The 55314-nt window shown below is 70.1% G+C and carries 54 protein-coding genes and 1 tRNA gene (2 of these 55 running past the window's edge); 29 read left to right on the top strand and 26 right to left on the bottom strand.

The features are described from left to right. The 3 genes in view from CPZ01_RS11110 to CPZ01_RS11100 are tightly spaced (at most 45 nt apart) and all read left to right on the top strand, a layout consistent with a single transcriptional unit that may run on beyond the window. On the top strand, positions 1–848 hold the 3' portion of the coding sequence (locus CPZ01_RS11110) for a ribonuclease J (protein WP_096395049.1). It extends 505 nt beyond the left edge of the window; 848 of the gene's 1353 nt are visible here — the last part of the coding sequence; its start codon lies off the left edge, out of view; it ends in the stop codon at positions 846–848. Beyond that, positions 845–1891 (top strand): geranylfarnesyl diphosphate synthase, encoded by a 1047-nt coding sequence (gene idsA3, locus CPZ01_RS11105; protein ID WP_096395048.1) that lies wholly within the window; start codon positions 845–847, stop codon positions 1889–1891. Before CPZ01_RS11110 ends, idsA3 begins: the two co-directional genes overlap by 4 nt. 45 nt (positions 1892–1936) lie before the next feature. Next, complete coding sequence (locus CPZ01_RS11100) at positions 1937–2851, top strand: DMT family transporter (protein ID WP_096395046.1); 915 nt, start codon at positions 1937–1939, stop codon at positions 2849–2851. A gap of 94 nt (positions 2852–2945) precedes the next feature. Here CPZ01_RS11100 and CPZ01_RS11095 read toward each other — a convergent pair whose 3' ends face one another. From CPZ01_RS11095 to CPZ01_RS11080, 4 genes are all read right to left on the bottom strand, one after another. Then, complete coding sequence (locus CPZ01_RS11095; RefSeq protein ID WP_096395045.1) at positions 2946–3983, bottom strand: hypothetical protein; 1038 nt, start codon at positions 3981–3983, stop codon at positions 2946–2948. Then, entirely contained in the window at positions 3980–5164 is a 1185-nt protein-coding gene (locus CPZ01_RS11090) for a S49 family peptidase (protein WP_096395044.1), read from the bottom strand. The genes CPZ01_RS11095 and CPZ01_RS11090 overlap by 4 nt, the downstream gene beginning before the upstream one ends. Before the next feature lie 172 nt (positions 5165–5336). Further along, positions 5337–6479, bottom strand: coding sequence for a hypothetical protein (locus tag CPZ01_RS11085; RefSeq protein ID WP_096395042.1), 1143 nt, complete (start codon positions 6477–6479; stop codon positions 5337–5339). 83 nt (positions 6480–6562) lie between these two features. Further along, positions 6563–7030, bottom strand: a complete 468-nt coding sequence (locus CPZ01_RS11080; protein ID WP_096395040.1) for a peroxiredoxin — start codon at positions 7028–7030, stop codon at positions 6563–6565. Positions 7031–7104: 74 nt separating this feature from the next. On the opposite strand from CPZ01_RS11080, the gene CPZ01_RS11075 reads away from it, so the two are divergent. Continuing rightward, positions 7105–9156: a histidine kinase N-terminal 7TM domain-containing protein gene (locus tag CPZ01_RS11075; RefSeq protein WP_096395038.1), complete on the top strand. Its 2052-nt coding sequence runs from the start codon at positions 7105–7107 to the stop codon at positions 9154–9156. 5 nt (positions 9157–9161) lie between these two features. Here CPZ01_RS11075 and CPZ01_RS11070 read toward each other — a convergent pair whose 3' ends face one another. Beyond that, positions 9162–9479 carry a CGCGG family putative rSAM-modified RiPP protein gene (locus tag CPZ01_RS11070; protein ID WP_096395036.1) on the bottom strand — a complete coding sequence of 106 codons (318 nt, stop codon included), beginning with the start codon at positions 9477–9479 and terminating at the stop codon, positions 9162–9164. Positions 9480–9609: 130 nt separating this feature from the next. Here CPZ01_RS11070 and CPZ01_RS11065 point away from each other — a divergent pair, with 130 nt between their 5' ends. Genes CPZ01_RS11065 through CPZ01_RS11055 form a run of 3 tightly spaced genes read left to right on the top strand, consistent with a single transcriptional unit; the run spans position 9610 to position 11366 of the window. Next, on the top strand, positions 9610–9846 hold the full coding sequence (locus CPZ01_RS11065; protein WP_096395034.1) for a DUF2249 domain-containing protein: 237 nt from the start codon (positions 9610–9612) through the stop codon (positions 9844–9846). Positions 9847–9906: 60 nt separating this feature from the next. Continuing rightward, positions 9907–10815 (top strand): type II methionyl aminopeptidase, encoded by a 909-nt coding sequence (gene map, locus CPZ01_RS11060; RefSeq protein ID WP_096395033.1) that lies wholly within the window; start codon positions 9907–9909, stop codon positions 10813–10815. Then, on the top strand, positions 10815–11366 hold the full coding sequence (locus tag CPZ01_RS11055; protein WP_096395031.1) for an HIT family protein: 552 nt from the start codon (positions 10815–10817) through the stop codon (positions 11364–11366). Before map ends, CPZ01_RS11055 begins: the two co-directional genes overlap by 1 nt. Before the next feature lie 465 nt (positions 11367–11831). On the opposite strand, the gene CPZ01_RS15040 is transcribed toward CPZ01_RS11055, so the two are convergent. From CPZ01_RS15040 to CPZ01_RS11030, 6 genes are all read right to left on the bottom strand, one after another. Next, a complete protein-coding gene (locus tag CPZ01_RS15040) occupies positions 11832–12197 on the bottom strand; it encodes a hypothetical protein (protein WP_157745966.1) in 366 nt (121 codons plus the stop codon). 128 nt (positions 12198–12325) lie between these two features. After that, entirely contained in the window at positions 12326–12583 is a 258-nt protein-coding gene (locus tag CPZ01_RS11050) for a type II toxin-antitoxin system HicA family toxin (RefSeq protein WP_096395029.1), read from the bottom strand. A 2-nt stretch (positions 12584–12585) separates the two neighbouring features. After that, the gene (locus CPZ01_RS11045; RefSeq protein ID WP_096395027.1) at positions 12586–12861 is read right to left on the bottom strand and encodes a type II toxin-antitoxin system HicB family antitoxin; all 276 of its coding nucleotides are present in this window, start codon (positions 12859–12861) and stop codon (positions 12586–12588) included. 122 nt (positions 12862–12983) lie between these two features. Beyond that, positions 12984–13748, bottom strand: coding sequence for an ABC transporter ATP-binding protein (locus CPZ01_RS11040; protein ID WP_096395025.1), 765 nt, complete (start codon positions 13746–13748; stop codon positions 12984–12986). Next, a complete protein-coding gene (locus CPZ01_RS11035; protein WP_172863961.1) occupies positions 13748–14530 on the bottom strand; it encodes an ABC transporter permease in 783 nt (260 codons plus the stop codon). Before CPZ01_RS11035 ends, CPZ01_RS11040 begins: the two co-directional genes overlap by 1 nt. A 2-nt stretch (positions 14531–14532) precedes the next feature. Then, positions 14533–15498, bottom strand: coding sequence for an ABC transporter substrate-binding protein (locus CPZ01_RS11030; RefSeq protein WP_096395023.1), 966 nt, complete (start codon positions 15496–15498; stop codon positions 14533–14535). Between the two features lie 104 nt (positions 15499–15602). Here CPZ01_RS11030 and CPZ01_RS11025 point away from each other — a divergent pair, with 104 nt between their 5' ends. Both CPZ01_RS11025 and CPZ01_RS11020 read left to right on the top strand, forming a co-directional pair. Next, entirely contained in the window at positions 15603–16421 is an 819-nt protein-coding gene (locus CPZ01_RS11025; protein ID WP_096395021.1) for a TOBE domain-containing protein, read from the top strand. A 102-nt stretch (positions 16422–16523) separates the two neighbouring features. Beyond that, entirely contained in the window at positions 16524–18185 is a 1662-nt protein-coding gene (locus CPZ01_RS11020; RefSeq protein ID WP_096395007.1) for a tryptophan--tRNA ligase, read from the top strand. A gap of 420 nt (positions 18186–18605) precedes the next feature. Here CPZ01_RS11020 and CPZ01_RS11015 read toward each other — a convergent pair whose 3' ends face one another. Then, positions 18606–18968 (bottom strand): DUF5518 domain-containing protein, encoded by a 363-nt coding sequence (locus CPZ01_RS11015; RefSeq protein ID WP_096395006.1) that lies wholly within the window; start codon positions 18966–18968, stop codon positions 18606–18608. A 293-nt stretch (positions 18969–19261) separates the two neighbouring features. Here CPZ01_RS11015 and CPZ01_RS15575 point away from each other — a divergent pair, with 293 nt between their 5' ends. Both CPZ01_RS15575 and CPZ01_RS11005 read left to right on the top strand, forming a co-directional pair. Then, positions 19262–20164: a helix-turn-helix domain-containing protein gene (locus tag CPZ01_RS15575; protein WP_197702919.1), complete on the top strand. Its 903-nt coding sequence runs from the start codon at positions 19262–19264 to the stop codon at positions 20162–20164. Then, positions 20157–22160 (top strand): ATP-binding protein, encoded by a 2004-nt coding sequence (locus tag CPZ01_RS11005; RefSeq protein WP_231899169.1) that lies wholly within the window; start codon positions 20157–20159, stop codon positions 22158–22160. Before CPZ01_RS15575 ends, CPZ01_RS11005 begins: the two co-directional genes overlap by 8 nt. 6 nt (positions 22161–22166) lie before the next feature. On the opposite strand, the gene CPZ01_RS11000 is transcribed toward CPZ01_RS11005, so the two are convergent. The 4 genes from CPZ01_RS11000 to psmA all read right to left on the bottom strand — a co-directional run bounded on the left by CPZ01_RS11000 (position 22167) and on the right by psmA (position 24932). Further along, the gene (locus CPZ01_RS11000) at positions 22167–23078 is read right to left on the bottom strand and encodes an acetamidase/formamidase family protein (protein WP_096395005.1); all 912 of its coding nucleotides are present in this window, start codon (positions 23076–23078) and stop codon (positions 22167–22169) included. 93 nt (positions 23079–23171) lie between these two features. Continuing rightward, a complete protein-coding gene (locus tag CPZ01_RS10995) occupies positions 23172–23429 on the bottom strand; it encodes a DUF7542 family protein (protein ID WP_096395004.1) in 258 nt (85 codons plus the stop codon). A gap of 106 nt (positions 23430–23535) precedes the next feature. Continuing rightward, the gene (locus CPZ01_RS10990) at positions 23536–23940 is read right to left on the bottom strand and encodes a helix-turn-helix domain-containing protein (protein ID WP_096395003.1); all 405 of its coding nucleotides are present in this window, start codon (positions 23938–23940) and stop codon (positions 23536–23538) included. A gap of 158 nt (positions 23941–24098) precedes the next feature. Continuing rightward, positions 24099–24932 (bottom strand): archaeal proteasome endopeptidase complex subunit alpha, encoded by an 834-nt coding sequence (gene psmA / locus CPZ01_RS10985; RefSeq protein WP_172863960.1) that lies wholly within the window; start codon positions 24930–24932, stop codon positions 24099–24101. A 233-nt stretch (positions 24933–25165) separates the two neighbouring features. Here psmA and CPZ01_RS10980 point away from each other — a divergent pair, with 233 nt between their 5' ends. The 5 genes from CPZ01_RS10980 (at position 25166) to CPZ01_RS10960 (ending at position 30065) form a co-directional block, all read left to right on the top strand. Beyond that, positions 25166–26569, top strand: a complete 1404-nt coding sequence (locus CPZ01_RS10980) for a hypothetical protein (RefSeq protein ID WP_172863959.1) — start codon at positions 25166–25168, stop codon at positions 26567–26569. Continuing rightward, positions 26566–27402: an ABC transporter ATP-binding protein gene (locus CPZ01_RS10975; RefSeq protein WP_394338330.1), complete on the top strand. Its 837-nt coding sequence runs from the start codon at positions 26566–26568 to the stop codon at positions 27400–27402. Before CPZ01_RS10980 ends, CPZ01_RS10975 begins: the two co-directional genes overlap by 4 nt. Further along, positions 27392–28564 carry an ABC transporter permease gene (locus tag CPZ01_RS10970; protein WP_096395001.1) on the top strand — a complete coding sequence of 391 codons (1173 nt, stop codon included), beginning with the start codon at positions 27392–27394 and terminating at the stop codon, positions 28562–28564. Before CPZ01_RS10975 ends, CPZ01_RS10970 begins: the two co-directional genes overlap by 11 nt. A 518-nt stretch (positions 28565–29082) precedes the next feature. Then, positions 29083–29490, top strand: a complete 408-nt coding sequence (locus CPZ01_RS10965; protein WP_096395000.1) for a hypothetical protein — start codon at positions 29083–29085, stop codon at positions 29488–29490. Between the two features lie 98 nt (positions 29491–29588). Then, positions 29589–30065: a hypothetical protein gene (locus tag CPZ01_RS10960; RefSeq protein WP_096394999.1), complete on the top strand. Its 477-nt coding sequence runs from the start codon at positions 29589–29591 to the stop codon at positions 30063–30065. Positions 30066–30466: 401 nt separating this feature from the next. Here CPZ01_RS10960 and pdxS read toward each other — a convergent pair whose 3' ends face one another. After that, on the bottom strand, positions 30467–31375 hold the full coding sequence (pdxS, locus tag CPZ01_RS10955) for a pyridoxal 5'-phosphate synthase lyase subunit PdxS (RefSeq protein WP_096394998.1): 909 nt from the start codon (positions 31373–31375) through the stop codon (positions 30467–30469). 139 nt (positions 31376–31514) lie between these two features. On the opposite strand from pdxS, the gene mobA reads away from it, so the two are divergent. Further along, entirely contained in the window at positions 31515–32195 is a 681-nt protein-coding gene (gene mobA / locus CPZ01_RS10950) for a molybdenum cofactor guanylyltransferase (RefSeq protein WP_096394997.1), read from the top strand. Between the two features lie 70 nt (positions 32196–32265). Here the strand turns inward: mobA and CPZ01_RS10945 are convergent, their stop codons facing one another. Further along, positions 32266–32835, bottom strand: a complete 570-nt coding sequence (locus CPZ01_RS10945) for a DnaJ domain-containing protein (RefSeq protein WP_096394996.1) — start codon at positions 32833–32835, stop codon at positions 32266–32268. Positions 32836–32948: 113 nt separating this feature from the next. Here CPZ01_RS10945 and mutS point away from each other — a divergent pair, with 113 nt between their 5' ends. The 3 genes from mutS to CPZ01_RS10930 all read left to right on the top strand — a co-directional run bounded on the left by mutS (position 32949) and on the right by CPZ01_RS10930 (position 38285). After that, positions 32949–35864, top strand: coding sequence for a DNA mismatch repair protein MutS (gene mutS, locus CPZ01_RS10940; protein WP_096394989.1), 2916 nt, complete (start codon positions 32949–32951; stop codon positions 35862–35864). Then, the gene (gene mutL, locus CPZ01_RS10935) at positions 35854–37659 is read left to right on the top strand and encodes a DNA mismatch repair endonuclease MutL (RefSeq protein ID WP_096394987.1); all 1806 of its coding nucleotides are present in this window, start codon (positions 35854–35856) and stop codon (positions 37657–37659) included. The genes mutS and mutL overlap by 11 nt, the downstream gene beginning before the upstream one ends. Positions 37660–37763: 104 nt before the next feature. Then, positions 37764–38285 (top strand): hypothetical protein, encoded by a 522-nt coding sequence (locus CPZ01_RS10930; protein ID WP_096394986.1) that lies wholly within the window; start codon positions 37764–37766, stop codon positions 38283–38285. 40 nt (positions 38286–38325) lie between these two features. On the opposite strand, the gene CPZ01_RS10925 is transcribed toward CPZ01_RS10930, so the two are convergent. After that, entirely contained in the window at positions 38326–39561 is a 1236-nt protein-coding gene (locus tag CPZ01_RS10925) for a mechanosensitive ion channel family protein (protein WP_096394985.1), read from the bottom strand. A gap of 106 nt (positions 39562–39667) precedes the next feature. Beyond that, positions 39668–41017, bottom strand: coding sequence for a DUF7115 domain-containing protein (locus CPZ01_RS10920; protein WP_096394984.1), 1350 nt, complete (start codon positions 41015–41017; stop codon positions 39668–39670). A gap of 203 nt (positions 41018–41220) precedes the next feature. Between CPZ01_RS10920 and CPZ01_RS15035 the strand changes: the two genes are divergently transcribed. Further along, positions 41221–41374 (top strand) — tRNA-Met (locus CPZ01_RS15035). 131 nt (positions 41375–41505) lie between these two features. Further along, positions 41506–42783: a restriction endonuclease gene (locus tag CPZ01_RS10910; protein ID WP_157745964.1), complete on the top strand. Its 1278-nt coding sequence runs from the start codon at positions 41506–41508 to the stop codon at positions 42781–42783. Positions 42784–42875: 92 nt separating this feature from the next. On the opposite strand, the gene CPZ01_RS10905 is transcribed toward CPZ01_RS10910, so the two are convergent. Both CPZ01_RS10905 and CPZ01_RS10900 read right to left on the bottom strand, forming a co-directional pair. Further along, entirely contained in the window at positions 42876–44516 is a 1641-nt protein-coding gene (locus CPZ01_RS10905) for a hypothetical protein (protein WP_096394981.1), read from the bottom strand. A gap of 126 nt (positions 44517–44642) precedes the next feature. Beyond that, on the bottom strand, positions 44643–45137 hold the full coding sequence (locus tag CPZ01_RS10900) for a metal-dependent hydrolase (RefSeq protein ID WP_096396245.1): 495 nt from the start codon (positions 45135–45137) through the stop codon (positions 44643–44645). Between the two features lie 130 nt (positions 45138–45267). On the opposite strand from CPZ01_RS10900, the gene CPZ01_RS10895 reads away from it, so the two are divergent. Then, positions 45268–45768, top strand: coding sequence for a CBS domain-containing protein (locus CPZ01_RS10895; RefSeq protein WP_096394980.1), 501 nt, complete (start codon positions 45268–45270; stop codon positions 45766–45768). Between the two features lie 488 nt (positions 45769–46256). Beyond that, complete coding sequence (locus CPZ01_RS10885; RefSeq protein WP_096394978.1) at positions 46257–47582, top strand: 5'-deoxyadenosine deaminase; 1326 nt, start codon at positions 46257–46259, stop codon at positions 47580–47582. A gap of 50 nt (positions 47583–47632) precedes the next feature. On the opposite strand, the gene CPZ01_RS10880 is transcribed toward CPZ01_RS10885, so the two are convergent. From CPZ01_RS10880 to hemC, 4 genes are all read right to left on the bottom strand, one after another. Further along, positions 47633–48034, bottom strand: a complete 402-nt coding sequence (locus tag CPZ01_RS10880; protein ID WP_096394977.1) for a hypothetical protein — start codon at positions 48032–48034, stop codon at positions 47633–47635. Positions 48035–48271: 237 nt separating this feature from the next. Next, a complete protein-coding gene (locus tag CPZ01_RS10875) occupies positions 48272–49033 on the bottom strand; it encodes a uroporphyrinogen-III synthase (RefSeq protein WP_096394976.1) in 762 nt (253 codons plus the stop codon). Further along, positions 49030–49926 carry a uroporphyrinogen-III C-methyltransferase gene (cobA, locus tag CPZ01_RS10870; protein WP_096394975.1) on the bottom strand — a complete coding sequence of 299 codons (897 nt, stop codon included), beginning with the start codon at positions 49924–49926 and terminating at the stop codon, positions 49030–49032. Before cobA ends, CPZ01_RS10875 begins: the two co-directional genes overlap by 4 nt. Further along, positions 49919–51067, bottom strand: a complete 1149-nt coding sequence (gene hemC / locus CPZ01_RS10865) for a hydroxymethylbilane synthase (protein ID WP_096394974.1) — start codon at positions 51065–51067, stop codon at positions 49919–49921. Before hemC ends, cobA begins: the two co-directional genes overlap by 8 nt. 165 nt (positions 51068–51232) lie before the next feature. Here hemC and CPZ01_RS10860 point away from each other — a divergent pair, with 165 nt between their 5' ends. The 5 genes from CPZ01_RS10860 to CPZ01_RS10840 form a co-directional block, all read left to right on the top strand. Beyond that, positions 51233–52315: a beta-ribofuranosylaminobenzene 5'-phosphate synthase family protein gene (locus CPZ01_RS10860; protein ID WP_096394973.1), complete on the top strand. Its 1083-nt coding sequence runs from the start codon at positions 51233–51235 to the stop codon at positions 52313–52315. A gap of 3 nt (positions 52316–52318) precedes the next feature. After that, positions 52319–53155: an RAD55 family ATPase gene (locus CPZ01_RS10855; RefSeq protein ID WP_096394972.1), complete on the top strand. Its 837-nt coding sequence runs from the start codon at positions 52319–52321 to the stop codon at positions 53153–53155. A 146-nt stretch (positions 53156–53301) separates the two neighbouring features. Further along, positions 53302–54312 (top strand): hypothetical protein, encoded by a 1011-nt coding sequence (locus CPZ01_RS10850; RefSeq protein ID WP_096394971.1) that lies wholly within the window; start codon positions 53302–53304, stop codon positions 54310–54312. Continuing rightward, positions 54309–54989, top strand: a complete 681-nt coding sequence (locus CPZ01_RS10845; RefSeq protein WP_096394970.1) for a hypothetical protein — start codon at positions 54309–54311, stop codon at positions 54987–54989. Before CPZ01_RS10850 ends, CPZ01_RS10845 begins: the two co-directional genes overlap by 4 nt. A gap of 88 nt (positions 54990–55077) precedes the next feature. Beyond that, positions 55078–55314, top strand: the 5' portion of a protein-coding gene (locus CPZ01_RS10840) for a putative sulfate/molybdate transporter (RefSeq protein WP_096394969.1). 873 nt of this gene lie beyond the right edge of the window; 237 of the gene's 1110 nt are visible here — the first part of the coding sequence; the start codon lies at positions 55078–55080; its stop codon lies off the right edge, out of view.

The following is a 55314-nucleotide window of genomic DNA, read 5'->3' as shown; positions in this document are numbered from 1 at the left end:
CAGTCGTCTACGGGCTCGACAAGCGGCTGGACCACGACCCCGTCATCGGCGACCCGATCGACATGGATCGGTTCCGCGAGATCGGCCGCCAGGACGAGGGCGTCCTCGCGTACATCGAGGACTGTACGAACGCCGGCCGGAAGGGCCGAACCCCCTCCGAGTCGTACGCGAAGAAGCACGTCGAGGACACGCTCAAATCGATGGAGGACTACACGGGCGGCATCGTCGCCACCACGTTCTCCTCCCACATCGCCCGCGTGAAGACGCTCGTCGAGTACGCCCGCGAGATCGGCCGCCAGCCGGTCCTGCTCGGGCGCTCGATGGAGAAGTACTCCGGCACGGCCGAGCGGCTCGACTTCGTCGACTTCCAGGGCGACGTCGGCATGTACGGCCACCGCAAGTCCGTCGACCGCGCGTTCAAGCGGATCATGAAGGAGGGGAAGGGGAACTTCCTCCCCATCGTCACGGGCCATCAGGGCGAGCCGCGCGCGATGTTGACCCGCATGGGACGCGGCGAGACGCCGTACGAGATCGACGACGGCGACAAGGTCGTCTTCAGCGCGAGCGTCATCCCGGAGCCGACCAACGAGGGGCAGCGCTACCAGAGCGAACAGCTGCTCCGGATGCAGGGCGCGCGCCTCTACGACGACATCCACGTCTCCGGGCACCTCCGCGAGGAGGGCCACTACGAGATGCTTCAGGCGCTCCAGCCGCAGCACGTCATCCCCGGTCACCAGACGCTTGAGGGCCGCTCGCCGTACGTGAACCTCGCGACGTCGCAGGGGTACAAGCTCGGACGTGACATCCACGTCACGCAGAACGGGAGCGTCATCCAGCTCGCCGAATGACGAGCGAGACGAAGGAGGCGCGGGTGTTGGAAGCCATCCGCGAGCGGCGTGACCTCGTCAACGCCGCTATCGACGAGGAGCTGCCGGTCCAGGAGCCCGAGCGGCTGTACGAGGCGACCCGGTACATCCTCGAGGCCGGCGGGAAGCGGCTCCGCCCCACGGTGACGACGCTGGCCGCGGAGGCGGTCACCGGCACCGAGCCGATGGGCGCCGACTTCCGCGCGTTCCCCTCGCTCGACGGCGACGAGGTCGACGTGATGCGGGCCGCGGTCGCCATCGAAGTGATCCAGTCGTTCACGCTGATCCACGACGACATCATGGACGAGGACGACCTGCGCCGCGGCGTCCCCGCGGTCCACGAGGCGTACGACGTCTCGACGGCGATCCTCGCGGGCGACACGCTCTACTCGAAGGCGTTCGAGTTCATGACCGAGACGGGCGCGGACCCGCAACACGGGCTCGAAGCGATGCGAATGCTCGCGTCGACCTGTACCGAGATCTGCGAGGGGCAGGCGCTCGACGTCGCCTTCGAGAGCCGCGACGACATCCTCCCCGACGAGTACCTAGAGATGGTCGAGCTGAAGACCGCGGTGCTGTACGGCGCGTCGGCCGCGACGCCCGCGCTGCTGCTCGGCGCCGACGAGGACGTCGTCGACGCCTTATACCGGTACGGGATCGACTCCGGGCGCGCGTTCCAGATCCAAGACGACGTGCTCGATCTCACCGTCCCCTCGGAGGAGCTCGGCAAGCAGCGCGGCTCCGACCTCGTCGAGGGGAAGGAGACGCTGATCACCCTCCACGCCCGCCAGCAGGGGGTCGACGTCGACGGCCTCGTCGACGCCGACACGCCCGCCGAGGTGACCGAGGCGGCCATCGACGACGCGGTCGCGGCCTTAGAAGAGGTCGGCTCCATCGAATACGCCCGCGACACCGCCGCGGACCTCACCGAGCGCTCGAAGGAACACCTCGAACTCCTCCCCGAGAGCGGCTCCCGGAGCCTGCTCGAGGACCTCGCGGACTACCTCATCGTCCGCGGCTACTGAGAGCGAACGAACACCGCTTTACCCCCGGCGCGCGTTCGGTCGACCGTGTCACGGTACCGAGACGTCCTCTTGTTTTTCACCCTCGCCCTGCTGTGGGGCGGCTCCTTCGTCGCCATCGAGGTCGGCCTCGACTACTACCCGCCGGTGTTGTACGCCGCCTACCGGTTCGACGTGGCCGCGCTGGCGCTGATCTCGTACGTGCTGCTCACGCAGAACGAGCCCCTGCCGCGGACCCGCGGCGACCTCGCCGCGATCGGGTTCAGCGGCGGGCTCTCGGTGGCCGCGAACAACTCCCTGCTGTTCGTCGGCCAGCAGTACACGACGAGCGGCATCGCCTCGATCACCTACAGCCTCGTCCCTATCGCGACCGCTGCGGTCGCGGCCGTCTGGATCGGCGGGGCTGACCTCGACTCGCGCGGCGCGGTCGGGGTCGTCCTCGCGTTCCTCGGCGTGGGGCTCGTCGCGCAGCCGGACCCCGCGAGCCTCGGCGGGGGGGTCGCGGTCGGCGTCGGGCTGATCGCGATCGGCGTGGTCGCCGTCGCGGTCGGCAGCGTCGGCCTCCGGACCGTCGAGACCTCGTTCTCCAGCGTCGCGCTCACCGGGTGGGCGATGGGGTTCGGCGCGCTCGCCATCCACGCGCTCAGCCTCGGCGTCGGCGAGAGTCAGCGGCTCCCCGCCGCGGCGCCGCGCGCGCTCGTCGCGCTGGCGTTCCTCGGGCTGCTCTCGTCGGCCGTCGCGTACACCATCTACTTCACGCTGCTCGACCGGCTCGGCCCCTTCGAGATCAACCTGGTCTCCTACGTCGTGCCGATCGTCGCCACCGTCGCGGGCGCCCTGCTGCTCGCCGAGCCAGTGACGCCGTTCACCGTCGCGGGCTTCGCGGTCATCGTCCTCGGGTTCGGCCTGCTGAAGCGCCGCGAGATCGCCGACGCGGCCGCCGGGATCCGGTTCCCGGGGTGAAAGAGAAGCGTCGCGGCCGCAGCGCGTCGACTTAGCCGTGTCGAGCCGCACGGGCCGCACCGGATCGCATCGCGCTCCGCGGGGCCGCGGAGCGCTACGCGGTCGCGTTCCCGGACGGCTCGGGCGGTTCCGGCGGCGGCGTCGCGCCACCCGGCGGGACCGCGCCGCCGGGGCCGGTCGGGCCGAACGACACGTTGGGCTCCTCGCCGGTCACGAGGAAGTCCGCGACGTTGCCGATCAGGACGCCGTTGTCGGCGCGGCCGGCGTTCTCCGGTTCGAGGAAGCTGGAGTCGCCCACCACCGCGAGCGAGTCGCTGCGGACCGCGACGCCGTAGGAGCCGGCCTCCCGGGTCGTCGAGAGCCGCGACGTCTCCGCGGTGGCCAGCGTCGCCGGTCCGTCGGCGACGCCGACGGGCGCGGCGCCGCGGAGGACGACGCGTTCGACGCCCTCGGTCAGCGCCCCCGGTCCGGTCGGCTCGACGAGCACGCTGAGGTAGTTCGCGTCGTTGTTCTCCATGTCGTACACGTAGCCGGCCTCACCGTAGACGCCGAACGGCGAGCCGAACTCGGTGAGCGCGCCGGCGCCGCCGGGGTCGCTCGTCACGAGCGTCCGGCCGCCGGCGTCGACGAACGACTCGACCGCGTCGGCGTCGGTCGCCGACAGCGCGCCGGGGTTCGTGGTGACGAACGCGTCCGCGTCCGAGAGCATCGACGGCAGCGGCTCGGGGCTCGCGATGCCCGCGTAGAACCGGACCTCGTGCCCGTTCTCGACGAGCGCCGCGGTGAGCGGCGCGACGCCGCGTCGGACGCCGCCGAGCGACCCGATGTCAGCCGTCGCGGGCGCGTCGCCGTCTTCGATCGGCAGGATGGAAGTCCCGCCGCCGAGTCCGGCACTGCCGCCGCCGAGGTGGATAACGACCGTGTTCGACGGCTCGCTGCTCTCCATCTCCACCTCGCCGCCCTCGCTCACCGTCTCCGGCTCGACCGCGTCCAGCTGCCAGTGGTCGTCCGCGACCGGCTCCGTCTCGGGCGGCGCGTCGTCGAGGACGACGCCCCCGACGGCCGCGACGCCGACGATCGCGAGGAAGACCAGGGCGAACGCGCCGACCGTCGTTCGCAGGTCGACGCTCATTCGCCCGCACCTCCGTTCGCCGCGACCGCGGCGTCGATCGCCGCGGCGGAGTCGTCGCCGATCGCGGCCGACTCGTCGCCGTTCGTCGCGTCCGCGTCCCCGGCCGTCGCCGCGTCGGCCTCGCTGCCGTCCGCGGGCAGCCGCGCGGTGTAGCTCGTCATGACGACGTCGTCGCCGACGGTCTCGTCCCACGCCGCCGGAGCGACCGCGAGGATGAGCCCGTCGCCGAGTTGGTCGTCCGACGCGTCGGCGACGACGACCGTGCCGTCGTCGCGCTCTAACAGCGAGAGGCCGCCGGGGATGCGGCTCTCGGTGCGGCGGGTGTCGACCGCGTAGTCGTCGAGTCCCGCCTCCGCGGCGGCGTCCGCGACCGCGCCGCCGACGAAGCCGAATCGGTCGGCGAAGCCGTTCTCGACCGCCTCGGTGCCGAGGTAGGCGTCGGCGTGCGCGATCGCCTCGCGGTCGAGCTCGATCTCGTCGCCGCGCTGCTCGAGCACGTTCGCGATGAAGAGGTTCGCGAGCGTCTGTCGGCGCTCGCGCTGGGTGTCCGGGTCGGTACCGGCCTTGTCCGGGCCGGTCGTCCCGGCGTTCGGCCCGCTCGGGGTCGGCGCGGTGCCGGCGACGCCGACGCTGCCGACCGCCTGCGCGGAGGGCGCGACGTAGATCCGGTCGGCGGGCGCGATCGCGAGGTAGGCGCCGGACGCGCCCAGCGTGTCGACGGCGGCGTACACGGGCATCACGGACGCGGTGCGGTCGACGGCCGCGTACATCCGCTCGCTCTGCGCGGGCAGGCCGCCCCCGCTGTCGACCTCCAGCACGACCGCCTCGATCGAGTCGTTCGTGCGGGCGTCCCGGAGGTTGTCCTCGACGTGTTGGGCCGTCCCGGAGTCGATCGCCCCGTCGATCTCGATCACGGCGACCGTCCCGTCGGGCCCCGTCACGGCGCCGTACACCCCGGGCGCGACGAGCAGCCCCGCGGCGACCGCGAGGACCGCCGCGACCCCGACCGCGTGTCGGGTCTCGATCCGGTCGAGTGGCGACCCGGACGCGTCGGCCGCGGTCGGTCGGTCGGTCGTCGTCCGCGGTGGATCGGCCGCCGTGGACGATCGATCCGGGCTCGCCGGCTCCGCGTCGTCCGTCGGTTCGTCGGGAGTCCTCGAAGGCGAGTCCTCGGAACTCATCGACTCGTCCTCGTTCGATACCGCTGTCGTGGCGTGTGGTCTCTCGTCGTCATCGTGGATTCGCTCGTACGTCTGTTACTGGTCGATACGGCTGTAGCGCTCTCAAGGTCGGCGGGCTCGTGCCCGGCGGCGTCGCTCTCGTGTTCGACGCTCTCGCGCCCGGCGGCGTCGCTCACGCGTCGGCCACCTCGATCGGGTCGCCGACGGTCCCGCCGAACAGCGAGGCGTGGGCGGCGAAGAGGTCGCTCTCGGCCGCGGCGTCGACGATCACGGTCCGCCCGTGTCGGGTGACGGTCGCGTCCGAAAGCGAGGCCTCGCCCTCGCGGGCGGCCCGCGCTATCGCCTCGGCGGTCTCCCTGTCGAGGCGTCGCGGGTCCGCGACCGCGCCGTACCGCAGCGCGACGGTCGGCTCACCGGTGTCTGCGCCACCGGTGGCGGATCCCCCGTCGGTAACGCGGAGCGACGCCCCGACGGCGCCCGAGGCGTCGACCGCGGTGCGGAGCTCGTCGGGCGCGTCGGCGAGCACGCTCCGGAGGTGATCGCGGGCGTCCGGCCCGAGGTCGACGCACACCGTCGCGTCGCCCCCGAGCAGCGAGGGGAGGGGGCCGTAGCTCGCGGTCGCGCCCGCCCGCCGCGGCGCTCCCCCGCCGGCGCTCTCGCCGATTCCGGCGTCGCGGTGCGCCGCGGCGACGGCGCCGGACGGGCCGTACGCGGCCACGAGTTCACCGGGGGCCACGCCGACCGCCGACCCGAGGCTCGGCGCCCGGAACCGGGCGAATCCCGAGCCGTCGTCCGCCTCGCGAGCCACCTCGGGGTCGGCGTCGAGTTCGGCGGTCAGCCCGGCCGCGTCGACGTCGCCGACGGCGACCGCACACCCCTGCGGCCCGTCCGCGGTGAGCGCGGCGCCGCCGGTCGCCTGCCGCACGGCGGCGAGCGACGCGCTCTCGTACCGGTCGAGCAGTCGCCGGAGTCGACGCCCGACCCCGCTCGGCAGGCCGGTCGCCGTCAGAACTGCGGGGTCGACCCGGCCGGTCACGACGGTGTCGACGGCGTTCGACGCGGCCGCGGCCGGGTCGTACGTCCCGGCGGCGACCGCCGATCGAGGTCCGTCGGCTCCGGCGGCGTCGCGGCCGCTCGTCGCGTCGCCGTCCGTCGACTCGGCGCCGCTCGCTCCGGCGCGGGTCGCGGCGGGTTCGACCGCGAGGGTTCCGTCGGGCGGCGGTTCCGAGGTCAGTGCGTCGATCGGTCCGCCGACTCCCAGCCCGGTCGCCGCGAGCGCCGCTAGGCGCTTCGCGAACGTTCGCTTGGAGGGCATCGTTTCACGTGACTCCTGACAAGTAATAATACTACCGGGTGGCAGCCGTCGGCGGATCGGCTTCGGCGACGGCCGAGCCCCGTTCAGTCGTCGAGCGCGCGGACGTCGTCGAGAATCTCGACGGCGTGGTCCTCGGGGGAGACGCCCTCGTAGGCCAAGACGACGGTCCCCTCGTCGTCGAGGACGTACGTGTTCCGGAACACGCCGTCGAAGGCCTTCCCGAACATCGACTTCTCGCCGTAGGAGTCGTACGCGGTCGCGACCTCGCCGTCGGGGTCCGAGAGGAGGGTGAAGGGGAGGTCGTACTCGGCGGCGAACGGTCGGAGGTCCTCGACGGGGTCGTCGCTGATCCCGACGACGGCGACGTCGGCCGCCTCGAACGCGTCCCACTCGTCGCGGAAGCCACACGCCTCGGCGGTACAGCCGGGCGTGTCGGCGCGGGGGTAGAAGTACACGACCGTGTGGCCGGCCGCGGCCGGGTCGACGGTGACCGTCTCGCCGCGGTGGTCGGTGAGCGTGATCTCGGGTGCGGAGTCGCCCGGTTGGAGCATACGGACGCACTCTTCTCAAACCGGTTAGGGGATTCGGTCCCTTTTTACGGGGCTCTCGCATCCTACCGGTATCGATGGCGTGGCAACCGACGCCGTACACGGCTCCGCTGCTCGTGGCGGCCGTCGCGTCGTTCGCCTTCGCCGCGTACGCGGTCGGGAACCGCTCTCGCGGCGGCCACGCCCTCCTACGGAGCTTCGTCGGGGTCGCGGGCACCGCCGGCGTCTGGTCGCTGGCGTACGCGGCCCAGCTGTCGGCGACGTCGCTCGATCTCACGCTGTTTTTCAACCGCTTCGTCTGGCTCGGCTCCGCCGGCTTAGCGGTGGCCTGGCCCGCCTTCGTCCTCTCGTACGTCGACCGGACCGCGTGGGTCGCCCGGCGCCGCTTCGCGCTCTTCTGGGTCGTCCCCGTCGCGGTCGCTACCGCCGTCTGGACGGTCGGCGTCGACCCGCTGTTCTACGTCGATCCGGTCCTCGTCGACGCCGGCGGCTTCCGGGTTCTGGAGTACGCGCCGACGCCCGCGCTGCTCGGGTTCGTCGGCTACACCTACGGGGTCAACCTGTTCACCTTCGCCGTCCTCGGCTACGCCGCGGTCTCCCGCGACGGCGTGTTCCGCCGGCAGGCCGCCGTCCTCTTCGTCGCCGGCGTCGCGCCGCTGTCGCTCGGCGCGGCCGGCATCGCCGGGCTCGTCGGGCCGGACAACGGGTTCGTCGACTTCACGCCGATCGCCTTCAGCGGGACCTCGGCGCTTTTGGCGTGGGTCGTGTTCCGGTACCGGCTGCTCGACGTCTCGCCGATCGCCCGCGACGCGGTGTTCGCGAACCTCTCCGACGGCGTCGTCGTCTGCGACGCCGACGGCCGGGTGGTCGACAACAACGACCCGGCCGAGGCGCTGTTCCCGGACGCGGAACTCGGCGTCCACGCCGACGAGGCGTTCGAGGACGTCCCGGCGGTCGCCGACGCGGTGGCGGAGGCGGCGTCCGACGACGAGTTCCGCGTGACGGTCGACTGCGACGGCGCCTCCCGGTTCCTGACGGTCGACGTCCACGACATCACCGGGCCGGGGACGACCCGCGGCGGAACGGTCCTGCTGTTCCGCGACGTCACCGAACGGGAAACGCTCCAGCGGCGCTACCGCGCGCTCATCGAGAAGTCGCCGAACGTGATCGCGGTCTGCGGCGAGGACGGCCTGCTCCGGTACGTGAGCCCGTCGATAGAGCGGCTGCTCGGTCACCAGGCGAACGAGGTCGAGGGGCGTCCGGTCATCGACCTTGTCCATCCCGAGGACCGGCGCGAGGCGCAGCAGGCCTTCGAGCGCGCCTTCGAGGGCGCCGAACCGCAGTCGCTCACGCACCGGATCGCGTGCGCCGACGGCAGTTGGCGGCGGTTCGAGACGGTGATCGAACGGCTGTTCGCCGACACGCGCGAGGTCGTCATCACCGCCACCGACGTCACGGACGCCCGGCGGTACGAGCAGCGGCTCCAGGTGTTGAACCGGGTGCTTCGACACGACCTGAAGAACGACACCAACGTCATCGGCGGGTACGCCGACCTGCTCCGCGACCACGTCGACGAGGAGGGCGATCCGTACCTCGACATCATCGACCGGAAGGTGCGGACCCTGACCCACCTCAGCGACCAGGCCCGCGAGATCGACGTCGCGCTCCACAGCGACGCCGGCCGGACCGAGATCGACCTGGCCGCGCTCGTCGATCGCCTCTGCGACTCGCTGGAGTCGTCGTTTCCGGAGGCGACGGTGACGGTGTCGGTCCCGGACTCCGCGGTCGTCTCCGCGGACGAACTCCTGGAGTCGGCGATCCGGAACGTGTTGGAGAACGCCGTCGTCCACAACGACGGCGACGACCCCCACGTGGAGGCGACGGTCGTCGCCGACGGCGACCGGTTCCGGATCGACGTGGCCGACGACGGACCGGGGATCCCGCCGGTCGAGCGGACGGTGTTCTCGGAGGCGCGGGAGACGGCGCTCGAACACGCGAGCGGCCTCGGCCTCTGGCTCGTCCACTGGATCGTCACGGAGTCCGGCGGCGACCTCGAGATCGACACCCGCGAACCGACCGGGACGGTGGTGCGGATGTGGCTCCCGCGATCGAACGGCGAAAACGGATAACCGGGCTACGCGTGGACGCGCACGACGTGCCCGCCGCAGCCGCACTGCTCGACGTACTCCCAGTCGACGTCGCCGCCGAGTTCCGCGTCGAGCGCCTCGAAGAGGTACTCCTCGGGGTGGCCGTGGTCGCCGTGGGTGACGAGGTTGACGTGGTTGCCGGCGGCCGTGTGTTCGACCGCATCGATCGCCTGTCGGACGAGCAGGTCGCGGTCGTCGGCGTGTTCCGGGCCTTCGAGGTTCGCGGACCACGAGTTCTCGTGGACGCGATCGGTCACCGGGTCCGCCCCGTGGTCGTGGTCGTGGTCTGATGGCGTGCTCGACATGTCCGATCCGACGCGCTCCGGCCCCGTACGTCTTCGAGCGAACATGTTCGCGGGGAGTCCGGACGCTCGGCCGCGGCGCCCGAACCCGTTCGGGGGGAGCTACATCACCCCGGGGCGCAACGACCGATCCATGAGCCCCGACCCGTTCGACGACGCGGACGAGCGGCTGGACGCCCGCGAGATAGACGGCGAACCGTTCGGCGACATCGTGGCCGCGCTCGACGGCCTCGACGACGGCGAGTCGCTGTGCCTGGTGAACAGCTTCGAGCCGGTGCCGCTGTACGACGTGTTAGCGGAGCGCGGGTTCGCCCACGAGACGGCGGCCCCGGCCGACGACGAGTGGCACGTCGAGATCACGCGCGCCTGAACGAGGGGCGATCGACCGCCCTCCGCAACCTCTTTGCGCGCGGTCGCCGAACCCGGACCCATGAGTCACGGACCCCTTGACGAGGACGCGGTCGAGAGCTACCGCGAGGCCGGCGCGGTGCTGGTCGAGGCGGTGAACGAGGCCCGCGAGATGGTCGAGCCGGGCCGGACCCACCTCGAGGTCGCCGAGTGGACGGAGGACTTCGTGCGCGAGCAGGGGGCCGGCCTCGCCTTCCCGGTCAACGTCAGCGTCGACCCGGAGGCGTCGCACGCGACGCCCGGCCGCGACGACGAGACGGAGTTCGGCGACGAGATGGTGTGTCTCGACGTCGGCGTCCACGTCGACGGCTACATCGCCGACGCCGCGGTGACGGTCGACCACAGCGGGAACCCGGAGCTCGTCGAGGCCGCCGAGATGGCGCTGGAGGCCGCGCTCGACGAGGCCGGCCCGGGCGTCGAGGTCGGCGTCGTCGGGCAGGCGATCGAGGACGTGATCCGCGGGTACGGCTACACGCCCGTGTTAAACCTCTCCGGACACGGCGTCGAGCGCTACGACGCCCACACCGGCCCGACGGTGCCGAACCGCGGGGTCGACCGCTCGGTCGAGCTCGAACCGGGACAGGCGGTCGCCATCGAGCCGTTCGCCACCGACGGCCGCGGGAAGGTCGGCGAGGGGACCGACGAGGAGATCTTCGAGCAGCAGGGGTCCGCGAGCGTGCGCGACCGGCGGGCGCGGCAGGCGCTCGAAGAGATCGAGGGGTTCGACGACCTCCCGTTCGCGGCGCGGTGGCTGGAGACCGACCGCGCCGAGATGGCGCTCCGCCGCCTGAAGCAGGCGAACGCGATCAAGGGGTACCCCGTCCTGAAGGAGGACGACGACGCCCTCGTGAGCCAGGCGGAACACACCCTCCTGGTCACCGAGGACGGCGTCGAGGTGACGACGGCGGGCATCCACGGCTTCGACGACTGATGGACCGGATCTTCGCGCCGTGGCGGATCGAGTGGGTCGAGCGCGACGCCGACCCGATCGACGGCTGCCCGTTCTGCGTCCTGCCCGGGCGCGAGGACGCCCGCGAGGCGCGAATCGTCGCGCGCAGCGACCGCAACTACGTCCTCCTCAACAACGCGCCGTACAACCCGGGCCACGCGATGGTGATCCCGGACGCGCACGTCGAGGACCCGACCGACCTCGACGACGCGACGCTGCTCGACCACGCGCGGCTGAAGGCGGCGACGCTCGACGCGCTGCGCCGCGACCTGGAGCCGGACGGCGTCAACACCGGCCAGAACCTCGGCGGCGACGCCGCCGGCGGCTCGGTCGACCACCTCCACACCCACGTCGTCCCGCGGTGGAGCGGCGACACCAACTTCATGCCCGTCACCGGCGACACGAAGGTGATCGTGGAGGCGATCGACCGCACCTACGGCCACCTCCACGCGGGGTTCGCCGCCGACGAGCACGTCGTCGATTCGGGGGACGTCGACGAGGGCGACGCCGTCGAACTCGACTTCGACGTCTGAAGCGGCGGTGTCGATTACTTATAAATAAACGACGCGGTGGCGCGTGCCTGCGAGCGGCCGGAGCGAAGCGGAGGCCGCGAGGAGCACGCGCGAGGGAGTCGGCGGTCCGGAGCGAAGCGGAGGACCGCCGACGAGGCTGGGGAGGTGTGAGGTGCGGGGCGGCGCTGTGCGGGGTGGGACTCAAAGGGGCAATCGCGAGGACGAAGCAGGACGACGCAAGGACCGCAAGGAGAGAGCGATAGCGACCGACTGAGGACCGCAGCGAGGCGAGCGAGTCGTCGCGACTGGGGCTTTGGAGGTGTTCGCAGTCGATCTCAGCATCAATTATGTGACTCTATGGAAATGATTACTAAGTAATATATCCTGACCGAGCGTGGTCAGTACAGGGAGCTCACAAATTGCTCGATACATACTACTCGCAGATCGTTAAAACAGAGTATAAACTGACATTCTTTGTTTGAGTAGTCAGTCGCAGGCAGGATACGTGTCTACGGTAGGTTCCCTATCTTCTATGGTGATTGCCAACCCACTTCCGTTTGAGATATCGATTTGTTGAGGATCATACTCTGTACCAGACACGCTGAGTATCACGGAATATGTGCTTTCAGCCTCTAAACTTACATCAATTTGCGTTTGGTCGTCGTCACTGATAGATGGACCCACGCTGTATTCTTCAGACAACACAGTTTTCCCGTCTTCTTCAATGAGGATATCAAGATCATACCGCTGGTCGTCTTCGTTAAATATGATAAGAGGAGCAATTCCATTACAGGCGGACTCCTGAGGAGTATCAGTAAAAGACACGCACCCTGAGAATCCAACTGAGAGCATGGCTGTCGTCGATGATAACAACTGACGACGATTCATTCTATATACCGTAGATTTCCGTCGTTATACTCATTTGTTACTTTATGTCCTTTTGTGGCCAGCACTGATAACTCACAGACCGAGGTCGGTCATCACCGATTATCGTCGATCCACTCGCAGAATGCTTCGAAATTCTCCGCACCGGCATCATCAGCAATATCATGGAGCGTTCCAATGCTGATCGAGTCGTGGGCCGGAACAGTCACGGTACGCGTATCTGCGTTCTCATGGCTTTCTGGTGGGTCCCATCGAAGAATCAGGTGATCCCCTGTGGTACGAACGTGCTGAAACCCACCAACGTTCACCAGAACTTTGTACACATCTTCACCGGAAAAATCCCGCGTCACCATCGCTACTGCAAGACATCGGGAAGCTCATCGCTCTGTGACCGAGCGACTTCGGGATCGACGCCGAGATCGCGGATTTCGTCGTCGGTCGGTGCGCGACCCCCGTCGCCTTCGATCGCATCGACGACAGCGTCGAGATTGTCAAGCGCGGCATCCCGGCTCTCTCCCTGCGCAGTCACACCGACCCGGAGGTCGCGAGCCGTCCACTGTCCATCCGGATTCTTCAGTAACCGAATTTCTCTGTCAGGATCGTCTGTGTCGCCCGGATCGGCCCTTGCCATGCGTCTCATTACCCCACCCAAGCGCAAAACAGTTCGGGAGCGGCGCTGGCTCATCCTCACGCGTATTTAAAAACTGTCAGATCGCCGAACTCGGGGCGGTCGCCTATCTCTTCTGATCGACATTAGTACACCAGCTCGCCGGAGATGAACTTCCGGGTGCGCTCGTCGGACGGGTCGTCGAAGATCGACTCGGTCGGACCGATCTCCGTGATCCCGTCGTCGAGCAGCACTGCGACGCGGTCCGCGACCCGTTCGGCCTGGTGCATGTCGTGGGTCGCGACGACGACGCCGATTCCGCGGCCCCGCGCCGCGCCGATCGCCTTCTCGATGACGGCCGTATTCCGGGGGTCGAGGTCCGAGGTCGGCTCGTCGAGCAGGAGGACGTCCGGCTCGTACGCCAGCGCGCGGGCGAACGACACGCGCTGGGCCTCGCCGCCGGAGAGCGAGTCGGCGTGTTGCCCCACCTTCCCGGCCATCCCGACCACGTCGAGCGACTCGTGGACCGCGTCGGCGACGCCGTTCGACCGGACCAGGCCGGCGAGCCCGTCGCGGAGCCGCTCGCCCCACGAGCGGCGGACGCGGAGCCCGTACTCCACGTTGCGGGCCACGCTGGCGTCGAAGAGGCTCGCCTCCTGGAACACCATCCCGATCCGGCGGCGGAGCGCGCGGCGCTCGGCGGTGTCGACCGCCCACGCGTCGGTTCCGTCGAGCGAGACCGTCCCCTCGTCCGGTTCGAGCGAGAGCGCGAGCAGGCGGAGCAGCGTCGTCTTGCCGACCCCGGAGGGGCCGATGACGGCGACGACCTCGCCCGGCTCGACGTCGACGGAGAGCCCGCTGAGGACCGTCTCGTCGCCGTACGACCGCGACCCGTCGGTGACGCGGAGCATCAGCGCTGGACCCCCCGGTCGCCGAAGCGGACGACGACCGCGTTGACGAGCAGCACGAGCGCGACGAGCACGGCGCCGAGGACCATCGCGGTCTCGTACTGGCCCTGGCGTGCCTCCAGTTGGATCGCCGTCGTCAGGGTCCGCGTCTTCGAGATCCCGTCCGCGCTCGTGATGTTGCCGCCGACGATGAGCACGGAGCCGACCTCGCTGATGGCGCGGCCGAACCCGGCCAGCACCGCCGTGGCGATGCCGTACCGCGCCTCCTTCAGCACGACGAGCGCGGCGTCGATCCGGGTCCCGCCGAGGACGCGCGCGGCGTCGCGGACCCCGTCGTCGACGCCGCTTATCGCGGCGAGGCTGATCGCCGTGATCGGCGGCGTCGCGAGGACGAACTGCGACATGACCATCGCCTGCTTGGTGAAGATGAGGTCCAGCGCCCCCAGCGGCCCCTGGTTCGACACCGCGAACAGGACGACGAGCCCGACGACCACGCTCGGGAACCCCATCCCCGTGTTGATCACGGACTTGACGAACCCCTTCCCGGGGAACTCGGTGAACCCCAACACGACGGCGGTCGGGATGCTGACGAGCGTGCTCAGCGTCACCGCGAGGACGCTCACGTACAGCGAGACGAAGATGATGCTCCGAACGTACCCGTCTCTGAACGGGAGGTCGATCAGGGCGAGCGCCTGCCCGTCGCCTCCGCCGAACAGGGCAGGAGTCAGCCGGGCGGCGGGTTCGAACAGCGCCGGCGTCAGCTGTGCGGTCGATTCGAACGGCACGACTACTCGTCCGAGTCGTCGCTACTCCAACCCTCCGGAACGTACTGCTGGAAGTCCGGGTCCTCGGAGACCGCCCTGGGGAAGAACAGCTGCTCGCCGTTCACCTGGTATTCCGAGATGGCCTCCTGGACCTCCGGGCTGGTGATCCAGCCGATGTACGCCATCGCGAGGTCGTAGTTGGCGTTGTCGTGGACGCCGGGGTTGACCGCCATGATCCCGTACGGGTTCGCGAGGATCTCCGGCCCGCCCTCGATCGGGCCCTGAACGAGGATCGTCAGGTCGATCTCCGAGCGCTGCGAAATGAACGTTCCGCGGTCCGACAGCGTGTACGCGCCCTGCTGGTTGGCGATGTTCAGCGCCTCGCCCATCCCGGTGCCGGTCTCCTGGTACCAGTCGCCGCCGGGCTCGGTGCCGGCCGCCTCCCAGAGGTTCAGCTCCTTCGTGTGCGTGCCGGAGTTGTCGCCGCGCGAGACGAACGTCGCCTGTGCCTCGGCGATGGCGGTGAGCGCGCCGGTCGCGGAGCTCATCCCCTCGATCCCGGCGGGGTCGCTCTCGGGGCCGACGATCACGAAGTCGTTGAACATCAGGTCCCGGCGGTTGATCCCGTACCCGTTCCGCATGAATTCGTCTTCGAGCCCGCGGGCGTGGACCATCACGATGTCCGAGTCGCCGTTGCGGGCGGTCTCCAACGCCGCGCCGGTCCCCTGCGCGACGGCGTCGACGGTGACGCCGTACATCTCCTCGAAGTCCGTGTGGATCTCGTTTAAGAGTCCGGTGTCGTACGTGCTCGTCGTCGTCGTGAGCGTCAGCGTCTCGCCGGCGACGCCGATCGACTCCTCGGCGCTTTCGCCGCCGCCGGTCCCGTTTCCGCCGTTCCCGTCGTCGCCGCTCATCGACGAACAGCCCGCCGTGCTCGCGATCGCTCCGGCACCCAGTGCGGCCACGAACCGCCTCCGTTGTATCGGCATAGATACAACGGTGGGTCGATACCACATATAACTTCCGTGCCGCGGCAAGCGACGGGGCGCGGCCGGTCGAAAACGCCATGACGGCCCGGCCGCATCCTCCGGACATGAGAGAGCCGACCGAAACCGGTCCGGACGCGGCCGCGGGCCGCGGGCGCGCGGCGCTCATCGAGGACGGCGTCGAGTTCGACGGCCGCGACGCGGCGCTGCTGCGCGCGGTCGAGGCGGCGGGATCGGTCGCGGGCGCGGCGTCCGAGCTCGGTCGGTCGCGCGCCCGCGCCCTCTCGCGGATCGAGACCTTGGAGGGCGCCTACGGGACGCTCGTCGAGCGGCGCCGCGGCGGGGAGGGCGGGGGCGGGAGCCGGCTCGCCGCGGCCGGCCGCGCGCTGCTCGACCGCTACGACCGGCTTCAGGCCGTCCTCGCGGCGGCCGCGGCGGTTCCGGAGACGGTGCTCGACGGCACCGTGACGGCCGTCGACGGCGAGCTCGCGGTCGTCGACACCGCGGTCGGGGAGCTGTCGGGGCTTCACGGCGGGGCCGGCGACGGTGCGGACGGCGACGGGAACGATGACGGTGGAGGCGACGGGAGCGACGGAAGCGGCGGGGCCGGCGTCGGCGACGCGGTCCAAGTCCGGATCGGCGCCGACGCGGTCACGGTCAACGACGCGGACAGCGCGGTCGATCCCGACGCGACGAGCGCGCGGAACCGCCTCGACGGGCGGGTCTCGGCCGTCGACCGCGGCGAGACGGTGTCGACGGTCCGGATCGCGGTCGAGGCGGCGGACGCGGTCGACGACGGGGACGCCGTCGAGGTGGCCGCGCTGATCACCGCCGAGAGCGTCGACCGACTCGACCTCGCCCCCGACGACCGGGTCTCGATCCGGTGGAAAGCGACCGCGACGCGGCTGGTGGCGCACGCGGAGTGACGTTCGGGCGCGCTCGGGTACGCTCGGCTTCGGACCGTCGATCCGTGCCACCCGCTCCCGCGCAAGCGAACGGTTTTTGCGTCGACCGACGGGAGAGGTGGTATGGACGAGGACACCCCCGAGGGGGCGACGCCGGGCGGCGACGGGCGCGAGTCCGCCGCCGGCGAGGCGCCGGCGCCCCCCCGGACCGACGGCGGGACCGAGCGCGCGGACGAGCCGACCGAGGAGGTCGCGCTCGACCCGTGGGGGTCGGCGTCGGTCGGGGACTACGCGGACCTGTTCGCGGAGTTCGGCATCGAGGCGTTCGACGAGGTCGACGACGACGTGCCGGACCCGCACTACCTGATGCGGCGGGGCGTCATCTTCGGGCACCGCGAGTACGACGCGGTCGCGGAGGCGATGGCGAACGACGAGCCGTTCGCGGCGCTGTCCGGGTTCATGCCCACCGGCGACCCGCATATCGGCCACAAGCTGGTGTTCGACGAGATCATCTGGCACCAGCAGATGGGCGGCGACGCGTTCGGCCTCATCGCCGACCTCGAAGCCCACTCCGCCCGGGGGATGTCGTGGGACGAGATCGACGAGCACGCGCGCAACTACCTCCTTTCCCTCTTGGCGCTCGGCTTCGACGCCGAGGAGGGGGAGCTGTACCGCCAGTCGGACAACCGGGCGGTCCAGGACCTCGGGTTCGAACTCGGGTCGAAGGCGAACTTCTCCGAGTTCGAGGCGATCTACGGCTTCGACGGCGAGACGAACATCTCGCACATGCAGAGCGTGATCACCCAGACCGCGGACATCCTCTACCCCCAGCTCGTCGACGAGCCGAAGCCCACCGTCATCCCGGTCGGCCCCGACCAGGACCCGCACGTCCGGCTCACTCGGGACCTCGCGACCCGGGTGCGCTACTTCAAGGTGACCGAGGCGTTCGCCTCCTTCGAGCTGGACGACGACGAGCGACGGCTCGTGCGGGCCGCCTACGACGCGCTCGCGGCGGACGCCGCGGACTCGGAAAGCGACGTGCGCTGCGAGGACGCCGCCGCGTGGCTCGCGGAGTACGAGCCGCCGGAGAGCGACCGCGAGAGCGTCGACCTCGCGGCCGCGAAGTCGAGCGCGCTCGACAAGCTCGAAGCCGGCGGGAAGGAGCCGCTCCGGCCCCGCGTGCGTTTCTTCGACCGCAACGCGACCGACGAGGCGTTCGAGGCGCTGATCGACGCGGTCGACGGCGAGAAGCGCGTGTTCGAGGGCCACGTCGACGCGTTCGACCTCACCCGGAGCGAGGCCGAATCGGTCGCCCGGGCGGTCGAGATCGACCACGACGGGTTCGGCTTCCGCCAGCCCTCCTCGATCTACCACCGCTTCATGACCGGGCTCACGGGCGGGAAGATGTCCTCGTCGGTCCCGGCGAGCCACATCTCCCTGCTCGACGACCCCGAGGACGGCTACGACAAGGTGAAGGCCGCCACAACGGGCGGCCGCGACACCGCCGAAAAGCAGCGCGAGCTCGGCGGCGAGGCCGACGAGTGCCCCGTCTACGAGCTGTACGCCTACCTGCTCGCGGGCGACGACGACGAGCTCACCAAGACCGTCTACTCCGAGTGCGTCAACGGCGAGCGCCTCTGTGGCGGCTGTAAGGAGCAGGCCGCGGAGCTCATGCGCGAGTTCCTCGAAGACCACCAGGAGAAGCGCGAGGAGGCCGAGGAACTGCTCGACGACCTCGACATCGACCTCGACTCCGACCGGCGCGGCACCGGCGGCGAGCACTGAGGCGTTTCGTGGCCGGGTCGCAGGCCGATTTACACGTCATTTATAAATGAACACTGCGGTGGCGCGTGCCCGTGAGCGGCCGCCATCGGCGGTCGCGAACGGCACCGCGCGAGGGAGTCAGTCGCCCGAAGCGGAGCGAGGGCGACTGACGAGGCTGGGGAGGCGTGAGGCGCTGTGCGGTGCGGGGCGGGACTCAAAGGGGCAGCCGCGAGGGCGCAGTAGGCGACGTAAGCACCGCAGGGAGCGAACGAAGTGAGCGACCGAGGAGCACAACGAGCGTACTGCGTCCTCGCGGCTGGGGCTTTGGAGGCGTCCGCCGCGGATCTACTGTCGGTTGTTTATAAGTAAGTAAGCGACTGGGGCTTTGAAGGCGTTCTCCGCCGATCCGCAACCAATTATTTATAAGTACCAGCGATCGACCTACAGCTCGTTTTTCACGTACACGCCCAGCAGTCCGCCGAGCGCGCTCAATACCACCGAGTAGGCGACGCCGCCCAACACGATGAGAGCCGTGACGAGGACGATCCCGCCGGCCGCGAGGCCGACTTCGAGCGGGAACCCGAAGACGCCCAAGAACGGAAGGATCACCAGGGCGAGCAACAGCAGTCCGACGATCGGGATCGCGGCGATCGCGCCGGAGAGCGCGCCGACGCGTAGCCCGTCGTCGCCATTTAAATACCCGGCGACAGCGCCGCCGAGGAGGGGTGAGACGCCGGTAAACGAGAGGACGGCCGACGCGATCGCGCCGACCACCGCGTTGAGGAGGGTGTTCTCGGTGTCCATGCGCGGTCAGACTCCCGGCGGCGGCATACGTTTTGCGAAGACCGGCGGCGGGGTCGGCTCGCGCCCGGCACGACCGACCGCCGAGCGAGGCGATAGTTTATGGGGCGGGCGCCACCTCTCACGGGTATGAGCGAGGAGGAGACGATCCACGTCGCGGACGTCAGCGAGGGGATCGGCGGCGACGCGACGGCAGAGTCCGGGACGTTCCAGCCCCCTGAAGAGCTATGTAATATCACATGACCAGTACCCAGCATGGACTGGCTTCTCACCCACGGGCGAACAGTGCGCCTGAAATGAGCGAAGCAACCCCGTGGAGGGACGCGGACAACCTCCGGTCGCTGTATATTGAGGAGGATCTCACGACGAGGGAGGTGGGCGAAAAGCTTGGATGTAGCCGCAAGACCGTCGAGAACTGGTTAAAAAAGCACGATATCGAGAAGTCCAAACCTTGGGAAGACGAGGAGCGGCTTCGCTCTCTCCGGCAACAGGGACTGAGCGAAGCCGACATCGCGGACGAGTTAGAGTGCAGTCAGGCAACCGTTCACAACTGGCTAAACGAGTTCGGGATCGACACGAGTCGGACAGGAACGGAACAGCCGTGGCACGACGAGGAGACGCTGCGCGAACTGTACGTCGAGTCGGGGATGACCATGGACGAGGTCGCCTCGCAACTCGGTTGCGGTCGGCAGGCGATAGAGGAATGGATACATCGGCACGATATCGAAACGCGGTCGTACAATCCGGAAACGCCGGCAGCACTTCAGAACGAATCGAAGCTCAGGTCGATGTACCTCTCGGACGGAATGAGTACGTACGCGATAGCGGAACAGCTCGACTGTGCCCCGTCCACAGTTCATAACTGGCTACATGACCACGGAATTGAGACGAGGACGGTCGGTTCACAGCCCGGAGAACTACACCATCGCTGGAAGGGAGGTGTAAACGAGTACTACGGCGACAACTGGGCGAAACAGCGGCGGAAGGCCCTTCGACGAGACGACTACGAATGTCAGAGGTGTGGCATCACGCAGTCCGAACACCGGAACCAAGCTGACATCGGATTAGATGTCCATCATAAAACACCGATCCGTACGTTTCGGTCTCCCGAAGATGCGAACACGTTGGATAACCTCGTAACCCTCTGTCGTTCGTGTCACAACGCCATTGAGCCGCCAAACGAGAACCAAGATGACTGACGCTCAACAACAGATCCCGGTCGGCGTCGATCAGGAACAGGACACAGAACTTTCACTCCCGGTAGTGGAGTTGCTCACCGGACGGGGGTTTATAACAGGTAAATCCGGTTCGGGCAAGAGCAACACCGCTTCGGTCGTCGCCGAGAAACTCCTCGATTCGGCGCTTGGTATTCTCATCGTTGACGTAGACGGTGAATATTACGGTTTAAAAGAAGAATACGAAATTCTCCACGCCGGCGCCGACGAGGAGTGCGACATCGTCGTCTCCCCCGAACACGCCGAGAAGCTCGCGAACCTCGCCTTGGAGCAGAACGTCCCGATCATCTTGGACGTCTCCGGCTACCTCGAAGAGGAGACGGCGAACGAGCTCCTCCTCGAAGTCGTCAAGCAGCTGTTCGCGAAGGAGAAGCGGATGAAGAAGCCCTTCCTGCTCGTCATCGAGGAGTGCCACGAGTACATCCCCGAGGGCGGCGGGATGGACGAGACGGGCAAGATGCTGATCAAGGTGGGCAAGCGCGGCCGGAAACACGGGCTCGGCATCGTCGGGATCAGCCAGCGCCCCGCGGACGTCAAGAAGGACTTCATCACCCAGTGCGACTGGCTCTGCTGGCACCGGCTCACGTGGGACAACGACACGAAGGTCGTCGGGCGCATCCTCGGCTCGAAGTACGCGAGCGCGGTCGAGGACCTGGGCGACGGCGAGGCCTTTTTGATGACCGACTGGGACGAGTCGATCCGCCGGATCCAGTTCCACCGCAAGGAGACGTTCGACGCGGGCGCGACCCCCGGGCTCGACGACTTCGAGCGCCCGGAGCTGAAGTCGGTCTCCAGCGACCTCGTCGGCGAGCTCGAGTCCATCTCCGACGAGAAGGAGCGCCGCGAGTCCGAGATCGCCGACCTCAAACAGGAGTTAGAGAAGAAGGACCGGCGGATCGCCGACCTCGAACGCGAGCTGGAGGAGGCCCGCGACCTGAGCGACATGGCCGACCAGTTCGCGCAGGCGCTGCTGGGCAAGGCCGAGGCGCCGTACCGGGGCGGCGGCCCCTCCCGGGCGGGTCCCGAGCGACTCGACGACGGGCACCCCGACGGCGACGACGGCGACCAGTCCGTACTCAAGTCGTACGACGAGGCGGTCGCCGCGACCGAGAAGCGCGCGGCGGACGCGGACGAATCGGAGGCCGAGACCGCGACCGAAGCGGCCGCTTCCGCCGCCGACGGCGGCGCCGAGATCGACCCCGCCGACGCCGCGGACGCAGACGCCGACGCCGCGGACACCGCATCCGCCGATCCCGCGGACGCGGACGCCTCGAACACCGATCCCGCGACCGAGGCGGAGGCGGGCCCCCCCGACGAGGTCGACCCGGTCACCCGGGACGACGTCGCCGAGAGCGCGCTCCGGTTCGACGACGCGATCGAGCTCGGAACTCGGGAGGCGGTCATCGAGGAGCTCCGCTCGCGCATCGAGGCGCTCCCGGAGCTCTCGCGCGGGATGCTCCGCCACTACCGCCGCGAGGGGGCCAGCGACCCCGTCGCGGCCCACATCGACGCCGGCGGCGACGGCGACTCCGGGCACGCGTACAGCCGCCACCGACCGATCCGGCGCGCGGGGCTCATCCGCCACGCCGGCCGCGGCAGCTACGCCTACGCGGTCCCCGACCTCGTCCGCGAGGCGTACGCCGATCGCCTCGACGAGGAACAGGTCGACGAGATCGTCCGCGCCGTCGAGACCGTCTTCGTCCCGCCCGCCGAGCTGAACTACCCGGCGGACGCCGACCCGGCCGACGTGGAGGGCGGGACGGTCGCCGACGGTCGCGACGCGACCACGGCGGACGCCGAGACCGCCGACGCCGACGAGACCGAGACTGCCGACGAAACCGAGACTGCCGACGAAACCGAGACTGCCGACGAGACCCCCGACGCCAACGAGACGGAGACCCCGACCGATCCCGGCCTGAGCGACGCCGCTCGGCGGTTCGCCGAGCGCTCGGAGCGCTGATCTCGGTCAGAACGGGAGCGAGAGGTGCTCGCTCGGCACCGCGTTCCGCGCCGTCACCTGCGGGTCGACCACCTGGCTGATCTCTAAGCCGCCGACGAGGCTCGAAAAGAGGTACGCGTCGGTGCGCGAGAAGCCGTGGTCGTGCGCCAAGAGATCCAGCATGTCGCCGTTTGCCAGTTCGACCGCCTCCTCCAGCGTCTCGGCGCTCGCGACCGTCTTCACCGCGTCGCCGGTGTCGAGGAGGGGTCGGTTCGGCGAGACGGCGGGATCCTCGATCACCGAGAGCGTCGCGTCGACCTCGACCGCGATCTCGGCGCCGGTCCCGCACATCTCGCCGTCGGCCATCGCGGCCTTCGCGTCGCCCAGCGCCAGCATCGCGCCCTCCCGGAAGACCGGGAAGTAGACGGTCGTCCCGCCGGTCACGTCGGTCGTGTCGAGGTTGCCGCCGTGGTCGTCGGGCGTGAGCGTCGACACCGTCTCGCCGTCCGTGGCGACCCCGATCGTCCCGATCACGAGCTCGATGGGCACGTCGATCCCCTCGAAGTCGATTTCCTCACCGCCGCCGTCGACCTCCGTGATCCGCGTCGCGGGGTGGTCGATCTCGGGATCGTCCTGGAGGAGCCCGAACCCGGGCGCGGTGAGCACGCGGCCGCGGTCCTCGGCGACGCGCACGGCCTCGATCTCGACCGCGAGGACGTCGCCGGGGCTCGCGCCCGCCACGGCGATCGGTCCCGTCGCGGCGTTGACCTCCTCCGGAATCGCGTCGAGCAGGTCGTCGTCCGCCTGAATCTCGCCGTTCAGGCTGTCCACCGTCTCGATCGTCAGCGTCTCGCCGTCGGCGGCCTCGTAGACCGGGTCCATCTCCGGGCCGAACTCGTAGACGTGGCCGTCGCGATGTGAGACGACTTCTCGTGACATCGACTGCCGCTCCGAACGGCGGAGACAAAAACCCCTGCCGCGGACGACGCGGACGGCCCGGACGGCCCTCGGTCCGCGACGTCGACCGCGCGCTCAGTCGTCCGACTCCGAGCCGCGCGCGCCGTCGTGGTTGAGCAGCGGCGAATCGGGGTTCGCACACCCCGCCCGGCCGCACACGCCGGCGTCGGCGCCGGCGCGCTCGACGCCGCCGGCCAGCGACCCGATCTCCCACTCCACTGCGTGGCCGGTCCCGCGCTCGTGCTCGCTCAGGGCCGTCCGCGCTCGACGGAGGGAGTCGAACGCCGTCTCGTACGAACAGTCGTCACACCGGACGCGGACGCTCGTCACCATACCGCGAGTACGGCCTCGAACGGCCTAACGCCACCGATCTGCGCCCCTGGTCCCGTCGTGCGACGCGGTCGGCGGCCGCGGACTCGCGTCGCTCGCGTCACTCGCGTCAGTTCTCGGCGGTCGCCGCGGCGCGCTCCGGGCGGTCGTACTTCTCTTCGAACTCGCCGATGAGCTGGCCCATCTTCGCGTACCAGTCGTTGAGCATCCGCTGCATGTCGTCGGCGATCTGCGACGGGTCCGTCGGCCTGTACACGTGGTAGTACCCGCCCTGCTCGTAGTTTATCTGCTCCTTCTGGATGAAGCCGGCCTTGAGGAGCCGCTGAACCGCGCGGTAGGCGGTGGAGCGCTCCCGGTCGACGCGCTCCGCGACCTCGTCGATCGTGAGCGCCTCGTCGGACGACACGAGCGCCTGGTAGCAGTCCTTGTCCAACTGCTTCAGGCCGTGGAAACACTCGAGTAACCCCTCGCACTCCATGTCCCGTTGGAGCTGTTCGGACATCGAATCGGGCATTTTACAACGAACATACGACTCCCGCCGCTAAAAGTGTTGTGTGTGAGATGTACAATTCCGCGCATTTGGTCGGCCCCAGCTCCGAGCGCGGTACAATCGAGCGCGACTCGATCGACCGCGGCTCGGTCGACGGAGACGTCGGCGGCGATTCGGGGTCGCTACTCGTCCGCGTCCGCGCCGGACTCGTCGGCGTCCGCGTCGTCCGTCTCGGAGTCGCCGTCCGCGTCGTCCGCCTCGGAGTCGGCGTCCGCGTCGTCCGCCTCGGAGTCGGCGTCGAGACCGGCCGCCTCGAACGCGGCCGCGACCTCCTCGACCGGGACCGTCCGGAAGCCGTCTGCCTCGGTCACCGTCGCGACCGCGAGGTCCGAGGGCTCGAACTCGTCGTCGTGGGCGGCCAGCGCCGCGACGGCGAGCTCGATGCCGTCCTCCAGCGAGAGGTCGTCGCGCCACTCGTCCTCGAGGTGGCCCTGGATGTCCTGCCGGCCGCCGCCGATGACGGTCGCCTTCCACTCGTTGGGCGTGCCCGAGGGGTCGGCGGCGAACAGGCGCGGCTCGCCGTCGTCGATGCCGCCGATGAGGAGCGCGGCGCCGTAGGGGCGCGTGCCGCCGCGCTGGGTGTTCTCCTGGATGTGGTCGGTGACGAACTTCGTCAGCGTCTCGACGCCGACGGGCTCGCCGTAGCGCAGGCGGTTGCCCTGCGACTGCCGGCGCGCGAGGTCGATCAGCTGGCGGGCGTCGGCGACGTGGCCCGCGCTCGCGGTGCCGACGTGGTCGTCGAGCTTGTGGAGCTTCTCGATGCTCTCGGCCTCCATCAGCGACGAGGAGGGGCGGGACATCGCGACGAAGACGACGCCGTCCGTCGTCCGGACGCCGACGCTCGGCGCGCCGCGCGAGACCGCCTCGCGGGCGTACTCCACCTGGTAGATGCGTCCGTCGGGCGAGAACAGCGACGTGCCGCGGTCGTACGCCTGCTGGTCGTTGTTCCCCATCATCGCTCATCACCCGCTCGCGCGGTGTCGCGTTCGCTCATTGTCCTCTCTTACGTCGGCCCGTTGAAAAAGGGTCCGTAACCGGTACGTCTCGGCGGCCGTCGAAACCCCGAAGTCCCGCGGGTCGTCGGTCGCGAAGGGGCTCTGCGCGGACCCACGTCGCGTCACCGCAAAAGCGGCGCCACGGGGCCGCTTCCGTCGCCGACGGATATATCCACGGCGGTCGCTTAGGAGAGATGACATTGACGCAGACACGAACCACAGCCGCGCTGCTGGCCGCGCTGACGATCCTCGCGGCGGTCGGCGGGGCGTTCGCGGTCGGCGCGGCGGCGGCGGTACCGGACGCGCGGATCACCGTCGGCGAGGTCGGGACGTCTCCGAGCGACCCCACCGTCGGCGAGCGGACGGCGCTGAACGTCACCGTCTCGAACTCCGGCGGCAGCGAGGCGGCGGCGAACGTCACCGAGATCCGCGTCCTGGACGCCGACGGCGAGGTGCTCGACAGCGTCTCCGGCGTGGGCGCCCTCTCCGCGGGCGACTCGCTCGACGCGACGCTGTGGACGGCGTTCGACGAGCCGGGCGCGAAGCGGCTCACCGTCGAGGCGGTGGCGAACCAGTCGACGAGCGGCGAGTTCGTGACGGTCAGCCGCGAGACGGTGATCGAGGTGCGCCCGACCCAGGTCGCGCTCGACCTGCGGACCCGCGCGCTCGACCCCGAGGACCTCCGGAGCGACGACGGGAGCGAGAGCGCCGCCGGCGACCTCGGCGTCGGCGGCATCCAGGGCATCTTCGGCGGCGGAGGCGGCCTCGACACGGGCGACGGGAGCGGCGAGGGCGACTCGCCGCCGGTCGCCGACTCGCCCGTCGAGGTGACCGTGGTCAACACCGGCACGACGACCGCCGACCGCGTCAGCCTCCGCGCGGTCGGGACCGCGGTGGACGGTGACGAACGGACCGTCTCGGTCGGTCCGTTCGTCGTCGAGGACGTGGCGCCCGGCGAGGAGCGGCGGGTGATCGTCGACCTCGGGCCGCTCGACCGGCGATCGGAGGTGACGGTCACCGCGGCGTTCCGCGCCGACACGGACCAGCTGAACGACCGCGGCGCCGACCGCACCGCGGCGGCGACGGTGACGTACCCGGTCCGCGAGGCCGCACCGACCGTGACCGACGCGACCGTGCGGGAGACCGCGGACGGCGTCGTCGTCGACGCCAACCTCGGCAACGCGGGGAGCGGCGAGATGACGGGCGCGGTCGTCTCGGTCGGCGACGCGCCGGGCGTCGAGCCGACGCCGGCGGGCGGCGAGTACTTCGTCGGAACGCTCGGCGCGAGCGACTTCGTCGGGTTCGACCTGTCGACGCGGGTGAACGCCTCCGTCGCCGACGAGATCCCGATCCGCGTCGCCTACACCGAGCGCGGCGTGCGGTACACGGAGACCCTGACGGTGGCCGCGCCCGAGCCGGACGATGACGGCGACGGCGGCGGCGCGCTCGGTCGGATCGACGTCGGCGGCGTGGGCGTCACGGGCGCGGTCGCGAGCGGCCTCGCGCTCGTCGGCCTCGCCGGCGCGGTCGGCGTCGCGGTCAGGACCGGACGCATCGGCGGCTCGACGGGGCGGCGGCGCGACGGGTCGGCGCCGTGAGCGGCGACGCCGCGGACCGACGGACGGACGAGCCCGCGGGAGACGGCGGGGACGCCGCCGGGAGCGACGGCTTCGGCGTCGCGCTCGAGGGCGTGGTCAAGCGCTACACGAGCGGGGGCGGCGAGCCGGTCGTCGCGCTCGACGACGTCGACTTCGCGGTGCGGCCCGGCGAGTTCGTCGCGGTCGTCGGCCCGAGCGGCTCCGGGAAATCGACGCTTTTGAACGTGCTCGGGCTGCTCGACGACCCGACGGCGGGCCGGCGACTGCTCGACGGCACCGACGTGACGAACCTCTCCGTGGCCGAGCGGACGCGGGCGCGCAAGGAGTCGATCGGGTTCGTCTTCCAGGACTTCCACCTGCTGCCGACGCTGACCGCGGTCGAGAACGTCGCGATGCCGACCGCGTTCGACCCCGGCGACGCGAGCGACCGGGCGGCGGACCTCCTCGCGCGGTTCGGGCTCGGCGACCGGCTCGACCACGAGCCGAGCGAGCTGTCGGGCGGGCAGAAGCAGCGCGTCGCCATCGCCCGGGCGCTGATCAACGAGCCCGCCGTGCTGCTCGCGGACGAGCCGACGGGGAACCTCGACACCGAGACGGGGGAGGCCATCCTCGCGGAGTTCGAGCGCGTCAAGGCCGAGGGGGTCGCCGTCGTCGCGGTGACGCACGACCCGCTCGTCGAGGAGTACGCCGACCGCGTCGTCGACCTCACCGACGGGAAGATGACCGGCGGACTGCCGGACGACGGCGCGGGCGAGGACTCGGAGGCGAGCGACGAGCGCGAACCGGCGCGGTCCGCGACGCCGGCTTCGCCGGAGGTCACCGATGAGCGGTGACGACCGTCGCGCGGGGGGACCCGCCGGCTGGCTCCGCGGGTGGCGACCCGCGGTGTCGATGGCCTCGCGGAACCTGCGCCGGAACCGAGTGCGGACCGTCCTCGCGGTGCTGGGCGTCTGTATCGGCGTGCTCGCGGTCGCGGCGCTCGGCATCTTCGGGAACGTGTTAGCGCTGGGCGCCGACGACGCCATCGGCGACATCGGGACGCAGGTCGTCGTCTCGCCGAACGCGGACGCGGGCGTGGAGTCGCTGTCGCAGGCGGACGTCGCCTCGATCCGGCGCGCGGTCGGCGAGCCGGCCGTCGTCCCGCTGTACTCCGACAGCGCCACGGTCGCGCGGCAGGGCGACCAGACGTTCGCGACGGTGTACGGCGTCGAGAGGCCCGCGCTGGCGTACGAGGCCGCGGAGGGGCGGCTCCCAGAGCGCCACCGGCAGGGCGCGATCCTCGGCGCGGGGATCGCGGCGGACCTCGACGCCGGCGCGGGCGACACCGTCGAGATCGCGGGCTCGCAGGTGCGGGTGATCGCCGTGCTGGTCGAGAGCCAGACGTTCAGCCCGGTGGCGCCCGACGACGCGGTCTTCCTGCCGGAGTCGGCGTTCTCGGCGGACGGCTACGCGCAGGCGCTCGTGATCTCCGACTCGGGCGCCGAGGCGCGCGCCGCGGCGGACGCGATCCGGGAAGAGGTGAACGCCCGCGAGGAGCGCGTGGACCTGTTCGAACTGGCCGCCCTCGTCGACGAGATCAACGAGTTCTTCGACCTGCTCTCGACGTTCCTGCTCGGCCTCGGCGCCATCTCGCTCGTCGTCGCCGGCGTCTCGATCCTCAACGTGATGCTGATGAGCACCGTCGAGCGGAGACAGGAGATCGGCGTGATGCGCGCCGTGGGCGTCGCCCGCCGCGACGTGCTGCGCGTCCTGCTCGCGGAGGCCGGGCTTATCGGCGCGGCCGGCGCGGCGGCCGGCACCCTGCTCACGGTCCTGCTCGTCGCGGGCCTCGTCCTCGCGACGCCCGCGGTCGACGCCGCGCTCGTGCTCGACCCGACGAACGGGTACTACCTCCTCTTGGCGCTCGTGTTCGGCGTCGGCGTCGGGATCGTCAGCGGCGCGTACCCCGCGTGGAAGGCGGCCAACGAGCGGCCGGTGGAGGCGCTGCGGAACTGATTCTGTGGGGTGGCCGATGATCCGAACCGTCTCGACTATTTAAAAGCCGACCGGCGCGCCGGCGAGCGCCCGGAGGGCGCGAGCCGACCGCGAGGGAGTCGGTGGCCCGGAGCGAAGCGGAGGGCCACCGACGAGGCTGGGGAGGCGCGAGGCTGGGTGCTGTGCGTTCCCGCGAGCAGGGAGGGACCGAAGGTTCCTCTGGCAGCCGGCGCAAAGCGCCGGCGACGAAGCGAGCGGGAGCACGGAAGTCGCAGCCCGCGCAGCGAACGGAGTGAGCGAGCAGGACCGTCTTCCGGAGGGGCGGGACTCAAAGGGGCAGCCGCGAGGCGGGCGCAGGCGACGTAAGCACCGCAACGAGGGAGCGAACAGAGTGAGCGACCGAGTGAGGCGCGCAGCGAGCGTGCGCCCGCCTCGCGGCTGGGGCTTTGGTGATGTTCTCCGCCGATCCACAGTTATCCATTTATAAGATACAACGACTCAGCCAAACGCCTATTTATCGCCGCGCCGCGACGCTAACCATGTCCCCCAAGCGGCGGGCCGTCCTCCTCCTCGGCGCGGGCGCGGTCGGGTTCGGCGGCATCTGGTACCGCGAACTGACGACCTGCGAGGAACTCGCCTGCTTCGAGTTCGAGTACCACGGCGCGGATGACGTGGCGAGTTTTCTGGACATCGAACACACGGGCGGGACGGAGCGCCTCCGCGCCGGGGACGTGTTCGTCACGAACGTCAGCGTGGACTACGAGGCCGGCGAGAACGACACCGTCGCGTGGGCCGAGTTGGACGACGACCTCGGACCCGACGACGCGATCAACGGGGAGACGCTGCGGATACCGATCCGGTTCCCGGACCTCGTGACCGTCCGCTGGCGTCGCGACGGCGACGAGGAGGTCGTCGGTGCGTGGGTGTACGACGACGACGAGCGGTGAGCGCCGTTTTCGTCGACTTCGTCGACCGCCCTCGCTGTGGCCCGGTTGACTCCTGAGCCCCGAAACGAATTTTGCGCGCGGCGACGCACCTGCCGGGCATGGTCCTCGAAAGTGTGCGCTCCTCTCCGCACGTCGTCGGCGCCTCTCCGGCGAGGGGACTGCTCGCGCTGGCGGTGGTCGGCCTCCTCCTGCTCGCTTCCCTCGGATTTGCGCTCGGGTTGGACGTCGGAATCTCTCTCTGGTGGATCGCGGTGACGCTCGGGATCGCAGTCGCCGCGGGATCCGCGGGTGCGGGCCTCGTCCCGACCGTCGGCTCGCTGTGGCTCGTCGGGTGCTGGTGGTTCGCGTTCCCGCCGTTCGTCGGCTATCTCACAGGGAGCTGGGCGGGATCGACGCGGTACAATCACCCGCGGATGTTGGGGTACGGGTACGAATCCGCGCGCGGCGAACTGCTCGGCGGGATCGAGTACGGATTTAAATACGGACTGCTGTTCGCGGTCGTGATCGGGGTGGTCGGGTACGGGGTCGGAGCGGCTATCAGTCGACTGTCGACGCGAACGAGCGAGTCTCGATAAGCTCAGTCGTTCGTTTATAAATCGTTGACTCGGATCGGCGGCGAGTGCCTCCAAAGCCCCAGTCGCGAGGACTCGCGCGGCTCGCTGCGCTCCTCAGTCGCTCGTTCCACTCGCTCCTTGTGGTGCTTGCGTCGCCGTGCTTCGTCCTCGCGACTGCCCCTTTGAGTCCCGCCCCGCCCCGCACAGCACCGCACCTCACACCTCCCCAACCTCGTCGGTCGCCCTCCGCTTCGCTCCGGGCGACCGACTCCCTCGCACCGTCGTCGCCGGCGGCTTTGCCGCCGGCTGCCAGAGGGACCTTCGGTCCCTCGCGGTTCGCGGCCGCCGGTGGCGGCCGCTCACCGGGGCGCGCCACCGCAGTTTCATTTATAAGAAGTCGCCGCGCTGCGGAAAAGACCTATTTAAACGCCGCGGCCCTGGAGCTTCTCCTCTTCTTCCATGTCCTCGTTGGACTGGCCCTTCATCCCCTTCCCGGTGCCGCTCGCGATCCGGGCGAGCTCCTCGGGGTCGTCCCAGTTGTTGACGGCCTCGACGATGGCGGTGCCCATCGCCTCGGGGTCCTCCGCGCCGAAGATGCCGGAGCCGACGAAGATGCCGTCGCAGCCGTGGTACATCATCAGTGCGGCGTCGGCGGGCGTCGCGATGCCGCCGGCCGCGAAGTTGACGACGGGCAGGCGCTCGGCCTCGGCGGTCTCGTGGACCAGGTCGCGCGGGGCGCCGTGCTCGCGGGCCCACTTCTCGCGCTCCTCGTGGTTGAGGCCGGAGAGTGTCCGGATCTGGTTTTTGATCGTGCGCTGGTGTTTGACGGCCTGGTTCACGTCGCCCGTGCCGGCCTCGCCCTTCGTCCGGATCATCGCCGCGCCCTCGCGGATGCGGCGGAGCGCCTCGGGGAGGTTCCGGGCGCCGCAGACGAACGGCGACGTGAAGTCGCGCTTGTCGGTGTGGTACTCGTCGTCGGCGGGCGTCAGCACCTCGGACTCGTCGATCATGTCGACGCCGAGCGCCTCCAATATCTCCGCCTCCTTGCGGTGGCCGATCCGCGATTTCCCCATCACCGGGATCGACACCTCGTCGATGATCTCGGGGACGCGCTCGGGGTCGGGCATCCGCGCGACGCCGCCGCGCTTCCGGATGTCGGCCGGGACGTGTTCGAGCACCATCACCGCGACCGCGCCGGCGTCCTCCGCGATGCGGGCCTGCTCGCGGTTGACGACGTCCATGATCACGCCGCCCTTCTGCATCTGCGCGAAGCCGCGCTTGACCAGCTCGGTCCCCCGCTTCAGCTCCTCGAGATCCGTGGCCTCTGGCATGGACATCGGTTGGGTCGCCGGCCACTTAACGGGTCGCTTTCGGGCGGATAGGCGGGCGAGAGCGTCGTTCGGGGGGCGCCCGAGCGCCGCGCGTGGCCCCACCGCAACCGCGAAGTCCCTCCCTGTCAAACTTGCTCCCGTGACCACCGGAGCCATCCTCGCAGGCGGCCGCTCGACGCGCTTCGGCGACGCGGACAAGGCCGTCGCCGAGCTCGCCGGCGTGCCGATGATCCGCCGGGTCGCGGACCGGCTCGCGGGCGACGACGACCCGGTCCCGCCCGGCGCCGACCGCGCGAGCGGCGACGACCCCGTCGTCGACGAGCTCGTCGTCAACTGCCGGCCCGACCAGCGCGAGGCGATCGCCGAGGCGCTGGCCGGGGTCCCGCTCCCCGTCCGCTGGGCGCTCGACGACGAGCCCGACCTCGGGCCGCTGGCCGGGATCCGGAACGCGTGCCGGGCCGCGACCGACCGGTACGCGGTCGTCGTCGCCTGCGACATGCCGTTCGTCGACCCAAGCTTCCTCGACCACCTCCGCGAGGCGGCCGCGGACGCCGAGGCCGCGGTCCCGCGGCTGGAGGACCGCTGGTACCAGACGACGCAGGCGGCGTACGCGACCGAACCGGCCGCGACCGCCTGCGACCGCGCGCTCGACCGCGGCGAGCGGAAGGTGCTCGCGCTCGTGGACCGAGTCGACGAGGTCGTCGTCGGCGACGAGGAGATCCGGTCTTTGACGACCGAGCGCACCTTCACGAACGTCAACACGCGGGAAGAGCGGGACGACGCCGAGCGGGCTATCGCCGCCGCGGTCGACGCGGAGTGAATCGTCGCCTTGCCCTTCGGAACCTCGTACGGCTCCGCGCTACTCTTTCAGGACCTCGTACGGCTCTGCGCTATTCCTTGAGGACCTCGTACGCCTCGTTGAGCCGCTTGAACGCCTCCTCGTCGCCGTCCTCGCCGTCCGGGTGGAGCCGCTTCGCGCGCTCGCGGTAGCGCCGCCGGACCGTCTCGCCGTCCGCCGTCCGGTCGAGCCCGAGCGTCTCGTACGCCTCGCGCTCGGTCATGCGGTCGGCTGCGGGGGCCCTGTCGCGGGGGTCACCGGCTCCGGACGCGCCGGGGCCGCCGGGCCCGAACCGCCCTCCGGGTCCGCGAGCGCCGTCACGTCGCCCGCTCGCGCTCCGACCGCCGTCGCCGGCGGCGCGGTACGCGCGCTCCCGGTTGGCCTCGGCGCGGGCGCGCTGCCTGGCCCGTTCGCGCTCCGTCGGTCCCGCCTGCTCGGCGGACCGCCGGGCCTGGTCGTGGAGGCGCCCGCTGGCGTGGTACCAGAGGAAGTAGGAGACGGCGCCGAACGGCACCGCCAGCGCGAGCGCGATCGGGTGGAGGACGATCCCGCCGATCAGGAGCAGCGCCGTCATGCCGACGAACGCCCCGGCGAGCCCCACGACGATCGTTCGGTTCGTCACGGCCGTATTCGGAGGCGGAGGACCGTAAGGGTCTCGCCGTCCCTGCGAGACCCACTCCACTTCCCGCCGCCGCCTCCGTACCGTTTATGCCCGCGGCCGCCCGGATACGGGGTATGGAACCGGCGGACCGAGAGACGGCGACCGGGCTGCCGCCCGGGATCGCGGCCGCCCGCGAGGAGCTCACACCGATGCTCTCGCAGTACGCCGACCTCTGTGCCGCCCACGAGGACGCCCTGGTGCTGTTCCAGGTCGGCGACTTCTACGAGGCGTTCTGCGAGGCGGCCGAGACAGTGGCCCGCGTCTGCGAGGTGACGCTGACGGAGCGCTCCGACTCGACCGGCGACTACCCGATGGCCGGGATCCCCATCGACAACGCCGCGCCGTACCTCGAATCCCTGCTCGACGCGGGCTACCGCGTCGCGCTCGGCGACCAGGTCGAGGACGCAGAGCAGGCGTCCGGTCTCGTCGACCGCGCCGTCACCGAGGTGATCACGCCCGGCACCGTCGTCGAGGACGACCTCCTCGAATCCGGGACGACGAACTACGTGGCCGCGGTCGCGGCCGACGCTGAGAGCGGGACGGGCGACGAGGCGACCTCCGCAGGGACCGTCGGCCTCGCCGCCGTCGACGTCTCCACGGGCGAGTGCCTCGTCACGTCCGGCGACCGGGACGCGGTCGCGGGCGAACTGGACCGGGTCGCCCCGGCGGAACTCATCGCCGGCCCGGACGCGCCCGACTTCGACCCCCCGGACGCGGAGCGGGGGTGGACGACACACGACTACGGCGCGGGCGCCTTCGACCGCCGGACGGCGACCGAGCGCTTAGAGCCGTACCTCCCGGCGCCGGAGCGTCGGTTCGAGTCCGACGCGGAGCTGCGGGCTGCGGGCGCCGTCCTCGCGTACGCCGAGTACACGCAGGGCGACGACGGGCCGCTCGCGTACGTCACCAGAATCCGACGGTACGACCCCCGCGACCGCCTTCGGCTCGACGCGGCGGCCCAGCGCAGCCTGGAGCTGTTCGAGAACCGCGGGCTCGGCGCGAGCGACACGCTCTTCGACGTCCTCGACGAGACGAACTGCGCGCTCGGCCGCCGCTGCTTAGAGCGCTGGCTCCGTCGCCCGCTCGTCGACGCCGACGCGATCCGGAGCCGCCACGACGCCGTCGGCGAGCTGGCGGACCGGAGCCTCGCGCGAGAGGGGGTCGCCGACGCCCTTTCGACCGCTTACGACCTCGAACGGCTGGTGAGCCGCGTCTCGCGGGGCCGCGCGGACGCCCGTGACCTCCGCTCGCTCGGCCGGACGCTCGCGGTCGTCCCGGAGCTGAAGGCGACGCTCGCGGGGGCGGAGAGGGTGGACGGCGACGGGGCCGACGCGACGGACGCCGCCGACGAGGGCGACCCCGCGCTCCCTCAAACCGACCACCTCCGCGACCTCCGCGACCGGCTCGACGAGCTGACCGAGGTCCGCGAGCTGATCGACGGGGCGATCGCGACCGACCCGCCCCAAGAGATCACGGAGGGCGGCGTGATCCGCGAGGGGTTCGACGACGACCTCGACGACCTCCGCGCGACCGAGCGCGAGGGGCGCGAGTGGGTCGCGGACCTGGAGGCGAGCGAGCGCGAGCGCACCGGGATCGACTCGCTGTCGGTCGGTCACAACCAGGTCCACGGCTACTACATCGAGGTGACCGACGCCAACGTCGAGAAGGTCCCCGACGACTACCGGCGCCGACAGACGCTGAAGAACAGCGAGCGCTACGTCACGCCGGAGCTGAAGGAGCGCGAGGAGGAGATCGTCGGCGCCGCCGAGCGCGCGGACGCCTTGGAGTACGAGCTGTTCGTCGACGTCCGCGACCGCGTCGCAAGCGAGACCGAGCGGATCCAGGGGCTCGCGGACGCGCTCGCCGAGCTCGACGCGCTCGCGTCGCTCGCCGCGGTCGCGGTCGAGCGCGACTACGTCCGCCCGGAGCTGCGCGAGGGGGGTGACGACGTCGACGACGACGGGACCGGAGATCCCTCCGCAGGCATCGAAATCGAAGGCGGCAGACACCCGGTCGTCGAGCGGACCGAGGAGTCGTTCGTCCCGAACGACGCGGACCTCCCGCGCGGCTCGGTCGCCGTGATCACGGGGCCGAACATGAGCGGGAAGTCGACGTACATGCGGTCTGTCGCGCTCGCGGTCGTGCTGGCGCAGACCGGCTCGTTCGTCCCCGCGCAGGCCGCCACGCTCCCCGTCTTCGACCGGCTGTTCACACGCGTCGGCGCCTCCGACGACATCGCCGGCGGCCAGTCGACGTTCATGCGCGAGATGAGCGAGCTGACGGAGATCCTCCACGACGCGGATTCCGACTCGCTCGTCCTGCTCGACGAGGTCGGCAGGGGGACCGCCACCACCGACGGCCGCGCCATCGCCCGCGCGGCCGCCGAGTTCCTCCACGACGAGCTCGGCGCGACAGCGCTGTTCGCCACCCACTACCACGGGCTCACCGACCTCGCCGACGAGCGCGAGCGCGTCTTCAACCTCCACTTTACCGCCACCCGCGAGGACGGCGACGTGACGTTCCTCCACCGGGTCGTCCCCGGCGCCTCCTCGTCGTCGTACGGCGTCGAGGTCGCGGAGCTCGCCGGGGTTCCCGCCCCGGTCGTCGAGCGCGCCCGCGACCTCGTCGCCGCGGAGGAGGCGGACAGGGACCGGAAGGCGGGCCGGACAGAGACCGGTTCGGAGGGGGCGACGGACGAGGAGATGCCCGACGACGCGGACCCCGACGGCGACGCGTCGCTGCGGGAGTTCCTCGCGGAGGAGGCGTCGGCGGAGCGAGACGAGGGGGGTCCGGAGGCGGGCGACTCACCGACCGGTCCCCCCGAGAGCGACCGCACGCGACCGACGAACGAGGCCGATGGAGAGGCCGCCGCCGGGGCGCCCCCGGACCTCGCCGCGGAACTCCGCGACCTCGACCTCGCCCGGATGACGCCGATCGAGGCGCTGAACGCACTCCACGACCTCCAGTCGAAGATCGACGATGACGGGTGAGCGAGACCGCGATCCCGGCGCGTCCACAACGGGGGACGCCACCGGCGCCCGCGGAGACGCAACTGAGGACGCCGCCGAGACCCGCGGCGACCCGGACGAGAGCGAGGGGCGCGTCCGGCGGCTCGATCGGGAGACGGTCGACCGGATCGCGGCCGGCGAGGTCGTCACTCGGCCGGCGAGAGTCGTGGGAGAACTCGTCGACAACGCGCTCGACGCGGGCGCCTCGCGGATCGAGATCGCCGTCGACGGCGACGGCACCGACAGGATCCGCGTCGCGGACGACGGCCGCGGGATGGCCCGCGAGGACGCGGCCCGCGCCGTCGAGCGGCACGCGACGAGCAAGCTGGCGCCCGACGGCGACCCGGTCGGCGTCGCGTCGCTCGGCTTCCGCGGCGAGGCGCTCGCGGCGATCGCGGAGGCCGCCCGCCTCGAACTCGTGACGAGCCCCGGCGACGGGGTCGGCACGCGGGTCGTCGTCGACGGGCAGGACCCCACCGTCGAGCCCGCCGGCCGCGCCCGCGGCACGACGGTCGTGGTCGAGGACATCTTCGCGACCCGGCCGGCACGCCGCGAGTCGCTCGCGGGCGCGGACGCCGAGTTCGCGCGGATCTCCTCGCTCGTCGCCGACTACGCGCTGGCGAACCCCTCGGTCGCGTTCTCGCTCGACCACGACGGGTCGGCGACGCTGTCGACCCCCGGGACCGACCGCACGGACGCCCTCCTCGCCGTGTACGACCGCGACACGGCGAGCCGGTCGACGACCGTCGACGCGAGCGTCGACGCGGGGGCGGCCGGCGAGCGCGACGCGCCCCTCGTCGACGTCGGCGTCTCGGGCGCGCTGGCGTACCCGTCCGTGACCCGCGCCGCCCGCGACCACGTCCGCGTCTCGGTGAACGGGCGCCCGGTCCGGAACGACCGGCTCGCGGCCGCGGTCCGCGACGGCTACGGCAGGCTCCTCCCGGACGGCCGCGAGCCGGTCGCGGCGGTCGACGTCTCGCTCCCGCCCGCCCGGGTCGACCCGAACGTCCACCCGACGAAGCGCGAGGTCGGGCTCCGCGACGCCGACGCGGTCGCCGAGGCGGTCGCCTCCGTGGTCGAGGACGCGCTCACGGGCGCGGACCTCCGGCGCTCCGCGGACGTCGACACCGACCTCGGCTCCGCGCTCGACCCCGTCGGCGAGGGCGACGGGTCGCGTCCCGGAGCGTTCGCGGACGCCGAGCCGGTCGGCGTCTTCCGCGACCTCTACGTCCTCGTCGAGGCCGGCGACGAACTGCTCGTGATCGACGGCCACGCCGCCCACGAGCGGGTGAACTACGAGCGCCTCGCCCGGGCGTTCGACGGCGACCCGGTGCCGACCGCGGCGCTCGACCCGCCGGCGACCGTCTCGCTGTCGACCGACGAGGCCGCGGCCGCGAGGGCGCACGCGGACGACCTCGCCGCGCTCGGCTTCGAGACCGAGGCGTTCGGCGGCGGCACGCGCCGGCTGCGGACCGTCCCCGCGCCGTTCGGCCGGACGGCGGACGCGGACGCGTTCCGCGACGCGCTCGCGGCGCTGTCGGGGTCGGACACCGGCCGCGGCGCGGCGCGGGACGCGCGCGACGACCTGCTCGCTGACCTCGCGTGTCACCCGTCGCTGAAGCGCGGCGACTTCGACGACCTCGCCGACGCCGACCTCCGTGACCTGCTCGACCGCCTCGGGGAGTGCGACCGCCCGTACGCCTGCCCGCACGGACGGCCGACCGTTCTCGCCGTCGACGAGGCGACGTTCGCGGGCGGGTTCGGCCGGGACCGGTGAGCCGCGGATCGGGCGCCGTCGGGCCGGGAACCGCTGGCTCGACGGCGAAACGGGTGAGGGTCCCGACCGGTACCTATTAACACGATGAGGACGGGGGTTCTCGCATGGGAGAGCGAACCGAAGTGACGCGGGGGTCGCTGCCGGCGGAGCGGTCGGCCGGTCGGTTCGCCGGCCCCGACGGCCTCCGCGACGTCGTCGAGCGGATCCTCGCGTGGCTTCGGGAGCGACGCGGGTCCGGACTGGAGCGCGTCTCGACGGCGACGACCATGCGGAACGTCGTCGATACGGACGCGCTCGCCGAGGAGACGCCGGAGAAGTGGAGCGTCCGCCACGACGTGGTCACCTACGGGACCGACTCGCTCACCGACGTCCTCGTCTTCCGGCACGACCCCAGCAGACAGGACCTGGTGGTGATGCCGGAGCGGAACACCGAGCCGGAAGGCGAGATCAGCTTCTACCACGCCGACCGCACGAAGGGCGCGCGCCACCTGCTGTCCATCGGCGCGGACTCGCTCACGGCGGCGCTCAGCTACGTGTTGGAGCGCATCGAGCGGTTCGAGCGCCTGTTCACCGGTCGCGGCTCAGCGCTTCCGAGCGGGTACACGGGACCGTCCGAGAAGCTGTAAGCGCGGCCGCGGACCGCGGTCCGACGAGCGCCGGACGCTCTCACACCGAGCCGTCCCGCGGCCGGCCGTCGGCCGGCTCGTCGGCCCGCTCGACGCGCTCGACGGTCTCGTCCGTTTCCGCCGTCTCGGGCGGATACGAGACCGTCCGCTGCGGGTACGGGATCGAGATGCCGGCGTCGGCGAAGCGCTCTTGGATCTCCTCGACCGCGGTCGCCTTCGAGCGCCACCGCGCCTGCGGGGTCGGCGGGTCGATCCAGAACCGGAGGTCGAGGAGGATCGCGGAGTCGCCGAACCCCGACGGGATCGCGTACGGCTCGGGGTTGTTCGCGATCGTGTCGATCCCGGAGAGGACGTCCTCTGCGATCCCGGCCGCCTCGTCGGGGTCGTCGTCGTAGCCGATCCCGACCTCCATGTGGATCCGGAGGCGGCCCTCGCGGCTCCGGTTCGTGATCGCCTGGTTGGCGACGAGGTCGTTCGGCACCACGACGTACTCCCCGTCGAAGTTACGCATGTGGGTGTTCATGATCGTGATGTCGGTGACGAACCCCTCCTCGCTGCCGATCTCCACCCAGTCGCCGATCTCGAACGGCCGCGAGAACATCAGCACGAAGCCCGCGAGGAGCGAGCCCAGCGTCTGTCGGGCCGCCATCCCGAGGACGATGCCGAGGAAGCCCGCGCCGACGAGGAGGCCGCCGAGGTTCACGCCCCAGACACCGAGGACGGTGATGCCGGCGAGCAGGAGCAATCCGACCTGCGCGAGCCGGGTGAGGAGCTGTTCTTGGTGGGCGGTTATCCGGTCGCTGTCGGCCGACAGGTCGGCGACGTACGTCTCTATCACGTCGCTGACGACGTAGACGCCGCCGAGCAACACCGCCGAGACGACGACCTGCGTGCCGACCGTGAGCGCGTTCTCCGCGACGGGCAACACCGCGACCACGAGTCCGAACCGTCCCCACAGCGTCAGCACGGCGACGCCCGCGAGCGCGAACAAGGCGATCTGGAGGAACCCGACCGCGAGCCGCAGGATGAACGACGACGGGACGCCGTCTCGGAGCGTCTCGACCGCGCCCTCGGTCGACTCCGCCAGGCGCTCGTCGACGAGCCGCTCGACCCAGCTCGAGGCGGTCCGCTCGCCGGCGCGGACGGCCTTCGGTAACAGTAGCCACCCGACCGCGAGCGTCAGGAGAGCGATGGCGGCGGTGACCGCCAGCCGGCCCTGCGTGCTGGAGACATCGCTCAACACCGCGCCGGCACGGGCGCCGAGTCCGCTGATCACGGTCGATGGTTCGCCGCCGGTCGGATAACGGATCCGACGCGAGTTTCAGCCGAGAGAATCGGACCGGCCGTTCCCGGGGAGTGGGCCGCAGGGACGAGAGGCTCCGTCACCGACCTCGGCGAAGCTCCTCGATCAGCTGTTCGATGAGCGCCGACTGCCGGTCGAGGCGCTCGGACTGCGCCTCGACGGTACGCCGCAGCGCGGCGACCTCGCTCGCGAGGTCGGCGTCCTCGACGCCGGCGCTCTCGAACGGCGACCCGTCGAACGCGTCGTCCCCGGGAACGGGGCCGTCGGCGTCGGCCTCGGGGGCGACGGGGTCGGCGTCGGCAGCGGGGTCTCCGGTCGTCGAGTCGGTCACCGCCGCGTCCGCCGCGAGCGCCTCGGCGTCGACCGTCGACGCGGGCTCTTCGTCGGCTTCCCGTTCGATCCCCTCGTCGGTCGACGCGGACTCAGTCGCGGTCGCGTCGTCGAGGGGGTCCGCGGTCGCGTCGCCGACGCTCGCGTCCGTTGCGAGGGGGTCCGCGCCCAGCGGATCGTCGTCGTCGGCTTCCGACGACTCGGCGGCGGCTTCCGACGACTCGGAAACCGACTCGGCCGACTGCGACGGCGCGGCGCCCGGATCGGCGGCGTCGTCGGCCGCGGAACTGGGGTCGGGCTCGCCGGTCGGATCGGCGGCGTCGGCCGCGCCGTCCGGCTCCGTTTCGAGCCCGTCGGCCTCGGCCTCCGCGTCGGCGGCGGGGGACGCCGAGAGCGGGTCGGGCCCCTCGCCGAAGTCGGTCGTCCCGCTCGGCTCCGCGTCCGGGGCCGACTCCTCGGCCTCGGCGGCGGCGACGCGGAACTCTTCGAGGCTGTCGACGCCGTGGAACGAGCACACCGCGTCGGCGAGCGTCTCCCGGACCGCCCGGGCGGACTCGTTGGGCGCCTTGAACCGCTCCGAGCGGCCGTCGTGGACGAGGACGACCGCGGTGGCGACGGTCCCCTCCTCGAAGTCGAGGCCGGTGAGGTCCGCGTAGTGGAACTCCTCGAAGTCGGCGTCCCAGACGGCCGAGCCGACGTGTTTGACCAGCCGCTCGCTGGTGACGATGAGGGTGAGCTCGGAGAAGCGGAACGTGCGCACGACCGTCTCGCCGGGACCGGTGACGCCGCTCGCCGAGAGCACGCCGGCGAGGACCGGGTGGAGGACGTCGTCGACGCGCTTGGCGGGGACCGAGAGCGTCTCGTCGCCGTCGAGGCCGTACCCGAGGGTGATCTTCGCCTTGCGGCGGCCCGTCGAGACCTCGATCCGCTCGACGTCGTGGCCGTACTCGTCGACGGACTCGTCGGAGAGGAGCCCGTCGCCGCGGAAGACGAGGGTCCGGGTGGGCGTGACCGCGAGTCGATCGTCGCCGCCCAGCGGCACCTCGGCGACGACGTCCTCGTCGCCGACGGTCGCCGCGAGCAGTTCGGGGAGGCTCATACGCCCGGGATACGCCGCGCCCGGCATAAATCCGCTGGGTCGGCCGCGAGCGCGGGTCGAACGCGTCCGCGGTGCGCACGCGCCGGTTCGTCTCCGCCCTCGCGTCGGCGCTCGAAGCGACCGCCCGCGGCGATCTGCGATCGGTTCACAACCTCCCGACGGATGGGAAGGTTAAAGAGTCTCATCGCGGTACGAAAAGGTGAGGCCGGGTGGCTTAGCTGGACATAGCGCCGCACTCATAGGGTTCGGAGATTCGGTGCGGTGACGCCTTGGAAGCGTCCGCGTCCTTCCCGTGGCTCCGCCGAGCCTCGGACCTGGGACATGCGGAGATCGTGGGTTCGGAGCCCACCCCGGCCATATTCTATACCCCTATCAGATCCGGCAGTTGACTCTCTAACGATGTTTTTGAGCAGTAGCGTTGTCGTGATCAATGCGCTTTCTCAGTCCGCAGCCATGGTTTTATGTTGGGCAGTAGACCGAATGGAAACATGACCGCATCGGACGAGCCACAAACATGGGATCCCGGTTCTCTCAAACGTCGGCTCCAAGCGATGGATGACTTTGATTTCGAGCATCTCGTCGCGGACTTGTGGGAACGCCAAGGATGGACCACGGAAGTAGAGCAACAGTCCGGTGACGCTGGCGTCGACGTTCGTGCCACTAAACAAACACCGTACTCACAGAAGATCCTACTTCAGGCCAAGCGGTACAGTAGTGATAATCCTCTTGGTGGCCCCGATATTCAGCAGTACGCCGCATTAAAACATCAAGAACAGAATGTCGACAAAGCGGTTGTCGTCACAACCGGTCGCTTCACCAACTCAGCAGAAGACCGGGCAGACGATCTCAACGTGAAACTCATCGATGGGGACGGCCTCATCCAGATTATCGACCAATTCGATGCCTACGATATCGTGGAAGAATATCTAGGGGTACCCCTCCAGAAAGAAGGACACGGTACTACCAGCTCGGACACTACGACAGACAGTCCCGGGCTCTACCTCCCTCCCAAACAGCGAGAGGTGCTGAGTCAGAAGATCGACGGTGACATTGATGAATATCTGCGAGACCAGAGATACAGGGGCGCTCGCGCACTTGAACAGGCCCAAGCAAAAGTGAAAATCAACCCGACGGAGGCTGCGCAACTCGGTGCCTTCGACGATGTCGACGGTATTAATATAAAACGCGATTTTGAACAGCGCAAATCTGAAATCGCGCTGCTCTCAGAGCATATCCACGTAGATAACGACGAGACGGCGTTTATTGGCGATCTCACGGAGTTTGTTTCAGCAACTGCGATCGATGCTGATGCGAACCAAAACGTCGTCGCAATCATCGAACGTGGCGTTCTCGATCACGCTTGGGCAGCAGACGGCTTCTTTTCCAGTGTTATCATTAAGGGCGCAAAAAACGAAGAGTCCGGTTCTGCGTTTGAGTTCAATATTTCATCTAAGATCGAGAAAATTGCATCGCGCTCTGAAAAGCTACACTACGTCGCTATTGGCGGGTTTGTCTCCTCAGTACTAGGGATCTTTTTGATTGGGGCTGCTCCTCCAGAGTCAGCCATCGCGGCGATAGGCGCTCTAATGGTACTTATGATGCCGTTTATCGGTCTCGGAGGTCTACTACTAGATCTTGGGTACATCCGACAGCATGACGCGGAGTGGTCCCCATCTATTGTCCTAGGAATTCTCGGCGCAGTCGTTTTGAGTGTATTTTATTTCGCATACTACGTGTACAAACGCCGCAAATACGTTGGACTGTAGATTCCGCAGTGTGCCCGTGGATCGTGATCGGACCTCTTGTCTCGTCGTAACCAAGATATTTGATACATGATATCTGGATACAACCCTTTGAATCAGGAGAACTCCAGTTCAAGCAACTTAGCGGCTCTATCGACGTCGAAGAATTCCGAGCCAAAGAAGACAGACAGCGGCAATTCTCGGTCCGAATCCGCGTACTCCCCTCTCCAGAGGTCTGCGAGTTCTTTTAAATCCGCTGCGCGAACCAGTCGGATGTCCTTCCCAACCTGCATTTCGAGTTGCTCGGCGTTCATCGCCGCCTGCTCCGTGAAGTCCGGTGCGATGATCAGGAACCACTCGACATCGTGCTGTTTGTCTTTTGTGTCGATGTAGTTCTTGATTTTACTCCGGGTGTCGCTTCCCAATTTGAATTTCTCTCGACGCCGCTTGTTGTCCCACAGAAGCCACTTCCCGTCCTGCTCAATCTCGCCGTCAGCGACCATCCCCGTCGCCTTCTGACCGAGTTGGTTCACTCCCTCTAGGTTGAACGCCTCACGGAAGATCTCTCCAGTGGCCTCCTCGAAGAGGATGTCGAGCTTTTCTTCGGCGTTATCAGCATCCACTAAGTCTTGGAGTTGGGGCGGGACCTGATTGACGGCACCGTCGGCGATCTCCTCGTACGCATCGAGGTAGAGGTCGACTGCCGGCTCTCCCTGCTCGACCGACTTCTGCGACTGCTCGAAGTACTCGATAATCGCAGCCACCATATCGTCCGTCTTCCGCTTGTGGGCGTCGAGCCCGTAACGGTCGACGATATTTTTTAGCTCTTCTTTGTCGACGACTTCTTTCAGAAGTTCGCTCGGGAATATCCCTGCTTGAGCGATATTCTCGCGGCGGTTTTCGTTCCGGCCGTAGTTCTTCCCCTCTACCCCGAACCGCTCACGAGCGTCGATTAAGACGGACTGTCGGTCGAATACATCGAGTGTTTCGAGCATCGCCAGCAGGTTCTCTTCTGACATCTCGTAGTACAGCCAGTCTCGGACAACCTCGATGTAGTCCTCTGGGATTCCGACGAGCTCCGTGGTCAACTCGCCGTTCACCTCGTACACGAGGGCCTGCTCCTGAAGCGACCAGAGCCCCTTCTCAATCGTATCCAAGGCGTGTTCGGGGCTGTCTGATCGAGAGACCTTCGGGAAGCGTCCGAACGACGAGAGGCGTCTGAAGAAGTCCAGCCACGTGTAGTATTCGTGTTTACTGTCCTGAGCCCGGTTGTGGAGTTCGAAGTAGCTGTACACCATGTGTAACTCCGAGTCGTCGATCTGGTTTTGGTAGTCGACGGCAGCCTGCGCGAGATGAAGGAGATCGTCTGTCTCTTCGAACGATTCTTGCTCGTACGCCTCGATAAACGAGCGCTGCCAGTTTTGAACCGCATCCAGCAGATCGGCCTTTTCCATACTGTAGTCCGGCTGTTGAATGAGCTGACGGAGGATTCCATACCTGATGACGAGGGCTTGATACGGTGAGTCGTTGATCGCCGTGAGTCGAGGCGGGGTAAAATCGTTCAATTCCGTTCGGATGCGGTCCGGATCCGCCAACGCGGGGACGTACGTCTCTAGGTACTTTTCTCGGTCGTCGAACCCGTCGTGTTTGAACGACTCCGGATCAAAATCGTCCGTTTTTGCTTTCGTGTCGTCCCTGATGAACCGCTTTTGCTCGTAACTGTTCCAGTTTTTATCCACGAGGTCCCGCAGTCGCATTGGTTAAATCACGATTATTATCACTCTACTTGAATCTGTGTGACAATCTCTCATAGATGAACACCGGCCTAACAACTCGTCTCGCTGCTGATTTCACTCCGCGGCGCCAGATGGAAGATAATCTTTCTAAACTGGAACCGCCTCACCGGCGACGAGCGCGACCGCGACGACGACGCCGCCCAGCCCGAGGAGTCCGTAGTTCGCGAGCGGGTTCGCCGCCGTGAACAGGTCGAACGTGTACTCGGTGTCTCGCACGGGCGCGTACGGCCGGATCCCCATCGGCGTGAGCGCGTCGGCGAGGAGGTGCGAGACGATCGTCACGGCGCCGAACAGGAACGCGACGCCGCCGAACAACAGCGCCTCGACGGCCCCGGTCTGGAGGCCGACAGCCAGCCCGACGGCCCCGAAGGCGACGCCGACGAGCAGCGCGAACCAGACGGTGTGGGTGATCCCTCGGTGTTTGACGAAGGGGACGCGCATGTCGAGGTCGGGAACCATCGCCAGCGAGGCGACGCCGGCGGCGCCGACGGCGCCCAACTCGATCGAGGCGAGGGCCGTGACGAGGAACCCGAACGGAGCGTAGACGACGAGCGACGCCCCGACGTGACCCTTGCGGTGCATGTGAGCGACTGCGTGCCCGGTCCCTAAGTCCGTTGCGTCGACGTACAGTTCCGTCCCGTCGGCACGCACTTCCGTCGCGTCGGCGGGCCGGGGGCGAAACGCCTACGGCCTCCCGCCGTGACCGTCAGGTATGACGCTGACCGCCCGCGACCTGATGGAACCGGACGTGAAGACGGTCTCGCCGGACGACGACGTCGCCGACGTGTTCAAGCGGTTCGCCCGCTACGAGTTCAGCGGCTTCCCGGTCGTCGACGGCGACGAGCGGGTGATCGGGGTCGTCACGGAGTCCGACCTCGTCGACCTGTTCGAGCCCGAGGACGAGACGCTGTGGATCCCCATCGGCCTCCCTCCGTTCGTGGACACGCTCTCCTATCAGGTGAAGCGACCGTGGGCGGACATCGACCTCGGCGTCGACCTGATCCGCAACGCGGACCGCCCCATCTCCGAGGTGATGAGCACCGAGGTGGCGACGGTGACGCCGGACGCCGACGTCGACGCCGTGCTCGACCTGCTCGTCGGCGACGACCCGGATATTAATCGCGTTCCTGTGGTTGATGAGGACGGGCGCCTCGTCGGGATCATCGCCCGGCAGGACGTGATTCGAGCGTTCCGCGACCGCCGACTAGAATAGGACGGATCGGGTCGTTCTAAGAGCTATTTATAAATCGTCGTCCACGGATCGGCGACGAACACCGCCAAAGCCCCAGTCGCGAGGGCGGCGCACGCTCGCTGCGCTCCTCAGTCGCTCACTGCGTTCGCTCCTTCCGGTGCTTGCGTCGCCTGCGCCGCCCTCGCGACTGCCCCTTTGAGTCCCGCCCCGCACCGCACAGCACCTCGCGCCTCCCCAGCCTCGCGGCTCCCTCCGCTTCGCTCCGGTCGCCGCGTCCCTCGCGCGTGCTGTCTCGCGGCCGCCACGGGCGGCCGCTCGCAGGCACGCGCCACCGCACCGCCTTTTATAAGCGATTACAGTGACTGCTCACCCTCATTTAAATATCGCGTCGCCGTCGGTGGGCTGATCCGCCGTCTCGACATCCGATCGCCCGGCAGTCCCGAACGGACGGGATCGGGGGGTCGCGAACGGACAGCCTCTTACCGGTCGACCGTCAGGAACGGACGGACATGCTGATAGCCGGAACCGTCGTCGCCGACTCCGAGACCGTCATCCCCGACGGCGCCGTCGTCGTCGAGGGGAACACGATCGCCGCGGTCGGCGAGGAGGCCGCACTCCGTGACCGCTACCCCGACCACGAGCGGCGCGCGTTCGACATCGTCGCGCCCGGGCTCGTCGGCGGCCACGTCCACTCCGTCCAGTCGCTGGGGCGGGGGATCGCCGACGACGACGCCCTCCTCGACTGGCTGTTCGACGCCGTGCTCCCGATGGAGGCGGCGATGGACGCCGAGGCGACTCGGGCGGCCGCCGAGCTGGGCTACCTGGAGTGTCTCGAATCGGGGACGACGACGGTCGTCGACCACCTCTCGGTGAACCACGCCGACGAGGCGTTCGAGGCCGCGATCGAGACCGGGATCCGCGCGCGGCTGGGGAAGGTGCTGATGGACAAGGACTCGCCCGACGGGCTCATCGAGGAGACCGACGCCGCGCTCGCGGAGAGCGAGGAACTCATCCGGGAGTACCACGGCGCCGCCGACGGCCGCGTCCGCTACGCCGTCACCCCGCGGTTCGCCGTCACCTGCACGGAGGCCTGCCTGCGCGGCTGCCGCGAGCTGGCCGACCGGTACGACGGCGTGACGATCCACACTCACGCCAGCGAGAACGAAGACGAGATCGAGACGGTCGAGGCCGACACCGGGAAGCGAAACGTCCTCTGGCTCGACGAGGTCGGGCTGACCGGCCCGGACGTGACGCTCGCGCACTGCGTCCACACCGACGAGCGCGAGCGCGAGGTGCTCGCCGAGACCGACACGGTCGTCACCCACTGCCCCTCCTCGAACATGAAGCTCGCCTCCGGGATCGCCCCGGTCCAGGACTACCTCGACCGCGGGGTCGCGGTCGCGCTCGGCAACGACGGCCCGCCGTGCAACAACACGCTCGACCCCTTCACGGAGATGCGACAGGCGAGCCTGCTCGGGAAGGTCGACACCCGCGACCCGACGCGCCTCCCGGCCGCGACCGTGCTGGAGATGGCGACGACCCACGGCGCCCGCGCCGCCGGCTTCGACCGCCTCGGCGCGCTCCGCGAGGGGTACCGCGCCGACGTGATCGGACTCACGACCGACCTGACTCGGGCGACGCCGCTCCACGACCCGCTCTCCCACTTGGTGTACGCCGCCCACGGCGACGACGTTGTCTTCACGATGGTCGACGGCGCGGTCCGCTACGCGGACGGCGAGCACGTCGGGATCGACGCGGCGGCGGTCCGCGAGCGCGCGACGCGGCACGCGGAGCGCGTGGTCGAGGCGGCCGGCATCGAGACGGCCGAACCGTAGCCACGTCGCCGTCGCTGTCGCGTCGCGAGAAACGGAGAGGGTCCCGTGACCTACGAGGAGGTCTCGACGGACGAGGCGGCCGCGGACGGGCACTTCGCCCACCGCAGCGCGGCGTCGTCGTCGTTGAACGACTCGGTGTCGACCCCCTCGACGTCGATGGTCCGCTTGAGGTACCGACGCTTCGAGCGCTCGCCGACGACGGCGAAGCGGTCGACGCCGCGGGCGACCGCGATCTGCGCGGACTCGCGGAGCGCCCGGCGTCCGGCGTCCGAACACGGGCGGCTCGTCCGCACGACGATCACGACGGCGTTGACGGTGTTGGGGTCCGTCGCGCCCCGCCACCGATCGAGCAGCGCCTCGCCGTCCGCGGGGCTCAGTCCAGTCCCGTGTGGGAACTCGACGACGAGGACGTCGTCCTCGACCCGCAGCAGCCAGCGCTCGCTCGGTTCCATGGCACATCCTATCACATCCGAGGGTATAAATTACACCCTCCAAATATCCCGGTTGATACTCGACCGGTCCGGTCGGCAGCCCGAGTCGGTTGACTCGTCAGCGCGGTCCCGTTGACGTGCCATCCGCGCCGAGAGGTGCGTGTGGACGTCGCCGGCGCGGCCGCCGTCTGTTATCAGCGCGAGAGATTCGGCCTGAGATCGACAGCTACTGTCGCGGTTCCCATCGGGCCCAGCGCGTCAGTCGTGGTGGGTCGATTCCACGTCCAGCGCGTCGACGACCGCGGTCGCGAGCCTCTCGAACGACGCCTCGTCGGGGACGACGTCGACGTCGACGCCGCGGTCCGCGGCCGTCTCCGCGGTCGGCGGGCCGATGGCGCCCACCACCGCGTTCGCGAGTCCCGCGCGGGCCGCGTCCTCGACGCCGCGGTCCGCGGCCGCCGCGAGGAAGTTGTCGACGGTGAGCGAGGAGGTGAACGCGGCCGCGTCGAGGTCGCCCGCCGCGGCCGCTGCCGCGGAGTCGCCGGCGTCGGCCGGTCGCGCGAGCCGGTACAGGACGGTCTCGGTCACCTCGGCCCCGGCCTCCCGGAGCCCGTCGAGGAGGACGTCGCTGCCGTGGTCGGAGCGGGCGACGACGACGCGCTCGCCGGCGACACGGGGTTCGAGGGCCGCGACGAGCCCCGCCGAGGTGTACTCGTCGGGGACGACATCGACGGTCCAGCCGGCCTCGCGGGCGGCGGCGGCCGTGGCGGGGCCGATGGCCGCGAGGTCGGCGTCGCCCGGCTCCCAGCTCGCCTCGGCGGCCAGCTCGACGCCCGTCTTGCTCGTGAACACGACGAGCGGCGCGTCGGCCGGAACTGCCCCCGTCGGCTCGACTTCGAGCATCGGGTCGGCGACCGGTTCCGCGCCGAGCGAGCGGAGCAGCTCGACGGCCGACTCGATCCGCTCGTCGTCCGGGCGGAAGACGGCCACGCGCGGCCTTCGGGCCCCGTCGCCGCTCACGCCTCGTCACCCCCGGCCGACTCGTCTTCTCCCTGATCCTCGCTCGCCGACTGTACGGGGGCAGAGCCGGCGTTTTCGAGGAAGGTCACGACGCGGTCGCGGGTCGCCGCCACGTCGCCGATCACGGTCACCGCGGGCGGTTCGATCCCCGCCTCGTCGCGGGCGTCGACGATGGTGTCGAGCGTGCCGGTCGCGACGCGGGTGTCGGGCCAGGTGGCGCGCTCGACGAGCGCGACGGGCGTGTCCCCGTCGAGACCGGCGTCGCGGAGCGCGGCGGCGTACGCCGGGAGCTTCCCGACCCCCATCAGCACGACGATGGTCCCGCCGGTCGCCGCGAGCGCGTCCCAGTTCACCGCCGACTCGTCCTTCGTCGGGTCCTCGTGACCCGTGACGAACGAGACCGAGGAGGCGTGGTCGCGGTGAGTCACCGGGATGCCGGCGACCGCGGGGCCGGCGATGGCCGAGGTGACGCCGGGGACGACCTCGAAGGGGATCCCCTCCTCCGCGAGGTGTTCGGCCTCCTCGCCGCCGCGGCCGAAGACGAACGGGTCGCCGCCCTTCAGGCGGACGACGCGGTTCCCCTCGCGGGCCAGCTCGACCATGCGCCGGTTGGTGTACTCCTGGGGCGTCCACTCTCCCCCGGCGCGTTTCCCGACGTCCTCGCGCTTCGCTTCCGGGATCTCGCCGAGGATCTCCGGACCCGGGAGCTTGTCGTGGAGGACCACGTCGGCCGACTCGATCAGCCGCTTCGCCTTGACGGTGAGCAGGTCCGGGTCGCCCGGCCCGGAGCCGACGAGGAACACGGTACCGACTCGGTCGTCGCGGCCGCGCGTCGGGGGCTCGTCCGCGTTCGATCCCGGACCCGGATCGGTACCGGCAGCGTCCTCACTCATCGTCCTCCCCGGTCTCCGCCTCCTCGCGGGCCTCGGCGATCAGGTCGTCGGCGCCGCGCTCCGCGAGGTCCGCGGCGAACTCGGCGGCGGCCGTCGCGTGCGACCGGATCGGCAGGTCGCGGGTGTCGGCCACCTCCTCGGTGCCGTCGGTCGAGAGCACACGCGCGCGGACGTGAACGTGCTCGCCCTGGACCATCGCGGAGACGCCGATCGGCGCCACGCAGCCGCCGTTGAGTTCGCCGAGGACCGTCCGCTCGACGGTGACCGCGACGCGGGTCCGCGGGTGATCGACCGCGTCGCGGACCGCCTCGATCACGTCCGGGTCGCTCGCGGTGACCGCGATGGCGCCCTGGCCGGCCGCGGGGACGAACTCCTCGCGGGGGAGCCGCGTCGTCTCCACCTCGTGGAAGAGGTTCGATCGGCGCAGGCCGGCCTCGGCGAGGACGACCGCGTCGTACTCGGTCTCGACCTTCCGCTCCATCGCGGCGCGTTCGAGGTCCGACAGCGAGTCGAACCACTCCTCGACGGTGCGGTCGAACTCCTCGTCGACCTCGTCGGACTCGTCACCCGCGGTATCTTCCTCCTCGCCGTCGTCACCCTCCGCCGTCAGCGCGCGCTCTTCGCCGGAGGCGATCAGGCGCCGCTCGTGTTCCGCCTGGAGCCCGGGCGCGAGCAGCTTCTCTATCCGGGTGTCGACGTTGCCGCGGATCGGCTCGACGGTGAGGTCGGGCCGCGCCGCCCGGATCTGCGCGCCCCGTCGGAGCGAGCCCGTGCCGACGACGGCGCCCGGGGGAAGGTCCTCGATGCCGAGCCCGTCGGGGTGGACGACCACGTCGCCGGAGGGGGCGCGCTCGGGGACGCCCGCGACGACGAGGTCGTCCATCTCCTCGGTCGGGAGGTCCTTCAGCGAGTGGACCGCGAGGTCGGCGTCGCCGGCGAGCACCTCCTCGTCTAAGGCGCGGACGAACGCGCCCGTCTTCCCGAGCCGGTGGATCAGTTCGTCGGGGATCTGGTCGCCGCGCGTCTCCACCTGTCGGAGTTCGACGTCGCGGCGCCGGCTCGACAGCGCCTCGCGGACGGTCTCGGCCTGTCGGAGGGCCAGGTCCGACCCGCGGGTCGCGAGCCTGAGCGTTTCGGTCATACGCGGACGGAGGTCCCCCGCGTTCAAAAGCGCACCAGTTCGGCCGCCCCCGCGACGGGGCGGGCGCGACGGCGCGGTCACGGGGCTCGCGCTCACAGCGGGTTCCGAGGCAACTCCGGCCACGGTCACGGACCCTTTATCCGTCCGCCCCGAACCGCGGACGAGATGGCACGCGCGAGCGCCGGGGCCCGGCTCCACTTCGGCTTCTGTAACCTCAGCCTCTCCCACGAGCGGCTGTACGGCGCCCTCGGCGTCGGGCTCGCCGGTCCCCGCGTCGTCGTCGACGCGGAGCCGGCGCCCGCGGTGAGCGTGACCGTCGAGGAGAGGGCCGACGCCGGACCGAGGGGCTCCGAGCCGACGACCCGCGACGACGCCCGCGAGTACGCGACCGCGGCCGTCGACCTGCTCGGCGTCGACGGCGCCCGGGTCGCGGTCCGCGAGTCGCTCCCGCGGCACGCCGGGCTCGGCAGCGGGACGCGGCTGGCGGCGGCGACGCTCGCGGCGGTCGCGGCCGCCCACGGCGAGCCGGCGCGGATCCGTGAGCGCGCGCCGACCCTCGGTCGCGGCGGGCGCTCCGGCGTCGGCGTCGCGACGTTCGAAAGGGGCGGGTTCGTCCTCGACGCCGGCCACCCGACCGCGCGCTTCACGACGGACCGCCCCGCGGACGGCGAGTGGACGGTCCCGCCCGTGGCCGCGCGCCACCCCGTCCCCGACGACTGGCGGTTCCTGCTCGTCGAACCGGACGCGGACCTCGGCCGGAGCGGCGCGGCCGAGGACGACGCGATGCGGACCGCGGTCGAGCGCGCGGAGCCGGGGCTCGCCGACCGGATCGGCGGGATCGTCACCCGGCGCGTCCTCCCCGCGGTCGCGACCGGCGACGCGGAGGCGTTCGGCGCGGCCGTCGCCGAGATCGGTCGCCTCAACGGCGCGTGGTACGCCGACGAGCAGGGCGGCGTGTACCGTCCCCCGGTCGGCGAGATCGTCGACGCGCTCTCGGGCGCTACCGCGGTGTTCGGCGCCGGGCAGTCCTCGTGGGGGCCGACGGTCTACGGCGTCACCGACGCCGACCGCGCGGACGCGGCGCGCGAGGCCGGCGAGCGCGCGCTCGACGCGGCCGGCGTCGGCGGCGAGGTGTCGGTCGCCCGGGCGGCGAACGAGGGCGCGCGGATCGACGCGGGAGGCGGGACGGAACCGCCGGCGGACGACCCGGAGAGGGGTAACACTAAGCCCCGCGGCGACGGGGCGTAAGCCATGTCCAGTGTTCCGTTCGGGGTCGCGCGCCTCGACTCGATCCTCGGGGGCGGCGCGCCGGCCGGCAGCGTCGTGCTGCTCGCGGGCGAGGCGGGCGCCGGCGCCCGGGAGTTCTGTTACACCAGCGCGGCGATGAACGCCTTGGCGGGCGCCGACGAGGAGCTGTTCGACCTCTACTACGGCGACGTCGACGACGACGCCTCGCTGCCCGAGTCGGTCCACTACATCTCCTTCACCGCCGACACCGACGCGATCACCCGGGAGATGGGGTACACGATGGATTCGGAGATCGTCGACGCGGCGGTCGAGGAGATATCCTTCCGGGACCTCTCGCCGGAGTACTTCCAGCTGTCGCCCGTGCCGCGCGACTGGTACGAGACGGAGACCGCCTCGATCACCGAGCTCGGCGACCGCGGCGAGTACGAGGACGTGCTCACCGCGTTCGGCGACTACCTCTCGGAACACGGCGAGCGGAGCCTGGTCTGCATCGACTCCGTTACCGACCTCGTCTCGATGGTCTCCGACGACACCGACTGGAGCGACGTCGCCATGGTGATGAAGGGGCTGAAGAAGGCCGCCTACGAGTGGGACGCCCTGGTCCTCGTGTTGGTGAACACCGACGCGCTCCGCGACCGCGAGTTCGGCACGCTGATGGACGCCGCGGGCGGGACCCTCCAGTTCTCTTGGGAGAGCGGCGGCTCCCAGCGCGCCCGGACCATGTTCGTCCGCGAGTTCCGCGGCGTGCTCTCGCGGCTGGAGGCCGAGAACATCGTCCGCTTCGAGACCGAGATCCACGAGGGCGGGTTCGACATCAGCGACGTGCGGAAGATCCGGTAGCGGCCGCGCCCCGGTCCCTCGATTCCGCCCGCCGCCCGCCGCTCGCCGCTCCCGGTTCGGCGCCGCCGAGTATCGATCCGGAGAACGACGCGACAGGTTACTTAAGCCTCGCCCCGCAACCCCCGGTAGATGACGGAGGATCCGCGATGAGCGACCTCGACCCGGCGGCGGCCGCCCTCGACGCCGCGGCCGAGGACGCCGGCGTGAGCCGCGAGGAGCTCCTCAAGCGCGCGCTCGTCGCGCTCGCGGAGTCAGAGGGGATCGACGTCCCGGACGCCGAGGAGGTGGCGGCGATCGAGGCGCGCCTCGACGACCTCGACGAGGAGGTAGACGAGAAGGTCACGGACCTCCGCGAGCGGTTCGTCGACCTCTATCGGGAGGTGGAGTCGCTCGACGCCGAAGGGGGAGCCGCCGGCGATGGAGAGGACGCCGGCGACGGAGAGGCGGCGGCGCGTGTCGACGACCTCGCCGACGAACTGGAGGAGGTCGCCGCCCGGCTCGACCGCCTCGACGCGGCGGTCGCCGACGCGCCCTCCTCGGACCGAGTCGAGGACCTCGACTCCCGGATCGACGAGCGGTTGGACGCCCTCGACTCCCGGATCGACGAGTTGGACGCCGTCCGCGACCGCCTCGACGGCTTCGACGATCGACTCAAGGGGGTCGGCGAACGCGTGGACGAGGTCGACGGGCGGATCGACGGCGTCGACGACCGCCTCGACGACGTCGAGTCCGACCTCGCCGGGATCTCTGCGGACGACCTGACCGAAATCGACGACAAGCTCTCGCGGGTCGCGAACGCGGTCGTCAGGGTCAAACGCCGGCTCGACGCGGCCGAACGCGACCGCGCCGACCGCGAGCGTGTCGACGCGCTGACGCGAACGGCGAACCGGCACGGGGTGCGGACCGCCGACTGCGGCCACTGCGGCGGCGGCGTGGAGTTGGGGCTGCTGTCGGCGCCGGAGTGTCCCCACTGCGGGCGCCGGTTCGAGGACCTGGAGCCGAACACCGGCTTCCTCGGCACGTCGAAGCTCCTCGTCGCGGACCAGCCCGCCATCGACGGCGACGTCGCGGACGACGACCGCGACGAGATGAGCCGAACGACGGACCGAACGAGCACCGCCGCGAGCGACGGCGGGCCGGACGGAGACCGCCGATGAGCGAGGACGACCGGTCTGACGGCGACGAGGATCCGGAAGCGGACCCCTTCGGCGACGGGCTGTTCGGCGACGAACAGCGGGACGAGACCGACGACGGCCTCGACGAACTCGACGCGGACGAAGTCGACGACCCGTTCGCGGCGCTGGGAGAGGGAGTCGACGACCGCGGCGGGGCGTCGTCCTGGGCGGACCCGGAACCGGACGCGTCCGCAGAGCCCGAGTCGGGCGCGTCCGCGGACCCCGAACCCAGCGCCCCGGCGGACGACCCGTTCGCCGAGCTGGACGCCGACAGCGCGCCGGCCGACGAGGGCCCCTTCGAGTCGATGGGGAGCGGCGACGTCGGCGAGGAGGACGTGTGGGAGGCGCTCGACGAGGGAACCTCGATCGGCGCCGACGCGACCGAGTTCGATGACATCGCCGAGGGCAAGGGGGACGGCGACGCAGGGAAACCCGGATCCGGGATCGGGGGACCGACGCCGGGCCCGGGGACGACCGGTGACGAGCGCGTGGTCGACAAGCGGAGCTACTGCCAGCGCTGTCCGCACTTCGCGGCCCCGCCGGAGACGGCGTGTACCCACGAGGGGACCGAGATCGTCGAGTCGGTCGACTTCTCACGGTTCCGCGTCCGGAACTGCCCGATGGTCGACACGGAGGATCCGACCTTCGACGGCGAGTAACCGGAAGAAGTTTCGGTCGGTCGGTCGAGTGCCCGTCAGAGATTTCTGAACACGTTCAAGTTCGGCCGGCCGATACTGCGCGTATCACGTGACAGCGTCCGAATCGAAGGGGCGACGATCCGTCGAGTTCGGATCGGGGGCGGTCACCGGCGCGATAGGGGATTCGATTACAGTTATCCCGCTCGTCGTCGCGCTGGCGCTGCTGACGGACGTGTCGCTGCCGCACGCGCTCGTCGCGTTCGGCGCGTTCCAGGTCGTCTGGGGGGTCCGGTACGGCCTCCCGGTGTCCGTCGAGCCGATGAAGGCGCTGGCCGCGCTCGCCATC

The sequence above is a fragment of the Halorubrum trapanicum genome (assembly GCF_002355655.1).
GTDB classification, from domain to species: domain Archaea; phylum Halobacteriota; class Halobacteria; order Halobacteriales; family Haloferacaceae; genus Halorubrum; species Halorubrum trapanicum_A.
Note: the sequence above shows the minus strand (reverse complement) of the source record. Positions and strands in the feature narration are given on the sequence as shown.

What these genes read in the sequence shown, in the direction of transcription:
- CPZ01_RS11015 (WP_096395006.1), bottom strand. Translation starts at nt 18,968, where the DNA reads ATGGACACCGAGAACACCCTCCTCAACGCGGTGGTCGGCGCGATCGCG.
- CPZ01_RS10860 (WP_096394973.1), top strand. Translation starts at nt 51,233, where the DNA reads ATGGCACGCGCGAGCGCCGGGGCCCGGCTCCACTTCGGCTTCTGTAAC.
- mutL (WP_096394987.1), top strand. Translation starts at nt 35,854, where the DNA reads ATGACGGGTGAGCGAGACCGCGATCCCGGCGCGTCCACAACGGGGGAC.
- CPZ01_RS11085 (WP_096395042.1), bottom strand. Translation starts at nt 6,479, where the DNA reads ATGCCCTCCAAGCGAACGTTCGCGAAGCGCCTAGCGGCGCTCGCGGCG.
- CPZ01_RS10995 (WP_096395004.1), bottom strand. Translation starts at nt 23,429, where the DNA reads ATGGTGACGAGCGTCCGCGTCCGGTGTGACGACTGTTCGTACGAGACG.
- CPZ01_RS11005 (WP_231899169.1), top strand. Translation starts at nt 20,157, where the DNA reads ATGACTGACGCTCAACAACAGATCCCGGTCGGCGTCGATCAGGAACAG.
- map (WP_096395033.1), top strand. Translation starts at nt 9,907, where the DNA reads ATGAGTCACGGACCCCTTGACGAGGACGCGGTCGAGAGCTACCGCGAG.
- CPZ01_RS10885 (WP_096394978.1), top strand. Translation starts at nt 46,257, where the DNA reads ATGCTGATAGCCGGAACCGTCGTCGCCGACTCCGAGACCGTCATCCCC.
- pdxS (WP_096394998.1), bottom strand. Translation starts at nt 31,375, where the DNA reads ATGCCAGAGGCCACGGATCTCGAGGAGCTGAAGCGGGGGACCGAGCTG.
- CPZ01_RS10960 (WP_096394999.1), top strand. Translation starts at nt 29,589, where the DNA reads ATGGTCCTCGAAAGTGTGCGCTCCTCTCCGCACGTCGTCGGCGCCTCT.
- CPZ01_RS10930 (WP_096394986.1), top strand. Translation starts at nt 37,764, where the DNA reads ATGGGAGAGCGAACCGAAGTGACGCGGGGGTCGCTGCCGGCGGAGCGG.
- CPZ01_RS11090 (WP_096395044.1), bottom strand. Translation starts at nt 5,164, where the DNA reads ATGAGTTCCGAGGACTCGCCTTCGAGGACTCCCGACGAACCGACGGAC.
- CPZ01_RS11080 (WP_096395040.1), bottom strand. Translation starts at nt 7,030, where the DNA reads ATGCTCCAACCGGGCGACTCCGCACCCGAGATCACGCTCACCGACCAC.
- CPZ01_RS10970 (WP_096395001.1), top strand. Translation starts at nt 27,392, where the DNA reads ATGAGCGGTGACGACCGTCGCGCGGGGGGACCCGCCGGCTGGCTCCGC.
- CPZ01_RS10845 (WP_096394970.1), top strand. Translation starts at nt 54,309, where the DNA reads ATGAGCGAGGACGACCGGTCTGACGGCGACGAGGATCCGGAAGCGGAC.
- CPZ01_RS11045 (WP_096395027.1), bottom strand. Translation starts at nt 12,861, where the DNA reads ATGGCAAGGGCCGATCCGGGCGACACAGACGATCCTGACAGAGAAATT.
- mutS (WP_096394989.1), top strand. Translation starts at nt 32,949, where the DNA reads ATGGAACCGGCGGACCGAGAGACGGCGACCGGGCTGCCGCCCGGGATC.
- CPZ01_RS10900 (WP_096396245.1), bottom strand. Translation starts at nt 45,137, where the DNA reads ATGCACCGCAAGGGTCACGTCGGGGCGTCGCTCGTCGTCTACGCTCCG.
- CPZ01_RS11020 (WP_096395007.1), top strand. Translation starts at nt 16,524, where the DNA reads ATGGACGAGGACACCCCCGAGGGGGCGACGCCGGGCGGCGACGGGCGC.
- psmA (WP_172863960.1), bottom strand. Translation starts at nt 24,932, where the DNA reads ATGATGGGGAACAACGACCAGCAGGCGTACGACCGCGGCACGTCGCTG.
- CPZ01_RS15575 (WP_197702919.1), top strand. Translation starts at nt 19,262, where the DNA reads ATGAGCGAAGCAACCCCGTGGAGGGACGCGGACAACCTCCGGTCGCTG.
- CPZ01_RS11055 (WP_096395031.1), top strand. Translation starts at nt 10,815, where the DNA reads ATGGACCGGATCTTCGCGCCGTGGCGGATCGAGTGGGTCGAGCGCGAC.
- CPZ01_RS11050 (WP_096395029.1), bottom strand. Translation starts at nt 12,583, where the DNA reads ATGGTGACGCGGGATTTTTCCGGTGAAGATGTGTACAAAGTTCTGGTG.
- CPZ01_RS10980 (WP_172863959.1), top strand. Translation starts at nt 25,166, where the DNA reads ATGACATTGACGCAGACACGAACCACAGCCGCGCTGCTGGCCGCGCTG.
- CPZ01_RS15040 (WP_157745966.1), bottom strand. Translation starts at nt 12,197, where the DNA reads ATGCTCTCAGTTGGATTCTCAGGGTGCGTGTCTTTTACTGATACTCCT.
- CPZ01_RS11075 (WP_096395038.1), top strand. Translation starts at nt 7,105, where the DNA reads ATGGCGTGGCAACCGACGCCGTACACGGCTCCGCTGCTCGTGGCGGCC.
- CPZ01_RS10855 (WP_096394972.1), top strand. Translation starts at nt 52,319, where the DNA reads ATGTCCAGTGTTCCGTTCGGGGTCGCGCGCCTCGACTCGATCCTCGGG.
- CPZ01_RS10965 (WP_096395000.1), top strand. Translation starts at nt 29,083, where the DNA reads ATGTCCCCCAAGCGGCGGGCCGTCCTCCTCCTCGGCGCGGGCGCGGTC.
- CPZ01_RS11040 (WP_096395025.1), bottom strand. Translation starts at nt 13,748, where the DNA reads ATGCTCCGCGTCACCGACGGGTCGCGGTCGTACGGCGACGAGACGGTC.
- CPZ01_RS11095 (WP_096395045.1), bottom strand. Translation starts at nt 3,983, where the DNA reads ATGAGCGTCGACCTGCGAACGACGGTCGGCGCGTTCGCCCTGGTCTTC.
- CPZ01_RS11000 (WP_096395005.1), bottom strand. Translation starts at nt 23,078, where the DNA reads ATGTCACGAGAAGTCGTCTCACATCGCGACGGCCACGTCTACGAGTTC.
- CPZ01_RS10850 (WP_096394971.1), top strand. Translation starts at nt 53,302, where the DNA reads ATGAGCGACCTCGACCCGGCGGCGGCCGCCCTCGACGCCGCGGCCGAG.
- CPZ01_RS10895 (WP_096394980.1), top strand. Translation starts at nt 45,268, where the DNA reads ATGACGCTGACCGCCCGCGACCTGATGGAACCGGACGTGAAGACGGTC.
- CPZ01_RS11065 (WP_096395034.1), top strand. Translation starts at nt 9,610, where the DNA reads ATGAGCCCCGACCCGTTCGACGACGCGGACGAGCGGCTGGACGCCCGC.
- CPZ01_RS11030 (WP_096395023.1), bottom strand. Translation starts at nt 15,498, where the DNA reads ATGCCGATACAACGGAGGCGGTTCGTGGCCGCACTGGGTGCCGGAGCG.
- CPZ01_RS10910 (WP_157745964.1), top strand. Translation starts at nt 41,506, where the DNA reads ATGACCGCATCGGACGAGCCACAAACATGGGATCCCGGTTCTCTCAAA.
- CPZ01_RS11070 (WP_096395036.1), bottom strand. Translation starts at nt 9,479, where the DNA reads ATGTCGAGCACGCCATCAGACCACGACCACGACCACGGGGCGGACCCG.
- CPZ01_RS10880 (WP_096394977.1), bottom strand. Translation starts at nt 48,034, where the DNA reads ATGGAACCGAGCGAGCGCTGGCTGCTGCGGGTCGAGGACGACGTCCTC.
- hemC (WP_096394974.1), bottom strand. Translation starts at nt 51,067, where the DNA reads ATGACCGAAACGCTCAGGCTCGCGACCCGCGGGTCGGACCTGGCCCTC.
- cobA (WP_096394975.1), bottom strand. Translation starts at nt 49,926, where the DNA reads ATGAGTGAGGACGCTGCCGGTACCGATCCGGGTCCGGGATCGAACGCG.
- CPZ01_RS10920 (WP_096394984.1), bottom strand. Translation starts at nt 41,017, where the DNA reads ATGAGCCTCCCCGAACTGCTCGCGGCGACCGTCGGCGACGAGGACGTC.
- CPZ01_RS10990 (WP_096395003.1), bottom strand. Translation starts at nt 23,940, where the DNA reads ATGCCCGATTCGATGTCCGAACAGCTCCAACGGGACATGGAGTGCGAG.
- CPZ01_RS10905 (WP_096394981.1), bottom strand. Translation starts at nt 44,516, where the DNA reads ATGCGACTGCGGGACCTCGTGGATAAAAACTGGAACAGTTACGAGCAA.
- idsA3 (WP_096395048.1), top strand. Translation starts at nt 845, where the DNA reads ATGACGAGCGAGACGAAGGAGGCGCGGGTGTTGGAAGCCATCCGCGAG.
- CPZ01_RS11025 (WP_096395021.1), top strand. Translation starts at nt 15,603, where the DNA reads ATGAGAGAGCCGACCGAAACCGGTCCGGACGCGGCCGCGGGCCGCGGG.